The 45,576-nt window shown below is 44.2% G+C and carries 44 protein-coding genes, 1 other RNA gene and 2 pseudogenes; 8 read left to right on the forward strand and 39 right to left on the reverse strand.

Translation table 11 applies throughout. The features are described 5' to 3' along the window. Positions 1-164 precede the first annotated feature (164 nt). From HMPREF9389_RS09570 to HMPREF9389_RS09505, 15 genes and pseudogenes are all read right to left on the reverse strand, one after another. Positions 165-923, reverse strand: a complete 759-nt coding sequence (locus HMPREF9389_RS09570; protein ID WP_002928130.1) for an ABC transporter ATP-binding protein — start codon at positions 921-923, stop codon at positions 165-167. Continuing rightward, positions 920-1,786 (reverse strand): ABC transporter permease, encoded by an 867-nt coding sequence (locus tag HMPREF9389_RS09565; RefSeq protein ID WP_002928137.1) that lies wholly within the window; start codon positions 1,784-1,786, stop codon positions 920-922. The genes HMPREF9389_RS09570 and HMPREF9389_RS09565 overlap by 4 nt, the downstream gene beginning before the upstream one ends. Before the next feature lie 97 nt (positions 1,787-1,883). After that, complete coding sequence (locus tag HMPREF9389_RS09560; protein WP_002928140.1) at positions 1,884-2,381, reverse strand: beta-class carbonic anhydrase; 498 nt, start codon at positions 2,379-2,381, stop codon at positions 1,884-1,886. Positions 2,382-2,529: 148 nt separating this feature from the next. Further along, positions 2,530-3,225: a TIGR00266 family protein gene (locus HMPREF9389_RS09555; RefSeq protein ID WP_002907884.1), complete on the reverse strand. Its 696-nt coding sequence runs from the start codon at positions 3,223-3,225 to the stop codon at positions 2,530-2,532. 114 nt (positions 3,226-3,339) lie between these two features. Then, entirely contained in the window at positions 3,340-4,056 is a 717-nt protein-coding gene (locus HMPREF9389_RS09550; protein WP_002928146.1) for a TIGR00266 family protein, read from the reverse strand. Positions 4,057-4,173: 117 nt separating this feature from the next. Next, on the reverse strand, positions 4,174-5,541 hold the full coding sequence (gene radA / locus HMPREF9389_RS09545) for a DNA repair protein RadA (protein WP_080557169.1): 1,368 nt from the start codon (positions 5,539-5,541) through the stop codon (positions 4,174-4,176). 5 nt (positions 5,542-5,546) lie between these two features. After that, on the reverse strand, positions 5,547-6,179 hold the full coding sequence (locus HMPREF9389_RS09540) for a methyltransferase domain-containing protein (RefSeq protein WP_002928154.1): 633 nt from the start codon (positions 6,177-6,179) through the stop codon (positions 5,547-5,549). 52 nt (positions 6,180-6,231) lie between these two features. After that, positions 6,232-6,747, reverse strand: a complete 516-nt coding sequence (locus tag HMPREF9389_RS09535) for a histidine phosphatase family protein (RefSeq protein ID WP_002928156.1) — start codon at positions 6,745-6,747, stop codon at positions 6,232-6,234. A gap of 18 nt (positions 6,748-6,765) precedes the next feature. Next, on the reverse strand, positions 6,766-7,221 hold the full coding sequence (locus tag HMPREF9389_RS09530; RefSeq protein ID WP_002928165.1) for an isochorismatase family cysteine hydrolase: 456 nt from the start codon (positions 7,219-7,221) through the stop codon (positions 6,766-6,768). Between the two features lie 9 nt (positions 7,222-7,230). Then, entirely contained in the window at positions 7,231-7,674 is a 444-nt protein-coding gene (locus tag HMPREF9389_RS09525) for a dUTP diphosphatase (protein WP_002928167.1), read from the reverse strand. 218 nt (positions 7,675-7,892) lie between these two features. After that, a complete protein-coding gene (locus HMPREF9389_RS09515; RefSeq protein ID WP_002907876.1) occupies positions 7,893-8,582 on the reverse strand; it encodes a gamma-glutamyl-gamma-aminobutyrate hydrolase family protein in 690 nt (229 codons plus the stop codon). A gap of 182 nt (positions 8,583-8,764) precedes the next feature. Then, positions 8,765-9,553: an ABC transporter ATP-binding protein gene (locus HMPREF9389_RS12355; RefSeq protein WP_371621329.1), complete on the reverse strand. Its 789-nt coding sequence runs from the start codon at positions 9,551-9,553 to the stop codon at positions 8,765-8,767. A gap of 135 nt (positions 9,554-9,688) precedes the next feature. Further along, positions 9,689-10,420 (reverse strand): annotated as a pseudogene (locus HMPREF9389_RS12360) (ABC transporter ATP-binding protein); the annotation flags it as partial. Continuing rightward, positions 10,396-10,534, reverse strand: a pseudogene (locus HMPREF9389_RS12365) (ABC transporter ATP-binding protein); the annotation flags it as partial. The pseudogenes HMPREF9389_RS12360 and HMPREF9389_RS12365, both read right to left, overlap by 25 nt. Position 10,535: 1 nt before the next feature. Then, positions 10,536-12,242 carry an ABC transporter ATP-binding protein gene (locus tag HMPREF9389_RS09505; protein ID WP_032906192.1) on the reverse strand — a complete coding sequence of 569 codons (1,707 nt, stop codon included), beginning with the start codon at positions 12,240-12,242 and terminating at the stop codon, positions 10,536-10,538. A 160-nt stretch (positions 12,243-12,402) separates the two neighbouring features. Between HMPREF9389_RS09505 and HMPREF9389_RS09500 the strand changes: the two genes are divergently transcribed. Both HMPREF9389_RS09500 and galU read left to right on the forward strand, forming a co-directional pair. After that, positions 12,403-13,425, forward strand: a complete 1,023-nt coding sequence (locus tag HMPREF9389_RS09500; protein ID WP_002928177.1) for an NAD(P)H-dependent glycerol-3-phosphate dehydrogenase — start codon at positions 12,403-12,405, stop codon at positions 13,423-13,425. 16 nt (positions 13,426-13,441) lie between these two features. After that, positions 13,442-14,347: a UTP--glucose-1-phosphate uridylyltransferase GalU gene (galU, locus tag HMPREF9389_RS09495; RefSeq protein ID WP_002928179.1), complete on the forward strand. Its 906-nt coding sequence runs from the start codon at positions 13,442-13,444 to the stop codon at positions 14,345-14,347. Between the two features lie 95 nt (positions 14,348-14,442). On the opposite strand, the gene HMPREF9389_RS09490 is transcribed toward galU, so the two are convergent. The 17 genes from HMPREF9389_RS09490 to HMPREF9389_RS09415 all read right to left on the reverse strand — a co-directional run bounded on the left by HMPREF9389_RS09490 (position 14,443) and on the right by HMPREF9389_RS09415 (position 31,508). After that, positions 14,443-15,126 carry a rhomboid family intramembrane serine protease gene (locus HMPREF9389_RS09490; RefSeq protein WP_002928181.1) on the reverse strand — a complete coding sequence of 228 codons (684 nt, stop codon included), beginning with the start codon at positions 15,124-15,126 and terminating at the stop codon, positions 14,443-14,445. Then, positions 15,107-15,646 (reverse strand): 5-formyltetrahydrofolate cyclo-ligase, encoded by a 540-nt coding sequence (locus HMPREF9389_RS09485; protein ID WP_002928183.1) that lies wholly within the window; start codon positions 15,644-15,646, stop codon positions 15,107-15,109. Before HMPREF9389_RS09485 ends, HMPREF9389_RS09490 begins: the two co-directional genes overlap by 20 nt. Before the next feature lie 20 nt (positions 15,647-15,666). Beyond that, on the reverse strand, positions 15,667-16,800 hold the full coding sequence (locus HMPREF9389_RS09480) for an N-acetyldiaminopimelate deacetylase (RefSeq protein WP_032906196.1): 1,134 nt from the start codon (positions 16,798-16,800) through the stop codon (positions 15,667-15,669). Between the two features lie 76 nt (positions 16,801-16,876). Then, a complete protein-coding gene (dapD, locus tag HMPREF9389_RS09475; protein ID WP_002928188.1) occupies positions 16,877-17,575 on the reverse strand; it encodes a 2,3,4,5-tetrahydropyridine-2,6-dicarboxylate N-acetyltransferase in 699 nt (232 codons plus the stop codon). Between the two features lie 468 nt (positions 17,576-18,043). Then, the gene (locus HMPREF9389_RS09470; protein WP_002928191.1) at positions 18,044-18,940 is read right to left on the reverse strand and encodes a hypothetical protein; all 897 of its coding nucleotides are present in this window, start codon (positions 18,938-18,940) and stop codon (positions 18,044-18,046) included. Between the two features lie 227 nt (positions 18,941-19,167). After that, on the reverse strand, positions 19,168-20,052 hold the full coding sequence (locus HMPREF9389_RS09465; protein ID WP_002928193.1) for a hypothetical protein: 885 nt from the start codon (positions 20,050-20,052) through the stop codon (positions 19,168-19,170). Positions 20,053-20,126: 74 nt separating this feature from the next. Beyond that, positions 20,127-21,110 (reverse strand): hypothetical protein, encoded by a 984-nt coding sequence (locus HMPREF9389_RS09460; protein ID WP_002928196.1) that lies wholly within the window; start codon positions 21,108-21,110, stop codon positions 20,127-20,129. Positions 21,111-21,484: 374 nt separating this feature from the next. Then, on the reverse strand, positions 21,485-22,024 hold the full coding sequence (locus tag HMPREF9389_RS09455; protein WP_002928198.1) for a PepSY domain-containing protein: 540 nt from the start codon (positions 22,022-22,024) through the stop codon (positions 21,485-21,487). 206 nt (positions 22,025-22,230) lie between these two features. Further along, complete coding sequence (locus HMPREF9389_RS09450; RefSeq protein WP_002928200.1) at positions 22,231-23,571, reverse strand: HAMP domain-containing sensor histidine kinase; 1,341 nt, start codon at positions 23,569-23,571, stop codon at positions 22,231-22,233. Further along, positions 23,549-24,226 (reverse strand): response regulator transcription factor, encoded by a 678-nt coding sequence (locus tag HMPREF9389_RS09445; RefSeq protein ID WP_002928202.1) that lies wholly within the window; start codon positions 24,224-24,226, stop codon positions 23,549-23,551. The genes HMPREF9389_RS09450 and HMPREF9389_RS09445 overlap by 23 nt, the downstream gene beginning before the upstream one ends. A 291-nt stretch (positions 24,227-24,517) precedes the next feature. Beyond that, positions 24,518-25,531, reverse strand: a complete 1,014-nt coding sequence (locus HMPREF9389_RS09440) for a hypothetical protein (RefSeq protein WP_002928205.1) — start codon at positions 25,529-25,531, stop codon at positions 24,518-24,520. 30 nt (positions 25,532-25,561) lie between these two features. Next, the gene (locus HMPREF9389_RS09435) at positions 25,562-26,467 is read right to left on the reverse strand and encodes a hypothetical protein (protein ID WP_002928208.1); all 906 of its coding nucleotides are present in this window, start codon (positions 26,465-26,467) and stop codon (positions 25,562-25,564) included. Between the two features lie 107 nt (positions 26,468-26,574). Next, complete coding sequence (locus HMPREF9389_RS09430; protein WP_002928210.1) at positions 26,575-27,432, reverse strand: hypothetical protein; 858 nt, start codon at positions 27,430-27,432, stop codon at positions 26,575-26,577. Positions 27,433-27,566: 134 nt separating this feature from the next. After that, the gene (locus HMPREF9389_RS09425) at positions 27,567-28,916 is read right to left on the reverse strand and encodes a glucose-6-phosphate isomerase (RefSeq protein ID WP_032906201.1); all 1,350 of its coding nucleotides are present in this window, start codon (positions 28,914-28,916) and stop codon (positions 27,567-27,569) included. Positions 28,917-29,390: 474 nt separating this feature from the next. Further along, positions 29,391-29,488: signal recognition particle sRNA small type (gene ffs / locus HMPREF9389_RS11535), an RNA gene on the reverse strand. A gap of 12 nt (positions 29,489-29,500) precedes the next feature. After that, a complete protein-coding gene (gene tadA / locus HMPREF9389_RS09420; protein WP_002928214.1) occupies positions 29,501-29,971 on the reverse strand; it encodes a tRNA adenosine(34) deaminase TadA in 471 nt (156 codons plus the stop codon). A 244-nt stretch (positions 29,972-30,215) separates the two neighbouring features. Continuing rightward, a complete protein-coding gene (locus tag HMPREF9389_RS09415; RefSeq protein ID WP_002928215.1) occupies positions 30,216-31,508 on the reverse strand; it encodes an adenylosuccinate synthase in 1,293 nt (430 codons plus the stop codon). Positions 31,509-31,805: 297 nt separating this feature from the next. On the opposite strand from HMPREF9389_RS09415, the gene gshAB reads away from it, so the two are divergent. The 3 genes from gshAB to HMPREF9389_RS09400 all read left to right on the forward strand — a co-directional run bounded on the left by gshAB (position 31,806) and on the right by HMPREF9389_RS09400 (position 36,402). Next, the gene (gshAB, locus tag HMPREF9389_RS09410; protein ID WP_002928217.1) at positions 31,806-34,058 is read left to right on the forward strand and encodes a bifunctional glutamate--cysteine ligase GshA/glutathione synthetase GshB; all 2,253 of its coding nucleotides are present in this window, start codon (positions 31,806-31,808) and stop codon (positions 34,056-34,058) included. A gap of 217 nt (positions 34,059-34,275) precedes the next feature. Beyond that, the gene (locus tag HMPREF9389_RS09405; RefSeq protein ID WP_002928219.1) at positions 34,276-35,121 is read left to right on the forward strand and encodes a hypothetical protein; all 846 of its coding nucleotides are present in this window, start codon (positions 34,276-34,278) and stop codon (positions 35,119-35,121) included. A gap of 24 nt (positions 35,122-35,145) precedes the next feature. After that, positions 35,146-36,402 (forward strand): toxic anion resistance protein, encoded by a 1,257-nt coding sequence (locus HMPREF9389_RS09400; protein ID WP_002907849.1) that lies wholly within the window; start codon positions 35,146-35,148, stop codon positions 36,400-36,402. A gap of 76 nt (positions 36,403-36,478) precedes the next feature. Here HMPREF9389_RS09400 and HMPREF9389_RS09395 read toward each other — a convergent pair whose 3' ends face one another. Beyond that, positions 36,479-37,297 carry an ADP-ribosylglycohydrolase family protein gene (locus HMPREF9389_RS09395; RefSeq protein ID WP_002928224.1) on the reverse strand — a complete coding sequence of 273 codons (819 nt, stop codon included), beginning with the start codon at positions 37,295-37,297 and terminating at the stop codon, positions 36,479-36,481. A 117-nt stretch (positions 37,298-37,414) separates the two neighbouring features. On the opposite strand from HMPREF9389_RS09395, the gene hslO reads away from it, so the two are divergent. Both hslO and dusB read left to right on the forward strand, forming a co-directional pair. Next, entirely contained in the window at positions 37,415-38,287 is an 873-nt protein-coding gene (gene hslO, locus HMPREF9389_RS09390; RefSeq protein WP_032906204.1) for an Hsp33 family molecular chaperone HslO, read from the forward strand. After that, a complete protein-coding gene (gene dusB, locus HMPREF9389_RS09385) occupies positions 38,274-39,251 on the forward strand; it encodes a tRNA dihydrouridine synthase DusB (protein ID WP_002928230.1) in 978 nt (325 codons plus the stop codon). The genes hslO and dusB overlap by 14 nt, the downstream gene beginning before the upstream one ends. A 40-nt stretch (positions 39,252-39,291) precedes the next feature. Here dusB and HMPREF9389_RS09380 read toward each other — a convergent pair whose 3' ends face one another. The 6 genes from HMPREF9389_RS09380 to HMPREF9389_RS09355 all read right to left on the reverse strand — a co-directional run bounded on the left by HMPREF9389_RS09380 (position 39,292) and on the right by HMPREF9389_RS09355 (position 44,897). Then, positions 39,292-40,041: a DUF6287 domain-containing protein gene (locus HMPREF9389_RS09380; protein WP_002928231.1), complete on the reverse strand. Its 750-nt coding sequence runs from the start codon at positions 40,039-40,041 to the stop codon at positions 39,292-39,294. Between the two features lie 224 nt (positions 40,042-40,265). Further along, positions 40,266-40,667, reverse strand: coding sequence for a DUF4430 domain-containing protein (locus HMPREF9389_RS09375; protein ID WP_002911498.1), 402 nt, complete (start codon positions 40,665-40,667; stop codon positions 40,266-40,268). Next, entirely contained in the window at positions 40,651-41,136 is a 486-nt protein-coding gene (locus HMPREF9389_RS09370; RefSeq protein WP_002928232.1) for a hypothetical protein, read from the reverse strand. The genes HMPREF9389_RS09375 and HMPREF9389_RS09370 overlap by 17 nt, the downstream gene beginning before the upstream one ends. Positions 41,137-41,178: 42 nt before the next feature. Next, the gene (locus HMPREF9389_RS09365; RefSeq protein ID WP_002928233.1) at positions 41,179-41,922 is read right to left on the reverse strand and encodes a DUF4272 domain-containing protein; all 744 of its coding nucleotides are present in this window, start codon (positions 41,920-41,922) and stop codon (positions 41,179-41,181) included. An 80-nt stretch (positions 41,923-42,002) separates the two neighbouring features. After that, positions 42,003-44,432 carry an ATP-dependent Clp protease ATP-binding subunit gene (locus HMPREF9389_RS09360; RefSeq protein ID WP_002928234.1) on the reverse strand — a complete coding sequence of 810 codons (2,430 nt, stop codon included), beginning with the start codon at positions 44,430-44,432 and terminating at the stop codon, positions 42,003-42,005. Beyond that, a complete protein-coding gene (locus HMPREF9389_RS09355; RefSeq protein WP_002928235.1) occupies positions 44,433-44,897 on the reverse strand; it encodes a CtsR family transcriptional regulator in 465 nt (154 codons plus the stop codon). A gap of 146 nt (positions 44,898-45,043) precedes the next feature. On the opposite strand from HMPREF9389_RS09355, the gene HMPREF9389_RS0111220 reads away from it, so the two are divergent. After that, positions 45,044-45,532, forward strand: a complete 489-nt coding sequence (locus HMPREF9389_RS0111220; RefSeq protein WP_002928237.1) for a hypothetical protein — start codon at positions 45,044-45,046, stop codon at positions 45,530-45,532. The last annotated feature ends 44 nt before the right edge of the window (positions 45,533-45,576 follow it).

Below are 45,576 nucleotides of genomic sequence, written 5' to 3' on the forward strand. Positions count from 1 at the left end.
TCTAGCGGTTTTTATTCATCTATGAGGGCAATTTGAAGCAAAAGGACATAGTCCTATTTAATAGAGAACTAGATTCTTTTGATCATTAATTGTCTAACTTTGTGGGAGCAGTACATTATTTAGTAGATATTCTTTCTCTTGCTTTTACAAAACTCTGAGAAAGCCTATTCAAACAAGCCATAGTAGTCTGCGATGGTCATCTTAGCTTTCTCGTCTTTGTTTAAGTCCTGAATAATCTGCCCGTCTTTCATAACGATTAGTCGGTTGCCGTATTTGAGGGCATCCTCCATGTGATGGGTAATCATGAGGGCTGTGAGGCGGTCACGATTGACAAATTCATTGGTAAGCTCCATCAAGGCTACACTGGTCTTGGGATCCAATGCTGCAGTATGCTCATCCAGAAGCAAAAGCTCTGGACGCTTGAGCGTTGCCATGAGCAGACTCAAAGCCTGTCTTTGCCCACCAGAAAGAAATTCAATCGGTGTATCTAGATGCTTGTCCAGACCATTGCCGATTTTCTCAATCGTCGCCTGAAACTCTTCCCTGTAACTGTTGAGCCCACGGGGCACCAAGCCACGCTTTTCACCTCGGAATTTGGCGATAAGAAGATTTTCCGCTACTGTCATACGCGGAGCCGTTCCCATCTTAGGATCCTGAAAGACACGGGACAGGTACTTGGCCCGCTTTTCTGGTGAAAAATGAGTGACATTTTCCCCCAAGATATGAATGCTGCCGCTGGTTAAAGGGAGAGTGCCGGCAATGACATTGAACAGGGTTGACTTTCCTGCACCGTTTCCACCTAAAATCGTAATAAAATCATGCTCGCGAATGTCTAAAGAAACATCATTTAGGATGATTTTTTCTTCATCAAAGCCGCTCTTTACAAGCTTGGTTGCATTTCTTAATTCTACAATCGCTGTCATTTGCTTAACTTGGCTCCTTTAAAGAATTTATTTTTCAGGGTTGGAATCATGAGACAAACGGCCAGAATCACCGCGCTGTAAAGACGGAGATAGTTGGTATTAAACCCGAGAGCAATAACGCCCCAGATCAAGAACTGATAGGCAATCGCACCAACTACAATGGTGATCAGCCGCTCTGCCAAGGTCAGACTCTGGAAGAGTACCTCACCAATGATAAGACTGGCCAGACCGACAACGATTACTCCAATCCCGCGGGAAACGTCTGCATAGCCTTCCTGCTGGGCAATCAGCGCTCCAGCCAGAGCAATCAAGCCATTTGACAGAATCAGTCCCATCAACTCCATACGGCCAGTATTGATACCAAAACTGCGAGCCATATCCGGATTATCTCCGGTCGCGATATAGGCCTGCCCTAGCTTGGTATCCAAGAAAAAGAGCAGGGCCGCAATCACCAGACTGACAAAAATCAAACCAGTCAAGAGGTCATTGACTTCCCCTGAAAAGGGCAAAACATCCTGAATCTTACTGCTGCCTAAAAGCCCCAGATTGGCACGGCCCATCAGCATCAGCATGATGGAATGACAGGAGGTCATGACCAAAATCCCAGAAAGTAAGGTCGGAATTTTCCCCTTGGTATAAAGCAGGCCTGTCACTGCACCCGCAGCACAGCCCGCTAAAACGGCTGCTGCTGTTGCCAGAAAAGGATTGACTCCCTTGGTAATCAAGGTAACTGCCACCGCCCCGCCTAAGGGGAAGGAGCCTTCTGTCGTCATATCAGGAAAACCCAGAATCCGGAAGGTCATAAAAATACCTAGACCTAGGACGGCCCAAACCAATCCCTGAGAAATAATGGAAAGAATCATAACATTGTCCTAACTAATTAAAATCGTTTCTCTATTTTAACATAAAAAAGGAGCCAATTTCAATGCCGATGCGCAGACAAAGAAATTGACTTCCCAACTATTCCTCAACAACTGTCATCCGACCAGTATCTACATCGTAAACCGCTCCTGAGATTTCTACATCAGCTGGAATCAGTGGTGACTGTCGCAACAAGGCCATATCCTCGCGCACACTTTCCTCTACATCTGTAAAGGGCAAAAAGTCCTGATTGCTGACATCAACACCTAGTTCTTTATGAAGATAGGCCGTAAAATCCTCATTCTTGAAGGTCTGTGCTCCGCAGTCTGTATGGTGTAAAACTACGATTTCCCGCGTTCCTAGCTGCTGCTGCGAAATAACCAGCGAGCGAATCATGTCCTCCGTCACCCGACCGCCAGCATTGCGCAAGATATGGGCGTCTCCTAGTGCTAGTCCCAGAGCCTGGGCTACGTGGAGCCGAGAGTCCATGCAGGTCACAATGGCTACCTTGGTCTTGGGCTTGATCGGCAAATGCGCTGTCCCATGCAAATCAACATAAGCTTGATTAGCCTTCATAAAATTTTCAAAATATGACATTCTTTCCCCTTACTGGTACTTTGATATTCAAATAATTTTATATTATCTTACCATCTTTTCTTCTATTTGTCAGCTGTCGGCTTTGTTATAAAAAAATAGGACAGATAAATCCAGCATCTAGCCTGATCTTCTGTCCTAGTTTTATTTCTTATGAGCTTCTTGGAATAAACTTGCTAAGTGAGCCTGCAAAGGTTTGAAGATTGAGACTTTGAACATAGACTTCACCAGTACCTTGGAAGGTGTTGACCACTCCTTCACCTGTTCCAATAGACTGCCAGAAGCCATTTTCCAGATGGATGTTATAGTTCAAAGATTGGCTCCAAGCTACTACATGGGCATTGTCGATTGTCACTTCTTGGTTATGAAGCTCAATTTTCTTAATAGAACCAAAGGCATTAGCCAAAAGAGTGCCCTGTCCTTGGGTCGTCATAACGAAGAGACCGCCTTGCCCGCCAAAGAGAGCTTTTCCAACAGACTGGCGCTCCATGGTATAGTAAGCCGTACCATCAAGAGCCAAGAAAGCACCGTCATTTAGGCGATATTGCTTTTCACCTAGCTGAAGAGGAATAACCTGACCAGGAGCATCTGGCGCCAAAGCAAGATAGCCATTATCAGACTGGGCAACAGCCTGGGTAATGAAGGTACTTTCACCAGAAACCATCGAACGTCCCACAGCCTTGACAAAACGTCCTAAGCCAGAACCGCTTGCATTGAGCTGGGTATTCAGGGTCACATTCGGCGTGTGGTAGACCATGCTGCCACGCTGGATAAAGACGGTTTCTCCTTGATTGAGCGACAACTCAACCAAAGGAAACTGCATATTACTGTCCATAGAAAATCGCATAAGAAATGCCTCCTTCTTATTATGACTTGATTATAACATTTTCCTACATTTTGAACAAAGGAAAACTGAAGGATCCAAAAAAGAAGAGACTGCCTTAGTCTCTCCTAGAAATTTTCAAGAATTGTCAATATGCAGATGTGGGCGAAGAACATTAGCAAAGGTTTCAATATTGAGACTTTGGATGTAAATTTCTCCAGTTCCATGAAAGGTATTGACTACTCCTTCGCCAGTCCCCATGGACTGCCAGAAACCATTTTCTAAATGAATATCATATTCCAGCTCTCGACTCCATGCTACTACGTGAGCATTGTCAATCGTTATCCTATCATTATGCAGCTCTACCTTTTGAATCGAGCCAAAGGAATTTACCAAGAGTGTCCCCTGACCTTGGGTACTCATCACATAAAAGCCTCCCTGACCACCAAAGAGAGCTCGACCTACCGATTGCGTCTCCAAGGTATAAGAGGCAGAGCCATCCATAGCCAGAAAGGCACCATCATTAAGGCGGTATTGCTTTTCGCCTAGTTCCAGAGCAACAATCTGACCAGGTACATTAGGTGCTAAGGCTAGACGACCGTTATTTGATTGAGCAGTTGCTTCAGTGATAAACACTCCTTCGCCAGAAGCCATAGAACGGCCCACAGCTTGGATTGCCTTGCCAAAGATTGATTGAGACTCTGCATTCACTTTGGCATTCAGGACAATGTTGGGAGTGTGGTATATCATGCTCCCGGTCTGAATACGAACAGACTCTGATGCATCTAAGGCAATCTCCGCCAAGGGAAATTGAGCATTATTGGTAATAGAAACATTCATACGATGATCTACCATGGTTGATTATCCTCCTAAAAAGTCCGGAAAAACAACTTATAGGAGCTTTCCAGACAAATCCTAATTTTTTCTAGCAATATTATAGCACGTGCAATAACTTTTCGCAATACTGTTAAATCAGGAAAATACTTTCTTTAAGACTTCCCCAATCGTCGTCACACCGATGACTTGGATATTGTCTGGAACTTTGAGACCATTCAGAGAGTTTTTAGGAGCGTAGACTTTGGTGAAGCCCAGCTTTGCTGCTTCGTTGATGCGCTGTTCGATGCGATTAACCCGACGGATTTCACCAGTCAGGCCAATTTCGCCGATAAAGCATTCTTGAGGATTTGTAGGCAGATCCTTGTAGCTGGAAGCAATAGCTACTGCTACTGCCAAATCAATCGCTGGCTCATCTAGCTTGACGCCGCCAGCAGACTTGAGGTAGGCATCTTGATTTTGCAGGAGGAGTCCTGCCCTCTTTTCCAGAACTGCCATGATGAGGCTGGCTCGGTTAAAGTCTAGACCAGTCGTGGTTCGCTTGGCATTGCCGAACATGGTCGGTGTCACTAAAGCCTGCACCTCTGCTAAAATCGGCCGCGTCCCTTCCATGGTTACAACGATGGAAGAGCCTGTCGCGCCATCCAGTCGCTCTTCTAGAAAGACTTCACTGGGGTTGATAACCTCAACTAGCCCGCCAGATTGCATTTCAAAAATGCCAATCTCATTGGTGGAGCCAAATCGGTTTTTAACTGCTCTCAAGATACGGAAAGTGTGCTGACGTTCGCCCTCAAAATAAAGCACAGTATCCACCATGTGCTCCAGAGTCCGAGGACCAGCTAAGGTTCCTTCCTTGGTCATGTGACCAACGATAAAGGTCGCGATATTGTTGGTCTTGGCTAGCTGCATAAGCTCAGCTGTCACCTCTCGGACCTGAGAAACAGACCCTTGAACACTAGAAATTTCCGGCGACATTACCGTCTGAATGGAGTCGATAATCAGAAAATCTGGCTTAATTTTCTCAATCTCTGTGCGGATATTTTGCATATTGGTCTCGGCATAGAGATAAAATTCACTGTCAATATCACCGAGGCGTTCCGCCCGCAGCTTAATCTGCTCAGCTGATTCCTCCCCGCTGACATAAAGGACTGTGCCCTGATGAGAAAGCTGGGTGGATACCTGCAGAAGCAGGGTGGATTTCCCGATACCGGGATCTCCACCAATCAGAACCAGACTGCCAGGCACCACGCCACCACCCAGCACACGGTTGAACTCATCCATTTCCGTCTTGGTCCGATTGACATCAATCGAAGTGACCTCAGCCAGCTTCATGGGCCGGGTCTTTTCGCCTGTCAAGGAAACACGGGCATGCTTGACTTCTGCAGCCTCTACTTCCTCAACAAAAGAAGACCACGCTCCACAATTAGGACAGCGGCCCAGATACTTGGGCGAATGATATTCACAATTTTGACAGACAAAGGTCGTTTTTTTCTTAGCGATGGTGATTCTCCTTATTTTCTAATAATCCAAACAAAAGTAGATAAGACCTGAAACACTTGCTCTATGTTAGTAAAGCCAGCCTCTTCTAGTAGGTTTGCAACTTCTTGAGGCGAGAGGGTATTCATCAAACTAGCTTGATTCTCATAAGTACGCTGAATTTGTTGCTGATTGGCTCCTAGCTCTGAAGCAAGTGTTTTCCAATAGCCCAGTTGCTGGTTGGAAAAAAAGCTAAGAATCAGAAGGCCACCGTCACTTAAAGAGTCATAAATTTTTCGAAGAAAAAAGCTGGGATTTTCAACAAACTGCAACACTAGCAAGCAAGAACAAATCTGATAATCAGAGGGCAGTATTGCTTCTTCAAATCGACTATTAAGATACTCCGCTTGAGGCAGATAAACCTGTCTTTTAAGCTCTTGCAGCATCGCCTCACTTGGCTCCACAACCGTCAACCCTGCCTTAGGAAATAAGGATGCCAAACCATTCAACTCATCCGTCTGGCTTGCCAAAGCTAATACCTTGTCGACTTTTAAACTGGGTGCTAACCTAAGCAATACTCCTCGGAAAATCACATCTAGCATCACATCATAGCCTGGAATTTTCTGACGAATTTCTGTTGCATAGTCCTTGTTCTTAAATTCTTTCATATTTTCTTCTATCTCAAAATCCTTTTATTAAGATTCTTTTTACAACGAAACATCAAATCTTCAGTTCACATTCAATAAACTGGCAAAAATCAATCTGCTGATCAGCTACAAACTGGCGGATGAGCATGCGATGGGCTACAAGAGCTACCGTCTCGTAGTCTCTGTATTTGCTTAAGGCACTGAAAAAGCGGGCTTTCATATGCTCAGCCGTTTCATACTGGACAGGACTTCTTGCAGGGAGACAACCATTATTTTCAAAAAATAACTTCCAAGCCTGCTCAAACTTTTCTGTCCCACTCTCATATACCTGCCATTCATGCAGCAAAGGCTCCACAAAAAGCGGCAGTTGGCGGTCTCGAATCAGATAGGAGGCTGTCTCCAAAGCCCGCGTCACAGAAGAGGAAATCAGAATTTCCGCCTGTTCCAGCAAAGGATTGGCAGCGGCCTCTGTCGCCATCCGACGACCAGTAGCCGACAAGGGAGCCAAATCTAGTCCAAAGCCAGTGTAACCAACCTCTTCCAAAAGTGAATAATCTGGCTCTCCATGACGGATAAAAATAATTTTCATATTAAGATCCCCATAAAACTATCCAATCTTGATTCCGCAATCTTGCCACTGCTTCAGTGTTTTAGAGAATTTCTTCTGGTTGGCAACTCCGACAGCAGACAAATCGACAGAAACCTGATAATTCTCCTTGACAGCTGCCAAAACGGAAGCCTTGACACAGCCATTGCCATCTACCCCTATAAACTCTATGCTTTTAGCACCGTTTCCCTCTAAAAAATCTTTTAAATCTGGATTAGTAAAGCAAGAAGCCCGACGCTTCTCAAAAATACGAGAAGATACAACCATCAAGCCGGTCGCAAATTTCTTCTTTCTATCTTTTCTCTCCCAGAAAAAACGATTGAGAATATAGATAACTCGGTCGCTGGGATAGGTAGCAATTTTGTCATTTACAGCTGCAGTCAATTCTTCATGATATGCTTTTCCTACAGCAACATAATCTGACTGCATGTCTACAACTAATAAATAGTCTGCCATTTTATTCCTCTATTTCCCAGTTGAGCCAAATCCGCCGGTCCGCACACCTTCTGCCTCATCTCCATCCGCAATCAGAAATGGTGCAAAGACAGCCTGCACCACACGCTCCCCAACTTCGAGAATCACTTCCTGATCAGTGATGTTTTTCATCTGAGCAAAGATATGGCCTTCATTTCCTGGATTACCATAGTAGTCGCCATCAATGACCCCAACGGAGTTAATCAAGACCAGACCTTTTTTCCGAGGATTGGACGAGCGGTCGTAAAGATAAAGCACCTCGCCAGGCTGCATATAGGCCTTGACACCAGTCGGAACCAGCTTAATCTCCCCTGGCGCAATGAGAGTGCGCTCTGCCACTTTCAAGTCATAACCAGCTGCGTGAGCCGTCTCTCTCTTGGGCAGCAAATCTTTATTTGTAAAGCTAGACACCAGCTCGAATCCGCGAATTTTCATGTATTTCTCTTTTCTATTTTTGCTGTCCCTATTATACTAAATTCGTAAAAAACAAGCAAAAAAACCGCCAATTGGGCGGTTCTTATAGGGAGATTATTATGAAAAAGAAAAGTTTTAGGATTTCTAAACAAAGTTAGGAGGTCTTTGTTTATGGTCTTAGTATAGAACACTTATCTTAAATTTTCCTAAAAGTAACTTAAAAAAATGAAATTATTTTTTTACAGCTCTTGCAAGAGGTACTGAAACAGCTCCAAATTGCCTTTTTCTTCGTTTATTAAAAACTCCGGATGCCATTGAAGACCGATGATACGATGATTGTCAACCGATTCAATCGCTTCGATGGTATTGTCTCTTGGATCAAAAGCTGTCGCGCGGAAATTAGGTGCCAAGTCCTTGATGCTTTGGCGATGAACCGAATTAATCTGGCTAGCCTGACCAAACAAACGCTCCACAACGCTGTCTTTCTCCGTGCGAATGGAGTGCGAAGTACCAAATGGCAAGCCCTGCCAGTGATTATCAATGTGCTGATTGAGAGTGCCGCCAAAAGCAACATTTACCAACTGCAAACCGCGGCAAATAGCCATAACTGGTTTGTTTTGGCGCAGGGCTTCTTTCAAGAGCGCCAACTCAAACTCATCGCGAACAATATTGTAGTCGTCACTATCGATGGTCTTTTCTTCCCCATAAAACTGCGGGTGAACATTTTGCCCGCCTGACAAAATCAGCTTGTCAATGGTTTCTACGTAATCCTGGACTAAACTTTTATCCCCAACAGGAATCACCATCGGCAGGCCACCAACCATTCGTACGCCGTCCACAAACTTGCGTGAAACAGAGGTGTGAATATTCTTTCCAGCTTCATCTACTGGACAAAGATTGGCTGAAATTCCAACAATTGTTCTGCACATACCGTGATTCCCCCCTTATTTTGATATAGTATATCTTACCACGCCTTTTCTCAGTCGTCCAATAGATTTTTTTTAAGCTGCTTATAAAAATTTTTTATCAAAGACTCTGCATGTCTCTCAAATAAAAAACTCTCGAATGTACTATAAGTACAAACGAGAGTTTGGAAAAATTTCTCAACTTTCTACTCAAATACAAACTGGTTATGATAGAGTTCTGAGTAGAACCCACCCAGTTTAAGGAGTTGGTGATGATTGCCCTGTTCGATAACCTCTCCGTCTTTGAGGACGATAATCTGGTCGGCATTGAGAATCGTCTTGAGGCGGTGAGCAATGACAAAGCTAGTTCGGCCAGCCACAACGGCTTCCATGGCCTGCTGAATCTTGCTTTCTGTTACTGTATCGACATTGGAAGTCGCTTCGTCCAAAATCAAGACTTGCGGATCCGTCAGCAGGGTTCTGGCAATAGAAATCAGCTGTTTCTGCCCAGTTGAGAAAATATTCTGGTCATCATCTACCAGAGTATCATATTTGTCCGGCAGACTTTCGATATAGTCATGGATATGGGTCGCACGCGCAGCCGTTTCGACCATCTCCTGACTAGCATCCGGCACACCGAAGCGGATATTGTCCCGAATCGTACCGCTAAAGAGCACCGAATCCTGCAAGACAATGCCCACATGACTCCGTAAGCTATCCAGCTCATAGTCCCGAATATCGCGACCGTCAAACTCAATGCTGCCACTATCCACATCATAAAAGCGATTGAGCAAGTTCATAATAGTCGTCTTGCCTGATCCAGTCGGTCCAACAACAGCTGTCATCTTGCCCTTGGGGGCTAAGATAGATACGTCTTTGAGGATAGGCTTGCCTTCCACATAAGAGAAGTCCACATGCTTGATCTCCACGGAGTCTGTAAGCTCTGTGAAAGCAGGTGCATTCTCTGGCCGGACTTCCTCCGGCGCATCAAACATCTCCTGAATCCGGTCAGCTCCTGTAAAGGCCAACTGCAGACTGCCCCAGCTGGCTGCAATCTGGATGATAGGCTGATAATACTGCTGGGAAAACTGAGTAAAAGTAGTAATCAGGCCAACTGCAACGGCCGTTTCAACATTGGGATCGCTCAGTAAGACAGCCGAACCAACAAAAATAACAATAGCTGTATTAATCAAATTCATCCCGTTCATGATTGGGAAGAGAAGGCCAGAAAAGGTTCGGCCTTTAAAGGTCGCTGAGCGTACTCGATCATTCTGCTCAATAAAACCTTTGATGACCTCCTCCTGCATCCCCTGAACGATAACGGCTTTTTGACCGGAAATGGTCTCGTCCATATAAGCATTGAGGCGGCCGACTTCTTTTTGCTGAAGATTGGTGTATTTCCGAGCCAGCCTAACAATAATCACTAGGAGAAGAAAAGCAACCGGTGTGCTGGCTACCGTTATCCAGGCCAATCTAACATTTTGAACAAACATGATAATCACTAGACCCAGATAGAGCAAGGCATTGCTCATAACCTGGATCATACTCTCGTTTAGAGCCTGCAGGATATTGTCCAAATCACTTGTAAAGCGCGATAAAATGTCTCCATCCTGATGGCGGTCAAAGAAAGCAACTGTCATCTTGGAGAGCTTGCCAAACAGGCCCTTGCGCATTTCATTGGTCGAATGGGCAATAACTCGGGTCATCAAAATCATGTAAATCAAGCTGGAAACAGACAGGCAGACAAAGGACACCAATACACTGCACATAACGTTGCCAAAAGTCGACAGAATCTGATCAGTCTCACCCTTCTCCGCAAAAGCTCGGCCCAACTCAACCAAATGCTGAACAGCCTGACCGACATAAACCGGAAAAAGGACCTGAAAAACAGTCGCTGTTACCATCATCAAGAGCACAATGACAAAGGATAATTTGTAACGCTTAAAATATTGCCAGAAAAATGCAATCGTCCGCATCCTAGTCCTCCTTTCCTTTCTGAGTTTCGTAAATTTCGCGGTAAACATCGTTAGTGGCGACCAATTCCTCATGCGTCCCTTGGCCAATCAGCCGTCCCTGATCCAAGACCAGAATCTTATCTGCATGAACAACGGAGCTAATCTTTTGAGCAATGATAATCGTCGTCGTTCCTTGTAGCTCTTTGTTCAAGGCTTCTTGAACCAGCTTTTCTGACTTAGCATCCAAGGCTGAGGTCGAATCATCTAAAATCAAAATATTGGGATTGTTGACAACACCTCTGGCAATGGACATCCGCTGCTTCTGACCTCCAGAGAAGTTACTGCCACGTTCCTCCACTGCACTATCAAAACTCTCTTCCATACGGTTGATAAATTCACTGGCTTGGGCAATACGAGCCGCTCGCTCCATCTCAGGCAGTGAAGCATTGAGCTTGCCCTGACGGAGATTGTCCGCAATGGTCCCACTAAATAGAATCGCCCGCTGCAGAACGATAGAAACATTTTTTCGAAGAGTTCCCTGGCTAAGCTCTCGCAGATCCCGGCCGCCAATCTTGACAGAACCTTCCTGCGGGTCAAAAAGACGGGGAATCAGCTGGGCCAAGGTAGATTTACCAGCACCTGTCGCACCGACAACACCAATCATTTGCCCCGGCTCAACCTCAAAGCTGATGTCCTTTAGCATTGGCTCGTCATCGTTGGGATAGGAAAAAGTCACATGCTCAAAGCGTAGGCTGCCTTCTAGTTCTTCATCTGGTGAGTCTGGAAAAACCATGGCCGACTCCGTCGCCAATACTTCCTTGATCCGACGGATAGAAATGATTCCCCTCGTCACGCCATTTCCCAAAAAACCAACCATAATGATAGTGAAAATAATCTGGCTAAGATAACCAATAAAAGAAGCGATAGAGCTAACCAGCCCTGGCTCCGCCTGAATCATGCCAGATAGAGTCCAGATAGCCAGGTAAACAGAGCTGTAACCGACCAACATCATCATTGGCTCAATGATTGAAAAAGCATAGCCAATATAGAGATTCTCTGACAGCAGCTCATCAGACACCTGACTGAACTTATGAAACTGGTCTTCCTCCCGCACGAAGGACTTGACCACTCGCACACCACGAAGATTTTCCTTGGCAATGGCATTGATTTTATCCAAAAGAGTTTGGAATTTCTTAAAACGAGGGCCCATCATCCCCATCATGACAGCGGTTAGACCAGCTATGAGCACGATTAGCAAGAAAATAATCCACCAGAGAGAGGGCATGGTCACAATGGCCAGGATGACTGAACCGATAAAAAGGATGGGCAAGCGAAGAAGAATTTGAAAGAGCATCATAGTCACATTTTGAATCTGATTGATGTCATTCGTCATCCGCACGACTAGATTTCCAGCGTTGAATTCCTCGATATTGGCATAAGAAAAGGTCTGAATCTTGCGGAAAGTCTCCTCACGGAGATCTGATGAAACAGCCTGGGCAATGTAAGCCGCCAAGGTCACATTAACTCCTCCTGCTACTAGCCCAACAAAACCGATACCAATCAGCCAACCGCCCATACTGTAGATGGTCTGGCTATTTTGCTCCTGCAGAGCATCTAAGATGTGCTTTAAAAACCAGGGCAGTAAAAGAGAGCTGGCAATCATCAGCGAGGTCATCAAAAGCGAACTCAGGGCATACCATTTATAGCGTAATAGACTTTTAAAAAACATGCTTCCTCCTACTTTTTTCATATTTGACTTAGTTTCCTTACTATATCACAGATAAAAACAATGTCAAGCAAGAAATTTCTTATATTATATGGTAAAATGAGATATAGAACTCTAAAACTGATTTAAATTCAGACCCGGAATTTCATCATAAGGAGAAGATATGGATAAACAACGAGTTGCTGTGATTGGTCCTGGTTCTTGGGGAACAGCCCTATCACAAGTGCTAAATGACAACGGACACCAGGTTCGTATTTGGGGAAATATCGCTGAGCAAATCAACGAAATCAACAACGAGCACTCCAATAAACGCTATTTCAAAGACATTGTACTGGACGAAAAGATCAAGGCCTATCATGACCTAGAAGAAGCTTTAAAAGATGCGGATGCTGTGCTTTTTGTCGTGCCGACCAAGGTAACCCGTCTGGTAGCCAAACAAGTAGCCCAGGCTCTAGACCACAAGGTGAAAATTATGCACGCCTCCAAGGGACTGGAACCCAATACCCACGAACGGATTTCAACTATCCTAGAAGAAGAAATCCCTGCAGAGCTTCGCAGCGAGATTGTCGTCGTCTCAGGTCCCAGCCATGCTGAGGAAACCATTGTACGCGATATTACCCTGATTACTGCTGCTTCCAAGGACCTGGAAACGGCTAAGTATGTGCAGGAGCTCTTCAGCAATCACTACTTCCGCCTCTACACTAATACCGACGTCATCGGAGTGGAGACTGCAGGCGCTCTGAAAAACATCATCGCTGTTGGAGCCGGTGCTCTCCACGGATTAGGCTATGGTGACAATGCCAAGGCAGCTATTATCACACGCGGTCTGGCCGAAATCACGCGGCTAGGTGTTAAGTTAGGAGCCAATCCTCTGACTTATAGCGGCCTATCTGGTGTTGGCGACCTGATTGTCACAGGGACCTCTGTCCACTCTCGCAACTGGCGGGCTGGCAATGCTCTAGGGCGCGGTGAGATATTAGCTGATATCGAAGCCAATATGGGCATGGTTATCGAAGGAATTTCCACCACTAAGGCCGCCTATGAACTAGCCCAAGAGCTGGATGTTTATATGCCGATTACCCAAGCTATCTACAAGGTTATTTATCAAAATTGTAATATCAAAGATGCCATTTATGAAATCATGAACAATGAATTCAAGGCTGAGAACGAATGGACTTCGTTCTAATAGAAAGGAACTGATTATGTCAAAAGTTAAGAAAGCCGTCATCCCTGCAGCTGGTCTAGGAACCCGCTTCCTGCCAGCTACCAAAGCTCTAGCCAAGGAAATGTTACCGATCGTTGACAAGCCAACTATCCAGTTTATCGTTGAGGAAGCTCTCAAATCTGGAATTGAAGATATTCTAGTTGTCACTGGTAAGTCAAAACGCTCAATCGAAGACCACTTTGACTCCAACTTCGAATTGGAATACAATCTCAAAGAAAAAGGCAAGAACGACTTGCTCAAATTGGTCGATGAAACCACTGGTATCGGTCTGCACTTCATCCGTCAGAGCCATCCACGCGGTCTGGGAGATGCTGTCCTTCAGGCTAAGGCTTTCGTAGGAAACGAACCTTTCGTTGTCATGCTTGGTGATGACCTCATGGATATCACCAATGATAAGGCTGTCCCGCTGACCAAGCAATTGATTGATGACTACGAAGCAACTCATGCTTCTACTATCGCTGTCATGCAGGTCCCTCATGATGATGTGTCCTCTTACGGGGTCATTGCCCCTCAGGGTGAAGGCGTCAAAGGTCTCTACAGCGTGGAAACCTTCGTCGAAAAGCCAAAACCGGAAGATGCACCGAGTGATTTGGCTATCATCGGCCGCTACCTGCTGACACCGGAAATTTTTGAAATCTTGGAAAATCAAGCTCCTGGTGCTGGAAATGAGATTCAGCTGACAGATGCGATTGATACTCTTAACAAGACGCAGCGCGTGTTCGCTCGCGAATTCAAGGGTGATCGCTATGATGTCGGCGACAAATTTGGCTTTATGAAGACTTCTATCGACTACGCCCTCAAGCATCCGCAGGTCAAAGACTCCTTGAAGCAGTATATCATTGACTTGGGCCATACATTAGAGAAAAAACAAGAGAAAAAATAACGGCTTCAAATAGCTGGAGAAAAATGAAATTTTAACTTAAAAAGAGGTTTCTCAACCTCTTTTTTATATTTTATCAGTTATTTTCTAAAGATTCATTAAATCAAAGAATGGTGAAAACCTAGAAAAATCAGAAGTGCAGCCAAGGCTAGATAACCAAACAGGACTAGCCAGCGCTGAGCAGGTTTAAAGGCATTGCTTGAGCCTTTGACAGGAAGAATGACCGCACAGAGTATGCCACCAATCAAACCGCCCAAATGCCCCGCCAGGCTGATACCAGGCATGAAACTAAAGATGATATTGACCACAATCAAGGTCATATAAGACTGCCCCAGCTGCTGAATGTAGCTGTCGCGAACGACATAGTGCAGGGTTACAATAGAGGCAAAAAGTCCAAACAAGGCTGTAGAGGCTCCTGCTGACAGAGTATCCGGACTGAAAAAGAAGACAAAGATATTTCCCATCAGGCCAGACATCATATAGAGCAGAAAGAAATTTCGCGAGCCAAAAATATCTTCTGCCTGCCGTCCAATAAAATAAAGAGTAACAGTATTTACCACAAAGTGCTCCAAGCCAATATGCACAAAGATAGCAGAAATGAGACGCCATATCTGAGTAGGATACATGATAATAGTCGGAGAAAACACTGCTCCAAATTCAAAGACAGTTTGTTCTTCAGCATAAGAAAAACCACGTAAAATAAGCATCCCCACAAAGACAAGTGTTGTTAGAATTAACAAAACACTGGTCACAGGATATTTTTTATCGTAGATGTAGTTCATAAATCAGTACTTCCTTTACTGCTATATCGTGATAATTAGGCTCAAAATCAGACTTTTGAAAACTATAGATGCTGCTGATGGATGCTCCTGCAAAATCAACCAGATAACGGTCATAATAGCCACCACCGTAACCAATCCGAAAGCCTTGTGAATTAAAGACCACACCTGGCACATGAATCAGATCAATCTCCGTCTTCTCCACAGCCTCTTCGCTCGTCGGCTCCATAAGGCCAAAAGAGCTCTTTTGCAGGCGGCTTTCATCATAATCTACAAATATCATCCGACCCTGACCATAGGTTTTGGGCACTAAAACCCGCTTGCCGTCCAACTGAGCCTGCTTAATAAAGGATGCAGTTGAGACTTCATGCGGCATTGAAAGATAGGTAGCGATAACCTGAGCTTCTTGATAAGCTGCTGAACTGAGCAAGTGCTGGATCAGCCAGCTATCTGCCTGCTCTTTTTCTTTTCCTGAAAGTTTCTTCATCTGGTTCAGTACAGTTTGTCTCAGCTCTTTTTTCATTCAGCTCGTCCACCCTTTCCTTATCTTTCGTTGATTTTATAATCTAGGAATTTCCCAATCTTTTCAATAGCAAAGGGCAGTGCTGCCTCATCCGGTGTCATCTTGGGATGATGGAGGGCATAGGGACTGTCCACTCCCAGCCAGAACATGACACCCTTGACCTTGCTGAGCAGATAACCAAAGTCCTCGCCTGTCATAGCCGGCGCAATATCAATCAGCTGCACTCCTTCTTCCTTCTGGAAAAAGTCCATCAATTCGTCTGCCAGTCCAGGATGATTTTCCACAGGCAGATAGCCGCCTTGTTTAAGCTCCAAGTCCAATTCCAGATTGAAACTTTGGGCTATGCCCTCTGCTATTTCCCGTAAGCGCTTCTGAGTCAAGAGGTTCATCTCCTGAGTCAGAGTCCGAATGGTGCCATGCAGAAAGGACGTTTCTGCGATGACATTGTTGGTCGTACCAGCATGGAGCGAACCAAAGGTTACAATCGCTCCCTCGATAGGATCGACATTGCGACTGACAATGGTCTGCACCTGAGTGATAAAGTAGCTAGCCGCCACCAAAGCATCATTGGCTTCATGAGGAAAGGCCGCATGACCGCCCTTTCCCTTAAAAGTCAGCTTGACTTCACAGGTACCAGCAAAGAGGGTTCCTCTGTTAGTGGCAATATCGCCGACCTTGAGGTCCGGCCGCACATGGAGACCGTAAAATTCATCCGGTAGCCAGTCACCAAAAGCACCGTCTTCATACATGAGCATACCGCCAGCTTCATTTTCCTCTGCAGGCTGAAAGAGAAAGAGCAGATTGTGGGTAGGTTGAGCGCTCACAGCTTGTTCCAGCAGACCTAGGGCAACCGTCATGTGCATATCGTGTCCGCAGGCATGCATCCGTCCTTCATGAGTGCTGGCAAAGTCTAGACCTGTCTCCTCGACAATCGGAAGACCATCAATATCTGTTCGCCAGCCAATCGTCTTATCCGGTGAACTTCCCTTGATGAAGACCAAAATACCCGTCCGCCAAGTTCGGATTTCCACAAAGTCTAGACCTGCTGTCAGTCCATCAATGACCTGCATCAGGTAGGCATGGGTCTTGTATTCTTCCAGACCGATTTCTGGTATCTGGTGCAAATCACGGCGAATTTTCAGATAATCAAGCATTTTTCTTTCCTTTAAAATCTTGTCAGACCTGTCAAAGTTTTGGGCCACACCCAATCAATTCAAATTTATGCTATTTTTAAAGAGTGCGCAGAGCATCTTCCAGAGCTGTCTTCTGCTGGGTCTTCTCGTCAATGGTCTTGATAACTCGTGCCGGAACGCCAGCAACCACTACATTTTCCGGAACATCCTGGGTCACAATCGCACCAGCTGCAACAACGGAACCACTGCCAATTTGTACTCCTTCAATAACAACCGCATTGGCACCAATCAGCACATTGTCTCCAACCCGAACTGGCTCAGCACTAGCCGGCTCAATGACTCCTGCCAGAACCGAACCAGCACCGATATGACTGTTTTTGCCGACAATAGCTCGACCGCCCAGAATAGCACCCATATCAATCATGGTTCCAGCACCAATTTCCGCACCGATATTGATAACCGCCCCCATCATGATGACAGCATTATCACCAATTTCGACTTGGTCACGGATAATAGCCCCTGGCTCAATACGGGCATTGATGTCGCGCTTGTCCAAAAGCGGCACCGCTGAGTTGCGGGCATCCTGCTCTACTACATAGGTCTTATTTTCCTCTAAGTTCACGAGAAGTGGCTTGATTTCTTCCCAGTCACCAAAAAGAACATTGCCTAACCTCACAACAGACCAAGGGATTGATCCGTGCAATTCTCCATTAAAGGTCACCTTGACCGGAGTTTTTTTCTTGGCATCAGCGATAAATTTGATAATTTCTTGAGCGTTCATTTTAGTAGCAGACATAGCTTTACCTCTTTGTTCTTTCCATTTCTTTGTTTAGAGAAAGATACACTCTCTCCTAGCCATCTAATATTTATCTATTATAACACAATTCAGAAGTTTAGTTTGCACTTTCTTAGGACGATATTATTATTCCCTATTCAGAGGATTGAATATTTTTCAAATGGAGTCTCCTATTCTTACCCTCAGCAAATTCCAGATGATAGTGTATTCTGTCCAATATATCATAATCCATGGATGCAGAGTAGTATCCCTTGATTCCTACTTTGTAATATGTATTTGGAAGCTCCAAATGTTTTAGGGCACCCTAGATACCCGATTGTGATAAGGCCCATTGTGATTGGTTCCATTTGTTCCTTAGACTTTTACTTCCCCAAAGTCTTTCTTATACTCTCATCAGGATTTTTCTAGTTCTATTTGCACCAACCTCTTGATTTCTAAAGAAGATTCTGGCGTTTCTGGTCTATCTTCTCAGACCGTGCTGGTCAACAAACTTTTTAGACGGTAAAGCCCATTCACTTCGTCAAAATACAAAGAAACAGTCATATTGTCTGTCGTTGAGTAACTTAGACTAATTGAATCAACTTCTCCCTTAACTGATTTAGAAGCATAAATAGTTTTAGGCATCCCCAGTTCCGCTATGGCCTGTTTCACTTCCACTCCTTCTTGCTTATCTTGAGGAATAAGAGTTCTGTAATCATCGACCGATTTCGTAACTGGCCCCCAAGCATTGCGGAATAGTCTAACGTATACTAATGAGAGCTCTGTTCGACCTCCAACATCCCTAAACCTTAAGGTAATATCTCCTTTCTCTCCTATTAAATTATATGTCAGTTCAACTAATTGGCTGCCTTTCACGCTATTATCTATACTACCGGAACTAGCTTTTCCATACTTCTCGACAATATCCTGTGGAAATACATTAGGTTCTTTCATCGTTTTTACCATCTGTAGTATATCTTCTATTTGAAAGTCTATTTGTCGATTCTCTTCAACTAGTCCAGAATAATCTTCAGCCAGCTTCTCTAAATTATCTTCAGATTCATTCTGAAAAGTACTAGCAGACTGCGCTGATGACTGATTTCGTACTTGCTTTGACCTTGGCCACGTATATAATACAAGGATTGCCAAACAAGTAATTAGCACTAGACCCGTAGAAACTACTAACAAAGATGCGTATCGAGATTGACCTAAATTTGATACAAATTTAGGATTTCGATTCTCAGCCAACTTTTTTTGCTGTTTTTCTTTAGCTGTAGCCTCAAAGACTTCCCCCTGAGGACTGCTATCAGAGAACACACTAGTTACTTTCTTATTTAATCCTGGCTTCTTTGACCACTCCCGTTGAACTTTTCGTCCTCTTCCCATGCTCTTCTCCTTAAATAAACCAAATTCCTATTTTTTCTAGCAATTATTTTTTCAAAACAAAGAATACCGTCTGTCCACTTTTTCTTAATCTGACAAATACTATCTATTCAATAAAATGAACCTTGGTCGCACAATAGCAGATATCTTCAGTTTTCCCCAATAATGAATACTCATAAGAAGCTCAGACTACTGTCTACTTATACCTTTTGCTCTCAAGATATCTAACATCAGGTGATATGTTTTTCGTAAAGAAGATAGTTACCGGCCTGAGAAACGGTGAACCAAAGACTTACATATTTCCCATTCTCTAACTTATACAAAACATTCAGCTTTTGACCACTCTCGCCACCGGAATCAATTTCTATGTATTTTGACAGACCAAACTTCTCTAAAATTTCCTGATAGCTAGTTCCATCTTCGTTTTGAAACTCTTTACCAAGGACAAGATGTTCAAAATCTTCCTCTTTTAGATCCGTTCGGCTTTGAACATACTGCGAACTAGCAAGATTATAAGAATAAATACCTGACAATTGATATTCATTATTTATTTTTTCAAAGTAGAAAGACAAACGCTGCCGCGGTTCTTCTCGAGAATAGAAAAGACTCATGCGCCCATCAGTCTGATTCAGGAAAGGAGCTAGATTACCTGACTGCGCTTTACCAAATTTCTTAACAATATCCTTGGGTGTTAGTCCAGACCCGCTTCGCTCATCAACATCACTTTTTTTCTGTAGTTGAAGCTGACTAATATCCTCATAAGTCCAATCAAAATGGTCGTTCCCCTTATCCACATATTCATCCAATACTCTCTGAGGGGATAAGAAATATTCAAGCTGTTTTACCAAATAAGGAACTGACAAAAGCAAGAGGATGGACAAGAAACCTACTGATAACCACAGCACTTGTTTATTAACAAGCTTACGTCCAAGAATTCCTTTCCCGTCTCTCTCAACCGGAGTAGAACTCTTGTTTTCCACCCTATTCTTCGCGCGATCTGCTTCAGTAATAGCTAGTTCCTGTTCCTCTTGAACTTTTCCTGCTCTCTTCTGACCCTGTTGAAATTTAGTTTGGCGCTTTTGGCGCAGACTCTCCCAGTCTTTTCTTGGCATCATTCTCTCCTTTATGACCCAACTATCATATCATCCTCAATCAAATAATCCTAAACCGTAGAACAAGAATCTTCTTATCAATAAACATACTTCCGAGTCAGTCGATAATCCCCTGTCTTTGATAAGGCAAAGTCTAAGTAAAGATAGTTTTTATTCGTTAGCTGATATTTGAGATAGACAATCGTTCTGTCTTTATAGTCTACGGACTTGTTGATAACTTGCGGCAAACCAAAACGCGACACCACATCTTGAATGTGGGCACCTTGACCAAACTCGTCTGCTTTCAAGTCCTGGAAATCTGCTTCATTCAGCGCTTCTGAGCCACTTGAGTAAAGCGTGCTGCTCAGTTGATTACCTCGAATTGTGCTCAGTCGGTACTTGCCGTCAATTTTTTTGAACAAAAGACTGGCTGTTTGTTGTCCACTCGATTCACTATAAAAAAGATAAAGTGTATCATCGCTACCGTTGTTGCTCTCTCCTCCTGAAGTTGCCTTCCCAAACCGTTCAATAATTTCCTCAGCAGTCGGGGCGTCTTGTCCATTTACTTGCTGCTCAGATGAATAGACTTGAAGAGCGAGAACATCATCAAATGTCCAAGTGAAGTTAGCTGCTTTCTTATCAACATAAGCTGTCGCTTCTTGAGAAGTCTCATCCTCGGGAACCTCCCATGAGCGAGACGATGTTTCCGAAAAAGAGTAACTCTCACTTGCCTCACTAGAAGACCAACTAGAATGATGTGGGCTACTTTTTTGAGTTTCTTTATTTGATAAAGAAGGTCCAATAACAGAAGCAACCCCCAATATCAATGAAAGAATGGACAAGCTTTTTAAGATCCACTTAGAATTTCGTCGCCACATCGCAACAAGCTCCCACTGTTTCCAATCAGTTTTTGTTTCAAGCTTCTGCTTCTTTGTCGATAACTGTCTTGATTTGTCCTTTACCTTATCAACAGCAGGGCTTATTTGAGGTTGTCGCTGCTCTTTTTTAGCTGACACCGATTTACCTCCTGTAAATTTAGCCTTGTGCTGTTGTCTCAATGACTCTAAATCTCTTTTTTTCATCTATTCTCCTACTGTATTTTTATTTAAACTCTAATCTTTTAATACCTTGACCAAAGCTAGCTTCTATGTCGAGGACTAAGTGCTTGTTTCTCCTGCTCCATCCTCTAATCCAGTACTTTTCTCTAATATATAGCCTTGGGAATCCGACACTTCAAAAGAAAGGTTAACTATGTGAGTACCAGATAAGGCGAACAGCACCTATAACTTCTCAGTTCATCCTTCCTCTAAACACTATGAAAAGGCAGTTCTTCGCTAAGACAGTCTTGTTCCAGTATATCATATTTTGAACAGGTTTAGCTCTAAATCTACAAGGAAAAAGGCACGAACTTTCGTCCGTGCCCAACAAAGCAATTCCAAACTATATACCAACGATATTATTTAATTCTTTCGTTCAAAATGTTCCCACTGTTGGCATCAATGGTCATTTTGATCTTTTGCGTACCGTTCAGAGCTTCCAGCTTATAGACTACCTGACCGCCCCAAATATCCAGCTCTTCGTCATAAACACGAGCTTGAGGATATTTTTGCTGCAAGATCTTCTCAGCATCTTCAAAAGTCAATTGCACATTAGTCTGAGTCAGTTGCATGTCCTCATTGTCATCAATTGGCTCTTCCTTGGCTTTGAGAATGCTTCCTGTTCGAGCATCAATCTTGTACTCTTTTTCTGTAAAGCCGTCCAATACTGTTACATCATAGTATACAGCACCAGCTTTATTTCCGTCTAAATCAATAGAAACGACTTTCCCTGAACCAGCTGTCTGTAAGGCAATCGCCTTAGCGTCTGAAAGAGTTACGGTTGCTGCCTGAATCCGAGTAGCTTGCTTATACGAATCCGCTGAAACAACAGTTGCTGCTCCACCTGCTAAAATTCCTACTGCCAAACCGGCTAATAAGATTCCTTTTAGTTTTTTCATGGCTCGTCCTTCCTTTCTAAAACTTGACCCTAGAAATCAAAATCAGGCGAGGAAAACACCGTTCCAGTTAATGCATCCTAGACCATTCTTTCCATTTCAAAGGGGAGAGCTATCAAATGTTATTCATTTGATACTTATATTGTACAAGGACTAAATGAATCTAAAATGAATTTTGAGGAAATTTAAAAAATAATGCGAAAAGTCTTTTATTTCTTCTCCAGCTGGAAAGTCAGGATAAAGCGACTTCCCTGGCCAAGCTCTGACACAAGCTCTATCTGAACCTGATGCAAATCAGCGATTTTCCGAACCAAGGCTAGTCCCAAGCCGCTTCCCTCTCGACTGTTTTTATTTCTGGCTTGGTCAACTTGATAAAACCGATTCCAGATTTTATCGGTCTCAGACGGAGCAATACCAGCACCATTATCCGCCACCGTCAGCTGACAAACGCCATCTAGCTTACGTAAGGAAAGCTCAATGCGGTCCTTCGTAAATTTCAAGGCATTGCTAATCAGATTATCCAAAAGCCGATGAAGCAGAAGCTCATCAGCAACAATCCAGCAATCCTCATCTATGGAAGCTTCTAAAACAAGGCCACGCTCCTGACTTAGCTTCTGGAAGTCTGTCATCTTATCCGACAGTAAGTCAGACAGAGACAGGGATTTTTTGACGAGAGCCGGCTGATTCTCAAGCCTGGACAGATCCAAGATATGGCTAATCATCTCTTTCATGCGCTTGGTCTGACGGTTTATGATTTCAAAAGATTCCTTGGATTCATCCAGATTTTCTGCATAACGAAGACCATACTCACTCTCCGATAGAACAACCGCCACCGGTGTCCGCAGCTCATGAGAGACATCATGGTTAAACTGCTTTTCCCGCTGGAAGGAAGTCTCCAGCGAATCCAGCATGAGATTAAAAGCCTTTCCCAGACGATGCAGTTCATCATCCTTATCTTTCAGAGCCAGCCGCTTGGAAAAGTCTCCGCTCTCGCGAATTTCTAATGCCGTCTGAGATAGCTGATCTACCGGCCTCAGGGCTTTTTTGAGAATCCAGCAACCACCAGCAATAATCAAGATTAATAGAAATGGGGAAATGAAGACCAGGGACGTCAAATAATCAATCCATTCATGATTGCTATGACTGCTCAGAGTTACCGCCCGTAGCCACTGACCGCCATTTTTCATCTCAATGTCAAAATAAAGATAGGTCTTTTGATCAACTGTCGCCGTCGTTACAACAGATTGGTTAAAAGGAAGAGTCTCATCAAAGCCAGATGGCAGACTTTTTCTGACAAGATTTCCCGAACTATCATAGATTGAATAAAAAATTCCATCATCCATAGCCTCGTACTCACTGGGCTGCTGGCTGATTTCCGTGGCTGACTCAATCAGCTCCCGCTTGGCTGCTGCATCTGCCAGATTGCTGGATAACAGAAAGGCCAGACCCAGCAGCACTAGAATAAAGACAAAGAGAAAACTGCTGTACCAAAGAGTAATGCGTAGAACAATGCTGCCTTTTTTCTCCTTATTCCGAGCTCCAGATAACATATCCTACTCCCCTCTTGGTGTGAATAATGGACTGCTTCTTGTCCTGATCGATCTTACGGCGAATATTTTTAATCAGAACATCAATGATATTGGATTCTCCTTCATAGTCAAAATCCCAGACATGGTCCCGAATCTGCTCCCGCGACAAAATATGATCTTGATTGCGAGCTAGGTATTCCAGCACTTCATATTCCTTAGCTGTCAGCTCCAAGACCTGGTCATCTTTCAGGACAGCCTTTTTAGTCAGATCCAGAACTATTTCACCTAGATCAATCTTCTGACTAACCAGCTCACGCTGCTGTCGCCGCAAAAGAGCCCGCAGCCGCGCCAAGAGTTCTTCAAACTCAAAAGGCTTGACCAGATAATCATCTGCCCCCAAGTCCAAGCCCCTAATCTTATCTTCCAAGCTGTCACGGGCAGTCAGGACCAAGACAATGACTTGCTTTCCAGCCTGACGGATCTTCTCCAGAAAGGCAAAGCCGTCCATACGAGGCATCATAATATCTAAAATGATTAAGTCATAGTCCAACATTTCCAAAAATTCCAGAGCTTCCTCTCCATCAAAAGCACTGTCCACACTAAAATGCTCTTTCTTGAGAAGCTTGGTCAAACTGCGATTCAGATCCGCTTCATCTTCCACCAACAATAGCTTCATCAGGACTCCTTTCCAATCTTGTCCTTTCGTTTTTCAGAGCCATCACAAGAATAGCAATCGCAACTAAAAAACCGAGCTAATTGAGTTTCTAGCAATTATATGAAAGTCTATCACAATACTGCTACATCTCCTCTGGTTGTAACATATAATCAGGGAAAGGAAAACTGCTGCTATTCAATTGTCGACAAGCAAGGATAGATTAACTGACTACGAATTTCTTGGAGTTGTAAAAAGAGCGCAGATCTACAAGCCTCAACCAGCTTGTGAGATAAGCACTCCTATTCATTTATTCTATTTAGAAAGATTACTCAATAGGTACTGTCCGTTTTCCTGACGGATAAAAGTCAAAGTTATTTCCTTATTTGAAGATGTTTCATAGTTTACAAGCATCCTCGGCTCTGATTCACCATCCCCATAAACTGAAATATGTTGATATTCTGGGTATTCCTTGATTACTTCTTTAAAGGAAGAACCGCCCTCGCCTGTTTCCGCATCACCCATCTTTAAGTTCTCTGTAATCTGGCCAGATACCTTTTTATCATAGTCGTCACTACCGGGCATAATACTCATACCCTGAAGATGGTAGCTGCCATCCTCGTGTTTCATAAAGGTCAGAGTGGTATAACTAGAGTCAGGTAACCAAGACAATGAGAGCCCTTCTTCCTGAAACGTCACACTGCTGGCCAAGCCAAAATCTTTGACTACTTGTTCAGGGGTCAATCCTTCATCATCCGCACTAACAATGCTCAGCTTTTCAAGGTCTTTCACTTCCCACTCATATACATCCTCTTTTGACGGAGCCACAAAAGAAGCAACATCGCTTTGATGTCCCTTTCGAGACAGACTTGGCACACTTCCTCCACCCATAAAATCATTTAGGAAATAGCCGCCAAGACCTCCTAGCAATAGTCCCGCTGCCAGACCTATTCCTAAAAATCCTATCAGCTTGCCCGTACTATTTTTCTTTGGCTCTGGACTTGGCTGGCCAGCGAAGTTTGCAGCTTGCTGTGGTCCAGTAAAGTTCTGACCAGCTGGATTAAATCCCTGAGGGGCCGCTTCTTGAAAAGAAGGATTTGCCCAATTACCCTGCTGGGGCATCTGCTGCTGAGAGGCATCGAAAAATGGTTGTTGAACTCCGAAACCTTGGTTTTGATTTGCCATCTCAGGATTTCCTCCTTCAGCAGGAAGAGGCTGCCCCTCAGTTGAGCTTGCTGCAAATTGTCCTGAGACTGATGGTTGGGTTTGCTGCGGATATGGAGCCAATCCTTCTAAAGATTGTTCCTGCGGTTTATTTTGTTCTGACATCGTTTCTCCTTTTATTATTTGAGTTCTGTTTTATTTATTGGCAGTAGTGGACAAAAGATAGTTTCCTTCCTCCTGCTGAACGAAGAACAACCTATAAGTACCATCATTAGGAGCGTCATAAGCCACCTCCATAATGGTTTGACTAGTATCCTCACTGAAATCTTCATCTACACGAATAGAGATACTCCTCGGACTGCCATATTCCTTAAAAACTTCCTTATAGGAAATGCCATCCTTACCAGTCTTTGCATCGCCTTTTTTCAATTTTTCAAAGTAATCAGCCGCCATCGCTTCGTCCTCAGCATTATGCTTGCTTCCTTCAAAGCGAATATTGTAGATATGAAGGGTATTCAGATAGAAACCATCTTTTTTCTTCTCGAAATGCAGAGAAGCGGTTTGATCTGTATAATAAATTGGCCACTCTTCCTCATCGTCAGAAGTTTGAAACGTTCCCCACTCCAAATCAAGACTCTTGCTAGAGATCTCCTCTTTTAAGGCCTTGCCATGCTTATCAAGAATATCTTCCACAGAAGTACCATTCGTATCTGTCTGAATAGTATTGAACCGTAACTCTGACAAACTATCAATATCCCACTTGAACTCAGTAGTATCTGGGTCAATGTACTGATCTGATTGATCTCTCTTTGATGCTCCGGCATCAGCCAAAGGATGCAGCACAGGATATTCCCCTTTGATGACATCCGCCACTCCTATACCATAGCCCCAGATTCCACCTCCGATTAGTCCAAGACCAATAGAGAGCAGGGCTGCACCTATTAGGATTCCTTTCCAAGATTTCTTCTTAGCCAAAGGCAGAGTCGGTCCCTGCGGACTTGAAACATGGCCTTGCTGAGGTTGAAAATGATGCGGGAATCCCTCTTGCGACTGAGCATTCTTTGAAGGCTCAAAAGAATGCTGTGTTTGCTGTTCTGTCAATCTTCTTTCCTCTTTCTTGTTTTTTCCAATAGTCTTATCAGTTCTCTTTTAATAACGAAATGCTTTGAAAGCAGTCAGTCACAAAAGATAAACTAAATAACTAAAACTTACATTTCCTCTGACTTTATATATAAGAAATTTCCATCTGGCTGGCCTACAAACAATAGGTATTCATAACCATCTTCTGTTTTATAAGTCACCTCAGCAATCAGACGGTTAGAGATAATTTTATTATCTACGTCACGTTCGGTTGTGATGACAATTTCTGACGGAACAGGATGCTTCTTCAGAACCTCTGATAAAGCTGTTCCTCCTTCACCGGTTTCCTTGTCTCCTTTTTTCAAACGTTCAAGGTCTTTGGGAGATAATACGCTCCAATCTGTCGTTTCCTTCCCTTTTCTATATTCTTTAAAAGAATCTCCAACTACCACTTGCCTCAGATAGTAGTTCTGGTCAACTTCATCAAATTGAAAAGAAATATTTTGCTCCTTGTCCCTGACAGAGGGGCCCCATCGGAGTAACAGACGATTGCGATCATATTCTGCTGAACTAGCCAAGCCATAGGCTTCAACGATTTGATCAGCCGTCAGGCCTAATCCGTCATCATTTGTATAGCTCAATCGTCCCAAGTCTTTCAAGGTCCAATTAAACTGAACAGACTGTTCATTTGTAGTAAAGCTATCGCCATTTTCTTTAGCTTCTTCCTGAGCTTTGCTCAAACGTTTAATTCTTTGCATATCCTTATTTGTCTGCGCTTGCTTGCCCATAAAATAAGCTGAACCGCTGCCAATCAAAAGACCAATTATGAGAGCAAAAGCTGAAAGTCCTATAATTTTTCCGATATTTCCCTTCTGTTCAGGCACTCCTTGTGGTTGCATCTGCTGGAAATTCCCTTGCATTGGCTGGCTAGTTTGATTGACTTGCCAAGCCCCTTGCGCTTGACCTTGACCGTCTTTTTCTGGCATGCTTTTCTCCTTATAAATTTTGTTGATTTGTCATATTGCGAAAACATTGAAAAACAATGACAAATTTTACAATATTATAACATAAATTATTCTTCCAATCAAAAAACCTCCCCTAAGGGAGGCTGCGTTTCGTATTACAAACGTGCATTCAATTCTTTACTCAATTCTTCAAATCCTGGTTTTCCAAGGAGGGCAAACATGTTGCGTTTGTAGGCTTCAACACCTGGTTGGTCAAATGGGTTGATGGCATTCAAGTAACCTGAGAGGGCAATGGCCAATTCGAAGAAGTAGATAGTGTAGCCAAGAGTGAAAGCATCTTGCTCTGGAAGAGTCACATACATATTTGGTACGTCACCATCTGTGTGGGCAAGAAGAACACCGTCAGTCGCTTTTTTGTTTACAAAGTCAACATCCTTTCCTTGAAGGTAACCAAGTCCGTCAAGATCTTCTTCCAAGCTAGGGATAATCACGTTCTTGCGTGGTTTGTCAACACGGACAACTGTTTCAAACATGATACGAGTTCCTTCTTGGATAAATTGACCAAGTGAGTGCAAGTCAGTTGAGAAGTTAGCTGAAGTTGGGTAGATCCCTTTTTGGTCTTTCCCTTCTGATTCACCAGCCAATTGTTTCCACCATTCTGAGAAGTACTGAAGTGATGGTTCGTAGTTTACCAAGATTTCAGTTGCATAGCCTTTACGGTAAAGGATGTTACGAACGGCTGCGTATTGGTAAGCTTCATTTTCTGAAAGTTTGTCTGAAGTGTAGTCTTTACGAGCTGCATTTGCACCTTCCATAAGGGCTTTGATGTCAGCACCTGATGCAGCGATTGGAAGCAAACCAACTGCTGTCAAGACTGAGAAACGTCCACCGATGTCATCTGGAACCACAAATGTTTCCCAACCGTTGGCATCTGCTTCAACCTTAACAGCACCTTTTTGGCGGTCAGTTGTTGCATAGATACGTTTGTTGGCTTCTTCTTGACCGTATTTCTTAACCAAGAGTTCTTTGAAGACACGGAAAGCGATAGCTGGTTCAGTTGTTGTACCTGATTTAGAAATCACGTTTACTGAGAAATCTTTGTCTGCTACATACTCTACCAGGTCAGCAAGATAAGTAGATGAAATTGAGTTTCCAGCGTAAAGGATTTGTGGCGCTTTGCGCTCTTCTTTTGTTTGCAAGTTTGCAAAGTGGTGGTTCAAAAAGTCGATAGCTGCTTTGGCACCAAGGTAAGAGCCACCGATACCGATAACAACCAAAACATCGCTGTCTGATTTGATTTGCTCAGCAGCCTTCAAGATGCGGTCGAATTCTTCACGGTCGTAGTTTTCAGGAAGGTCCAACCAACCCAAAAAGTCGCTACCAGCACCAGTTCCTTTACGGATCAATTCATCTGCTGCTGTTACTTGTGCTTGCATGTATTCCACTTCATGTGGGGCAACAAATTTATCTAAAACTTTTGAATAATCAAAATTAATATGTGACATGATATTCCTCCATTTTTTATTCCACTCTATCATATCGCTTTCATACTTATTTAGCAAGTAATTTATTGTTTTAAAGCGTTTCCAATTTATTTTTTTATAAATAGGCTAAAGCTAGCAACCATCTGAAAGCAATCGTTTGCGTAAGTCAACAAATTTTAGGCCTATTGAGCAGAATATTTTTGATTGACAAGAAAAGCAATACGCTCCTTAAGATTGGATGCCATCTGAATTCATTTCAGGTCCGTTCGAACTAGATTCACTGCTCCAATATTCATCTGCGCCTTTCAGGCTTGATTCATTCAACATTGGAACCTAGTTCTCGCTTTGCTCAAACTGCGTCAATGTCTCTAAACTCATCTTCCTCCTTCGGAGTTGATTCGTTAAGAATCTTTATAAGGTTTACAGATTTTTCCCTTATGGGAAAACTGCATCCATTGCTCTAAAATTCATCTGCGCCTTGCAGGCTTGATTCATTAAGAGCAATAGAAAAGAGCACACAGTTTACATCGCTTAGGGCTGCTGGATTCCTCCCCTGACCCGCTTCACGCAAAACTGTTGCTCCATGAATAGTATATCACATTTTTTTACTTTTGGCGACGATTTCTAAAAAAATCTTGCATGATTTGAGCACACTCTTCTTGGAGAACACCTGTTTCCACCTCTACTCGGTGGTTAAGTCGCTCATCTGTCAAAATATCATAAAGGCTTCCAGCTGCTCCAAACTTTTGATTTGCTGCGCCATAGACAACGTGAGGAATGCGTGCTAGACCGATTGCTCCGCTGCACATGACACATGGCTCAATGGTCACAAAAAGCGTTGTATCCAGCAAGCGCCAGCTATTTTCATGCCGATTCGCCTCTTCAATAGCCATTATTTCCGCATGCATAACAGCCCGCTGCAGCTCCTCACGTGCATTGTGGCCGCGGCCGATAATCTTACCTTCTTTAACCAAGACACAGCCGATGGGAATTTCATCATGAGCCAGAGCAATCTCGGCTTCCTTCAAAGCTTCTCGCATAAAATCTTCTTTTTCTTCAATCGTATAATTCATCATTGTCTTTCTAATTCTATAGTCGTCTATCTCATTATACCACAAGCCAGCCGCACTTCTCAGAAAAAGTAAAAGCCACCACTGGGGTGACTTTCAGGAGATTATTATGAAAAAAGTTTAGGATTTTTAAACAAAGTTAGGAGGTCTTTGTTTATGTCATTAGTATAAAATATATATCTTAAATGAATCTTAAGATAAAGTTTTCTTACAAAAAAGCACAAGAAGCAATTTCCTTGTGCTGACTTTTTTATAAATTAGACCAGACGCTTTCCAAGATATTGGTCTGCTCGCGGCCAGGACCAACTGAGAAGGTTGAAATGCGAACACCAACCAACTCACTCACTCGGCGAACATAGTTGCGGGCATTTTCTGGCAATTCTTCCAGACTGCGGACACCGGTGATGTCCTCTGACCAGCCTGGCAGCTCTTCGTAAATCGGCTTGCAGCGCTTGAGCTGTTCCAGACTAGCTGGGTAATGGTCAATTCGCTGCCCATCCAAGTCATAGGCTACACAGATTTTCACTGTATCCAGACCGCTCAAAACATCGATGGAGTTAAGCGAAAGATTGGTAATCCCTGATACACGGCGGCTATGGCGCATGACAACAGAGTCAAACCAGCCTACCCGACGCGGACGACCGGTGGTGGTGCCATATTCGTGGCCGATATCACGAATGCGGTCACCAACTTCATCGAAAAGCTCTGTCGGGAATGGTCCATCTCCGACCCGACTGGTGTAGGCCTTGCAGACACCGACTACCTTGTCAATTTTGCTCGGACCAACACCGGAACCGATGGTGACTCCCCCTGCAACTGGATTAGAAGAAGTTACAAATGGATAAGTCCCTTGGTCAATATCCAGCATAACCCCTTGAGCCCCTTCAAAGAGCACTCGCTTGCCTTGATCCAGCGCATCGTTTAGGATAACAGAAGTGTCAGTCACATACTGCTTGATTTGCTGTCCATATTCATAGTATTCTTCAAAAATATCATCAAAGTTGATTGCTGTACTATCGTACAATTTCTCAAAGAGGCGGTTTTTCTCAGCTAGATTTCGCTCCAAGCGCTCTCTGAAAATATCTTTATCCAAAAGGTCAGCGATGCGGATACCGACACGAGCAGCCTTGTCCATATAGGCAGGGCCGATTCCCTTGATTGTCGTCCCGATTTTATTGTCACCTTTTGCTTCTTCCTGCAGACGATCCAGCTCGATATGGTAAGGCAGGATGACATGCGCTCGATCAGAGATACGAAGGTTATCCGTCGTCACACCCTCTTCATGCAGGTAGTTCAATTCTTTGACCAGAGATTTGGGATTGACCACCATTCCATTTCCAATGACAGAGATTTTTTCTGGGAAGAAAATCCCTGACGGAATCAGGTGCAGCTTGTACTTCTTGCCGTCAATCACGATAGTGTGGCCGGCATTGTCACCGCCCTGATAGCGAGCAATCACTTCGGCATTGGCTGAAAGGAAGTCTGTAATCTTCCCTTTTCCTTCATCTCCCCACTGGGTTCCTACAACAACTACTGATGTCATAATTTTGTCTGAGCTGAAGCAGCTCTTCCTTTCTTGAAAAGCAGGCAGGAATCTCACCTGCGATTATGTTTTATACCTCATTATATGAAAAATTTAACAATTTTTCAAGATGGGATCCATTCTTGATTTGCTTTTTCCCTTTTGAAAACGAATTAAATTTTCACAAAATCTGTATTTTCTGAAATTTAGCAGTTTATTAAAAACAAAAGTTCGGAATTTTTGTAAAATCGTAGCGGAAATTTGTTTTCTTTTTCCGTTTGTAATAGACTAAAATTACTAGCATAGGACGGTGAAACGATGACGATTAATCAATTACTGCAGAAACTGGATACAGCAAGCCCCATTCTCCAAGCGACCTTTGGTCTGGAGAGAGAAAATCTGCGAGTGACAGCTGACGGGCACTTAGCTCAAACTGCTCATCCGAGTCAGCTTGGTTCCCGCAATTTCCACCCGACCATCCAAACAGACTTCAGCGAGCAACAACTGGAACTAATTACACCTATTGCTCACTCGACTAAGGAAGCGCGACGCTTACTGGGAGCTATCAGCGATGTGGCTGGCCGCTCGATTGAGCAGAGTGAACGCCTCTGGCCCCTGTCTATGCCACCGCAGCTGACTGAAGAAGAGATTATCATCGCCCGTTTGGAAAACGAATACGAACGCCACTACCGAGAGGGTTTAGCGAAAAAATATAGCAAAAAACTACAGGCCATCTCCGGCATCCACTACAACATGGAGCTAGGAAAAGATCTGGTCACTGCTCTCTTTCAAGCTAGCTCCTACCATTCACTCAAGGACTTTAAAAATGACCTCTATCTCAAGCTAGCTCAAAATTTTCTGCGTTTCCGCTGGATTTTAACCTATCTCTACGGGGCAGCCCCTTTGGCAGAAGCTGGCTTCTACAGTCAGGAAATTTCCCAGCCTATCCGCTCTTTTCGTAACAGCGACTATGGCTATGTCAATGACGAGAACATTAAAGTTTCTTACGCTTCTTTGGAGCAATATGTAACCGATATTGAAAACTACGTTCAGTCAGGCGAGCTCAGCGCTGAAAAAGAATTTTACTCAGCCGTTCGCTTCCGTGGACAGAAACATAATCGCGCCTATCTGGAGCAGGGTATCACCTATCTGGAATTTCGCTGCTTTGACCTCAATCCTTTTGACCATTTAGGCATTAGCCAAGAGACCTTAGATACTGTCCATTTCTTTTTACTGAGCCTGCTCTGGCTAGATGATGTAGAAAATGTTGATGTAGTATTAAAAGCTGCCCATGACTTGAACCAAAAAATTGCTTGCAGCCACCCGCTGACTGCCCTGCCAGATGAGGCAGACAGCTCAGCAATTCTCCAAGCCATGGAAGAGCTCATCCAGCATTTTGAACTGCCAACTTACTACCAAAACTTGCTTGAGCAGCTTAAGGAAGCACTACTAAATCCTCAGCTAACCCTATCTGGTCAGCTCCTGCCTCATATTCATCAGGATTCCTTAATAGCCTTTGGACTAGACAAAGCGGAGGAGTATCACCGCTACGCTTGGACTGCTCCTTATGCCCTCAAAGGCTATGAAAATATGGAATTATCCACTCAGATGCTGCTCTTTGATGCTATTCAGAAGGGACTGAATGTCTACATCTTAGATGAAAACGATCAATTTCTCAAGCTTTGGCATGGTCACCATGTAGAATATGTCAAGAACGGCAACATGACCTCCAAGGATAACTATGTCATCCCTCTGGCTATGGCCAATAAAACAGTCACCAAAAAGATTTTGGCAGCAGCTGACTTTCCCGTTCCAGCTGGAGCAGAATTTTCTTCCCTAGAGGATGGACTGGCCTACTATCCTTTGGTTAAGGACCAACAAATTGTCGTCAAACCCAAGTCAACCAACTTCGGACTGGGCATCTCTATCTTCCAAGAACCAGCTAGCCTGGAAGCTTATAGCAAGGCTTTGGAGATTGCTTTTTCAGAAGACGCTGCTGTCTTAGTGGAGGAATTTATCGCTGGAACGGAGTACCGCTTCTTTATCTTAGACGGTCAGTGCCAAGCAGTCCTCTTGCGAGTGGCGGCCAATGTCGTCGGAGACGGTCAGCATACCGTGAGAGAATTGGTGGCCATCAAAAATGACAATCCTCTGCGGGGCCGAGATCATCGTTCACCGCTTGAAATCATTGAACTGGGGGACATTGAACTGCTCATGCTGGACCAGCAAGGCTATGGACCAGATGATATCCTGCCTACTGGAGTCAAGGTTGACTTGCGGCGCAATTCCAACATTTCTACTGGCGGAGACTCTATCGATGTCACAGACAGCATGCACCCATCTTATAAGGAACTCGCTGCGGACATGGCAAAGGCTATGGGAGCCTGGGCCTGTGGCGTTGACCTTATCATCCCTGACAGCTCTGCTATTTCCACAGAGGAAAATCCTAACTGCACCTGCATCGAGCTCAACTTCAACCCCTCTATGTATATGCACACCTATTGTGCTGAGGGGCCAGGACAAAACATCACTCCTAAAATACTGGCCAAACTTTTCCCAGAAATGGACTGATAACATAAGAATCGTAGGGCATCCCCTGCGATTTTTGTTTGAATACTTGAGAGAAACAAAGAAACTTTCGTTCTATAAACAACACTTACTTTATTGAGAGGAATAAAATGCCTTTCTGAATTAAGCAAATATATAAAATCATTTCAATCTTTATCCTTCAAAAACCAGCTTTTATGTTAAAATAGAGATATCACATTGAGAAGAAAGAGAAACGTCCATGTCGAGGAGAAATGATGATTCCAATCAGCAACCAGAATGGTTTAGCTGGATTTGGATACTTGTATTTGTATTTGGTTCTGGAGCTGTAGCCAGCTATCTAATTCCCATAGCTATTCTGGGGGCTATTGGTTACGGAATCTATCGCCACCAAAGCCAGAAAAAAGTTCGGATTGAAGCAAAGCAAGCCAGCATTGGCCGGATTGAAGATTTGAAATCAGAAATTGGTCATGCTGACCGCCGCATTAAAGAATTGGAAGGCTACCAAGAAGATGGGGACCAAGAAAGCTATCAGAATTTAGCTCTAGAAATTCTTCCCCAGCTAACCTATATCAAAAATGCTGCTAACGACCTACGCGGAGAAATTCCTACTTCAGTCTACCAGCGAATCCAGACCAAAATTCGTACTGTCACCGATGAAATTGATGAACAGCTGAAAAAGATTGAACGAGAGAAAAAACGAAAAGAAGCCCAACCTGAGAAAACTAGTCTAGAAGAGCTAGCCCCAGAATTGGTCGCTACGGTTCGCAATATTCAGATTGACCATGAGGCCATTCTTCAAAAAATCTCTCAATCCGAAAGCAATAATAAGGAAGAGCTGACTGCCATTCATCAGTCCCAGATGGAACACTACGAAGATATTTTAGAAGGCTACCTCAAAATCAAAGCTTCTCCCAAAGATTTTTACAATGCAGAGGAGCGGCTAGCCAAGGCAAAAGCAGCTATTGAGCAGTTTGATTTGGACCTAGACGAAGCGCTGCGTCAGTTAAATGAAGCTGATTTGAGGGACTTTGACATTAGCCTGCGCATCTTAGATAAAGAAAAGCAAACAGACACCGGCCTTTAATCTATATAAACCAAAGGAGAAACTATGAGCCAAGAATTTAATTTTGATATTGATAAAATTGCCAATAATGCTATCAGCAAAAGCGACAAAACAACAGAAATCATCGAAGCCAATACGACTCAAGAAAATGGCCAGCTAACTTTTCTAGAAAAGCTGACTCCTGAGCAACAGAGTGCGATTACTGCTAAAGCCCCTCAGCTTGTGGATAATTTTGTATCGGACCAAAATGCCTTGCTGGACTTTGGCCAATCTGCTGTAGAAGAGGTCAACGGTACTGTCAATCGTATCTTAGCCGAGCAGAAAAAATTACAGATTCCCCAGGTAGATGAGCTCTTAAAAAACACCAACAAAGAACTCAATGGCTTTGTCGCAAAATACAAGGATGCTCAAGTAGCAGAACTGGACAAAAAGCCTAATTTCCTGGAAAAACTCTTCAAACAGAGCAAAAACACTCTTCAAGAATTCTATTTCGACTCACAAAATATTGAGCAGAAAATGGATGGAATGGCTGCAACAGTCGTCAAACAAGAAGATGTTCTGGCTCGCAATATTGTTTCTGCTGAAATGCTGATTGAGGACAATACCAAATCGATTGAAAACCTAGTTGGAGTTATTTCCTTTATCGAAGCTGCTCAGCAAGAATCTGGCAATCGAGCGCTCAAACTGCAGGCTGAAGTTGCTCAGTTAGATATGACAACCGTTGACTACCAAGTCAAATCGCAAGAATTAGCTCGAATGACAGAGGTGGTCAATACCCTAGAGCAGCAACACACTGAATATGTCAGCCGTCTCTATGTGGCTTGGGCGACAACGCCTCAAATGCGTAATCTAGTCAAGGTTTCCTCTGATATGCGCCAAAAACTTGGAATGCTCCGCCGCAATACTATTCCAACTATGAAGCTATCTATCGCCCAGTTAGGCATTCTCCAGCAATCCATGAAGTCTGGTCAGGTAGCTGACGCCATCTCTAATGCGAATAACGCTGCCCTGCAAATGCTCGCCGAAACGAGCAAGGAAGTCATTCCTCAGCTGGAGCGGATTTCCCAAAGCCCTACTATCGCTGTTGAGTCTGTCACTAAGCTGGCAGAAAGCCTTGTCGCACAAAACCAAGGCATTATCGAAGCTATTGATAAAGGACGGGAAAAACGCGCTCTGCTAGAAGCCACTGTTATCCAATCTGCAGAGACCATCAACAACTCTGTCAAACTGCGTGATCAAAAGATTATCCAAGCCCTGTTGGACCAAGGCAAGGAAGCCCAGAAAGAATTAACTACAGAATAAGTAAAAGAGCCTAGATGGCTCTTTTACTGTTTTACTTTTTAAATGATCAATACAGTCCTGTCTTCCGATTATCCCTTTAAAACAAGCAACTTTCCAACAGTTCTTTATTGCGCAACTGGGCTAACCAGTTGTCAGGAATCCCTTCCAAACCATAGATGATACCAGCCAATCCGCCAGCAACTGCTGCTACTGTATCAGTGTCATCGCCCAAATTAACAGCTTTCAGGACAGTTTCCGGATAAGAAGTGCTAGTTAGCAGACACCACAGTGCTGCTTCCAAGGTATCCACCACATAGCCAGTAGAACGAATGTCAGTCTCTGTCAGCTCTGCTAAAGTTTGCAAACGAGCGTAGGTTTTGCTAGTCTCTAAGTCTGATAGTATTTCCGGTAGTTGCTGGCCTTTTAAGAGCCTACGAGCAAAATCCACATAAAGAAGGCAGGCCTCTACGGAAGTCGCATGGGCATGTGTAATACTGGAAACAGCTTCAATATCAGACGGATCAGCTGCCGTAAAGGCTAGGGGCGGAATCCGCATTAAAGAACCATTTCCATTGGAATATTCATCAGATAGACCGTGTCCTCTTGTCAAAGCTTCGCGAGTCGCATTTCCTACATCAAAAGTCAGACCATCTGGTGTGTATGCTCCCTCGAATAGCCATTTTTTAAACCGCTGCTGCATATCGGCAGGGTCAATCTTACCTTTTTCCCTGATAGAATCACAGGTCGCCAAAACAAGGCTAGTATCATCTGACCAAGTTCCAGCCGGCTGCTGATGGCTGCCATAGCCTGTCATACCAACCGCTTCAAAACTGCCCCGAATTAAAAATTCATACGGAACACCTAGAGCATCTGCCACCGCCAAACCATAGACTGCCGCTTTCAAAGATTGGTTCATGCTAGCCTCCTCTGCTTTTTGTTTTATTATACTATTTTTGGTCTTAAAATTCTCCCTAACCCCAAAAACAAGCGCAGTCGCGCGCTTGTTTTTCTATTTTGTGTTAAAATAAAAGGTATGGACAAAATTATCAAAACTATCTCAGAAAATGGTTCTTTCCGAGCTTATGTGCTGGATAGCACAGAGGCGGTTCGGACCGCTCAAGAAAAACATCAAACTCAAGCAAGCTCTACCGTTGCACTTGGCCGCACACTGATTGCCAGTCAAATTTTAGCTGCAAATGAAAAAGGCCAGACCAAGATTACCGTCAAGGTCCTTGGGACCAGCTCACTAGGCGCGATTATCACAGTGGCAGATACCGAGGGCAATGTCAAAGGCTATGTGCAAAATCCCGGTGTAGATATCAAAAAGACTGCCACCGGTGAGGTTCTAGTTGGTCCTTTTGTCGGCCAAGGAGAATTCCTCGTCATCACAGACTATGGTACTGGCAATCCTTACAACTCCATGACTCCTCTCATCTCTGGAGAAATCGGCGAAGACCTAGCCTTCTACCTGACCGAAAGCCAGCAAACACCTTCCGCAGTTGGTCTCAATGTCCTCTTGGATGAGAATGATAAAGTCAAGGTTGCCGGTGGTTTCTTGGTCCAAGTTCTGCCTGGTGCCAAGGAAACCGAAATTGCCCGCTTTGAGAAGCGAATCCAAGAAATGCCTGCTATTTCCAAGCTGTTAGAATCCGATGACCACATCGAAGCTCTGCTGGCTGCCATCTATGGTGATGAGCCTTACAAACGCCTATCTGAAGAGGAAATCCGCTTCCAGTGCGACTGTAGCAAAGAGCGCTTCATGAATGCCTTGGCTACTCTGCCAAAGGCTGACTTAGAAGAGATGCGTGACCAAGACCAAGGAGCTGAAATCGTCTGCCAATTCTGCCAGACAGCCTATCACTTTGACCAAAACGACCTGGAGGAACTGATTCGTGACAAATCTTAATACCCCTTTTATGATTGGGAATGTTGAAATTCCCAACCGCACAGTTCTGGCGCCTATGGCCGGCGTAACCAACTCTGCTTTCCGAACCATTGCCAAAGAGTTAGGAGCAGGCTTGGTCGTCATGGAAATGGTCTCTGACAAGGGCATCCAGTATAACAACGAAAAAACCCTCCACATGCTCCATATTGATGAGGGAGAAAATCCCGTTTCTATCCAGCTTTTCGGTAGCGACGAGGACAGTTTGGCGCGCGCAGCGGAATTTATCCAAGAAAACACCAAAACGGATATTGTCGATATCAATATGGGCTGCCCGGTCAATAAAATTGTCAAAAACGAAGCTGGGGCTAAATGGCTCAAGGACCCTGAGAAAATCTATAAAATCATCAACAAGGTCCAATCCGTTCTGGATATTCCCCTGACAGTCAAGATGCGGACTGGCTGGTCTGACAGCTCACTGGCTGTAGAAAACGCTCTGGCTGCTGAAGCAGCTGGCGTCTCTGCCCTGGCTATGCACGGCCGCACCCGTGAGCAAATGTATACTGGTCATGCTGACCTTGAGACCCTGCACGATGTAGCCCAAGCTCTGACTAAGATTCCTTTCATCGCTAACGGTGATATCCGTAGCGTCCAAGACGCAAAACATCGGATTGAAGAAGTCGGAGCAGATGCCGTCATGGTAGGACGGGCTGCTATGGGAAATCCCTACCTCTTTAATCAAATCAACCACTACTTTGAAACCGGCGAAATTCTTCCAGACCTCAGCTTCGAGGACAAGATGAAAATCGCTCACGATCACCTTTCTCGCTTGGTAAATCTCAAAGGAGAATATGTAGCCATCCGCGAATTCCGGGGCCTAGCTCCGCATTATCTACGCGGTACTGCCGGAGCAGCCAAGCTCCGCGGTGCTATTTCGCAAGCTGAAAGTCTGGCTGAAATCGAAGAACTCCTGCAAATTCCAAAATAAAAACGAAAGGAAGCCCATTGGACTTCCTTTTTCCTTATGTTTAAGGTTGAGTTACCACAACGCTTGTTACTGAGCCATCTGCTCCTGTTGTAATCTGCAGATTGGCATTGCCTTGCCCGCTTAACTGCGCATTGTATTTCCCATCATCCAGCGTATAGGAGTAGGAAGCGATAGAATAATTATCAGTCTTTCCATCTACAGACTGGACTGTGAATTGACCATTACCTGATACAGTCACAGTATTTCCATTGGCATCCTTCCAAGTACCAGCAGCCGCTGAGAAATCCCCATCCACCATAGTCAAGACACCTTTATAGCGAGCATTGCTAGCTGCCTGCTTATTTTGAAGCTGGCGATTGCTTTCCGGTGCTTGGGCTGGTTGAGCCGGTTGAGACTGAGTATTTTGTCGACCTGAAGCTTGCTGCGGTTGCGTTTGTTGGGCTTGAGGAGCTTCGACAGTAGACTGTTGCTGATTAGCAGGAATTTCGGCTTGTCCAGGCTGGCCAACTGCTCCTTCTGAAGAAGCGCTATTGCTAGCCTTAGGAGAAGTGCTGGCCTTGCTGGATGACGCAGCTTTTGAGCTAGAGGAAGTCTGAACAGTCTTGCTAGAACTAGCTCTTGTTGTACTTTCTTCTTTCTTACCACATGCCCCTAAAAGAAAACTAGAAGCCAGAACTGCAGCTGCCATCATTTTTGTATAAGTACGTGTTTTCATCTTTCGTCTCCTTGTAATATTTAGAAATCTTTTTGTAACATTATTGTAACACCGGAAATTTACTATGTCAATCATTTATACAAGATTTTTCAAAAAAATTTTTTACTTAAGTAAAGTTCCGTTTCTCAATCTCCTTCTTCTGTCATGAGAAACACGCTCCTACTTATCTATTCGTAATTAAAAATGAAAAAACAGTTTTTTATAAAATTTTATAAAAATATTTTCAGGCACTTTAAAACTGTATCAAGGGCACAAAAAAGAACCTAATGCCCAAGCATCAGATTCTTTTTATAAAAGATTTATTGCTGATAGACTTCTTGGTAGAATTCCAGCTTGTCTCCATCCTTGACAGTGATTTGATTGGCTGCCTTAGGAGCCATTTCTCCGTTGACCTTAAACATCCAGTAGAGGCCCTTTGCTTCATCCTGAGCATGACCGTCAATAGAAGTGATAAAACCATCTTTTTCTTCGACCTTATAGGCCTTTTTCAAAGCATCCATCGCTGTCTTTCCTTCTTCGACAGCCACCGTTTTCTCGCTCTTTTCCTGACCTTCTGGCGCAATACTGATGCTGATTTTCAGTTCCTTTTTGACAGAAGAATCAGCTGAGCTAGAGCTCTTGTCAGTATTTGTCTGGCTGCTGCCGCAACCAACAAGGAGAAGGGCAAAAGCAAGTGTGAGCAAACTAAAGATTTTTTTCATGATAGAGCCTCCTTAAAATAGGGTACAAGAGTGGGTAAAAAAACAAGGTCGACAGTCCGTGCGCTATATTGAAAGTCAAAGCATTGATAATCGCATAAGACCACCAGTGATAGTTGTAAAGCAAGGCTGTCAGTGTATCGATGGCAATGCCATAGCCAAAGGATAGGAGAGCTGCTGCTATTCCCTGTCCCACTAGATTTAACCGAGAATAGAGCAGCCGCCAAAGGCAAAGAATCAGTCCAAAGGACAGCAACTGAAAGAGGACGATCGGACTCATTCCCAAAAGAAAGGCTGATGTAAACATTGTCACAGCCATCACTAGGAGTGAGGTCTGCAAATCCTCAAAGATAACTATCAGGAAAAAGATAGCTGAGATAGGCTGCACATTGGGCAAAAAGGAAAATGCATAGCGAAAGGCCACACATAGAGCCGATAGGATGGCAATTTTAGCCATTTTGCGAGCGGACAAAGGTACCTCCTTTTCTAATTGAGTGAATCAAGAGAAGTTGGACTAGGTATGCAGCTCAACAGCATCCCAGTCTTGAGCCGTATTCAGCCCCAACAGCCAGTCAAGGCCAGACCGCCTCTCCAGAACAACACTTTCATCAAGGCCTGCCGGTTCTGGCTGGTCATGAATCCGAGCATCAACACAGGCCCAGTGATAACGATAAATCAAATCATCTTCATCCAGTAACTCTTCTAAGCTGCGCGGTTGGCATTTGCCCAGAAATTCCTGAAAGTTAACCGCACTAGCGACTGCATCAATAGCAGCATCACAATCACAAATCTTATCTGGAAACGGCAAAGTATCTACTAGACCTAAGTACCAAATCAGGGACCAATAGGCCTCGTATTTCCAAACCATATTGATGATAGCTGCCGGGTCGGCACGATCTTCCAAGACCTCCTTTTCTTTGGGCGTCAGCTCTTCCTGCACCCCGTATTGCTGCAGTTTATCCTGCAGCCACTGGCGGCTCTCCTCATTATAATTATTATTTTCGATATCCAAGGCCGCCTGAATAATCAAGAGGCTGGTAATAGCCCGACGCGCAATTTCTTCTAGCGAGCGCGGCCGTACCTGCTCAGCACTTTCGATGACCGGCAAATGCTCAAGGTAAGGAATCCCCTCCTTTTTCAAGCGCTGGATACTAGCCGCTTTGCGCTCTTCTGGTTTTTTCACTCTGGCTCGCTTACCTGCAAATAAATCTTTAAAAAACGACATATCAGCCTCCAATCCTTCAATTCCCAGTTTCATTGAATGATGAAATAACTGTTGAGTATCTATCTAATCAAGGGCTAATCGCAGGCGAAAATTTTCATTGCAGACTTGGCTTTCTAAGCCACTTCGAACTTGAGTTGGCCAGTCTTAACCCCGACCTTAAGTGTTTGACCAGCCGCCAAATCACCTGTCAGGAGCAGCTCAGACAGCTTGTCCTCCACCTGGGTCTGAAGAGTGCGACGCAATGGCCGTGCACCCATTTCCACATCGTAGCCTTCCTGAGCCAGCAGCTTAAGAGCACTAGCCTGAAACTTCAGCTCAATTCCCTTCTCAGCAAGACTGGCAATGAGCGGTTTGACCATAACCTTGACCACTTCCTGCATATCTTCTGCAGATAAGCTGTGGAAGACTACCTTCTCATCTATACGGTTGATAAACTCTGGTCTATATGCTTTCTTGAGTTCTTCCAGCATCCGTTTTTCCATATTGGCGTGGTCCAAACGAATGTCACGCGCACCAAAGCCCACCGTCTTATCATCCCGCAAACTGGTTGCTCCCAGATTGCTGGTCATGATAATAATTGTGTTGGAGAAGTCCACCTTGCGGCCCTTACTGTCAGTCAGCTGACCATCATCCAAGACCTGCAGGAGAACATTGAAAATATCCGGATGCGCCTTTTCCACCTCGTCAAAGAGCAGGACAGAATAAGGTCTGTTGCGCACCTTCTCCGTCAGCTCTCCTCCCTCTTCATAGCCTACATAACCTGGAGGGGCTCCGTTGAGGCGGCTAGCCGCGAATTTCTCCATGTACTCACTCATATCAAAGCGGATGAGGGCAGATTCGTCATCAAAGAGACTTTCGGCCAAAGCCTTAGCTAGCTCTGTCTTTCCGACTCCTGTCGGACCTAGGAACATAAAGGAGCCAATTGGCCGCTTGCTGCTGCGGATGCCCGACTGATTCCGTCGGATCGCTCGGCTGATAGCTGAAATCGCCTCATCCTGCCCAATCACGCGTTTATGCAGTTCTGTTTCCAAATTGAGATATTTCTTAGCATCTGTCTGAGTCAGCTTCTGCACAGGAATACCAGACAAACCACTAAGTGTTGCCAAAACATCGTCTTCTTCCACTTTCAGTTTATAGAGCTTAGGCTGCTGCTCTTGCTCAAGCAACTTTGAGACTTTTTTGAAATCCGCTGCCATCAAGGCTTGATCCACTGGCGTCAAATCTGACTGCTCATAATTCTGCGGTCCTCTATTCTGCACTGTCGCACTGGCCTCGTCCAAAAGATCAATGGCAGAGTCTGGCAGGTGCTTGCTAGTCAGATAGCGATGGGCGTATTTGACCGCTGTCTCGATAGCCTGATCACTGATCTGCACCTTGTGATGGTCCTCATAGCTCTTTCTCAAACCTTGTAAAATAGCAATGCTGTCAGCCACATTCGGCTCTTCTATACTGACTTTGGCAAAACGCCGAGAAAGAGCAGCATCTTTTTCAATATGTTTCTGGTACTCTTCCTGCGTTGTAGCACCAACTGTCCGCAATGTTCCGCGAGCCAGAGCCGGTTTCAGGATATTGGCCGCATCCAAGGTCGAGTCAATACCGCTGCCAGAGCCCATGATAGTATGTAGCTCATCGATGAAGAGAATGACATGACCATCTTCTTCAATGTCATTGATGATGTTGTTCATCCGCTCCTCAAAGTCTCCGCGAAAGCGAGTGCCAGCGACTACATTCATCAAGTCCAGCTCCAAAACCCGCATCTTGGCAAGTTCAGCCGGAACCTGACCAGCCGCTACACGCTGAGCCAGTCCCAAGGCTAGAGCAGTCTTACCAACCCCAGCATCTCCAACCAGCACTGGATTGTTTTTAGTCTTGCGACTGAGAATCTGAACTATCCGTGAAATTTCCTGATCGCGGCCAATGACTGGCTCCAATCGGCCATCTCTAGCCAGCTCCGTCAGATCACGAGTGTAATCTTCCAGCCCCCCGCTGGTAGAAGCCGGCATCCCCATCATATTAGCCATGGTCTGCTTAGCAGCCATTACGCCCTTATTCAGACTGCGGATAGCCTTGATATCTTCCTTGCCCCAGCCAGCTCGCTGCTCCAAGACCTTACGCAAATCACTGATTTTCGGCCCCTGCTCCTTATCCTCGTAGCTAAAGCCGGTAAATTCCAGAATACGAGAGGCCAAGGTCCCCCGGTCAAATAGCATGGCCAGCAGCACATGTTCGGTACCTACATGCTTAGCGCGAACAGCTTCTGCAATCTGTCCTGCCTCCTCAAACAGCTCCTCTAAGCGATAAGAAAAAGGCAGCAGCTCGAAGTGACCGTCTTTCTGATAAGCCTGACCAGTAATCTGAAAAGCTGCTTCTTCAAATCCATCAACTTCCACAGGAAATTCATTGAGAACTGAACCAGCAACACTGTAGGGATTATTAGCCAAAGCAATCAGCAGATGCCATGATTCCAGATAATCTGTCGTAAAATGGCCGGCCAAGAGCTGGGCTGCTTCCAAGCTTTCTATTAAGGCTTTTGAGTATTTCATTTATGATTCCATTCCTTTTCTGTCTAGTTGTTGTAAAATCTTTTTTAATATCCGGGCACGAATCACCGCAGCTTCATCACCCAAAATCGAGTCCGATGCTGTTGACAAGATTAGATTGCCCTCACGTTCAGTCATAATCTTCTCGTCAAAAAGAAGCTGAATAACATCTGTAAAAACCTGCTGGCTGACACGCTCTCCCACACTGTCGTACAGGCCGCAAAGCATCTGATGCTGGTCGGAAAATTCAATCTTTCCAATTCGAATATAGCCGCCGCCACCACGCTTACTCTCGACGATATAGCCCCGACTTTCCGTGAAACGCGTCTTAATAACATAGTTAATCTGACTGGGAACCACCTGAAAAACATCAGCCAGTTCACTGCGTTTCAGTTCAACCATCCCAGCCTGAGCCAGAATAGACTTGATATATGCTTCAATACTGTCCGATGTGTTTTTTGCACCCATGACTTCCCTTTCCAGTTGAGAATTTCAGAATAAATCTCTTCTTTCCTTGCTTCTCTAACATTGACTATCTTTGACTAATATTATACCGGAAAAGTCTCTATTTTGAAAGAAAAAGGGATGACTGAAAGGTCTGATAATTCAAACTAGTGAAAAAGCTTTGCTACACTTATGTAACCGCTTGCTTTTTGCTTTTAAAGCGTTATAATATAGGTGGAAATCCACAAGGAAAAGACAGGCAGAAACTCCTGCCTGCCAACTATCATCTAAACAAGGAGGATAATCCAATGAAAATGGATTGGCTCAACTATTCTCGTCATGTACTCAAATGGCTCTTTGCAGCTCTGAGTATTTTCACCATTTTTTCTGCTGACTATGTTGATATTCCTATCGGAGCTCTCATCGCCTGTCTTTATGCTCCCCTGCTCTTCGAACAGGAGCTGGTCAGTAACCGAGTCAAATGGTATAGCTTTCTGATCATGATGGTGGTTACTCTGCCCCTTTTGTTTATTACCAAAGTCTACCAGTTTAGCCTGACTTACCCCCAAACGACAGTGCTTCTCTTCCTCTTGGCAGTATTGATTTTTACCAACGGCTTGATTGCTCATAAGGAAGAAAGAGAAAAAGCAGCTAAGTGATGCTGATCACCATTCTAAACAGGATGTTTAAAAAACCTATAAAA

This window comes from Streptococcus sanguinis SK355 (assembly GCF_000212855.1).
Classification (GTDB): domain Bacteria; phylum Bacillota; class Bacilli; order Lactobacillales; family Streptococcaceae; genus Streptococcus; species Streptococcus sanguinis_A.

Excerpts from the sequence above, each read along its gene's own strand:
- HMPREF9389_RS09505 (WP_032906192.1), bottom strand. The coding sequence starts at position 12,242 with ATGTTTTTTAAAAGTCTATTACGCTATAAATGGTATGCCCTGAGTTCG.
- HMPREF9389_RS12355 (WP_371621329.1), bottom strand. The coding sequence starts at position 9,553 with ATGTTTGATGCGCCGGAGGAAGTCCGGCCAGAGAATGCACCTGCTTTC.
- HMPREF9389_RS09405 (WP_002928219.1), top strand. The coding sequence starts at position 34,276 with ATGTCGAGGAGAAATGATGATTCCAATCAGCAACCAGAATGGTTTAGC.
- galU (WP_002928179.1), top strand. The coding sequence starts at position 13,442 with ATGTCAAAAGTTAAGAAAGCCGTCATCCCTGCAGCTGGTCTAGGAACC.
- HMPREF9389_RS09430 (WP_002928210.1), bottom strand. The coding sequence starts at position 27,432 with ATGCCAGAAAAAGACGGTCAAGGTCAAGCGCAAGGGGCTTGGCAAGTC.
- HMPREF9389_RS09395 (WP_002928224.1), bottom strand. The coding sequence starts at position 37,297 with ATGAACCAATCTTTGAAAGCGGCAGTCTATGGTTTGGCGGTGGCAGAT.
- HMPREF9389_RS09445 (WP_002928202.1), bottom strand. The coding sequence starts at position 24,226 with ATGAAGCTATTGTTGGTGGAAGATGAAGCGGATCTGAATCGCAGTTTG.
- HMPREF9389_RS09570 (WP_002928130.1), bottom strand. The coding sequence starts at position 923 with ATGACAGCGATTGTAGAATTAAGAAATGCAACCAAGCTTGTAAAGAGC.
- HMPREF9389_RS09500 (WP_002928177.1), top strand. The coding sequence starts at position 12,403 with ATGGATAAACAACGAGTTGCTGTGATTGGTCCTGGTTCTTGGGGAACA.
- HMPREF9389_RS09355 (WP_002928235.1), bottom strand. The coding sequence starts at position 44,897 with ATGGGTGCAAAAAACACATCGGACAGTATTGAAGCATATATCAAGTCT.
- HMPREF9389_RS09380 (WP_002928231.1), bottom strand. The coding sequence starts at position 40,041 with ATGATTGACATAGTAAATTTCCGGTGTTACAATAATGTTACAAAAAGA.
- HMPREF9389_RS09425 (WP_032906201.1), bottom strand. The coding sequence starts at position 28,916 with ATGTCACATATTAATTTTGATTATTCAAAAGTTTTAGATAAATTTGTT.
- HMPREF9389_RS09525 (WP_002928167.1), bottom strand. The coding sequence starts at position 7,674 with ATGAAAATTCGCGGATTCGAGCTGGTGTCTAGCTTTACAAATAAAGAT.
- HMPREF9389_RS09440 (WP_002928205.1), bottom strand. The coding sequence starts at position 25,531 with ATGTCAGAACAAAATAAACCGCAGGAACAATCTTTAGAAGGATTGGCT.
- HMPREF9389_RS09485 (WP_002928183.1), bottom strand. The coding sequence starts at position 15,646 with ATGAAAAAAGAGCTGAGACAAACTGTACTGAACCAGATGAAGAAACTT.
- HMPREF9389_RS09415 (WP_002928215.1), bottom strand. The coding sequence starts at position 31,508 with ATGACATCAGTAGTTGTTGTAGGAACCCAGTGGGGAGATGAAGGAAAA.
- HMPREF9389_RS09465 (WP_002928193.1), bottom strand. The coding sequence starts at position 20,052 with ATGATGCCAAGAAAAGACTGGGAGAGTCTGCGCCAAAAGCGCCAAACT.
- HMPREF9389_RS09450 (WP_002928200.1), bottom strand. The coding sequence starts at position 23,571 with ATGTTATCTGGAGCTCGGAATAAGGAGAAAAAAGGCAGCATTGTTCTA.
- hslO (WP_032906204.1), top strand. The coding sequence starts at position 37,415 with ATGGACAAAATTATCAAAACTATCTCAGAAAATGGTTCTTTCCGAGCT.
- HMPREF9389_RS09540 (WP_002928154.1), bottom strand. The coding sequence starts at position 6,179 with ATGAAAGAATTTAAGAACAAGGACTATGCAACAGAAATTCGTCAGAAA.
- HMPREF9389_RS09365 (WP_002928233.1), bottom strand. The coding sequence starts at position 41,922 with ATGAAACTGGGAATTGAAGGATTGGAGGCTGATATGTCGTTTTTTAAA.
- HMPREF9389_RS09555 (WP_002907884.1), bottom strand. The coding sequence starts at position 3,225 with ATGCGATTTTCTATGGACAGTAATATGCAGTTTCCTTTGGTTGAGTTG.
- HMPREF9389_RS09360 (WP_002928234.1), bottom strand. The coding sequence starts at position 44,432 with ATGAAATACTCAAAAGCCTTAATAGAAAGCTTGGAAGCAGCCCAGCTC.
- tadA (WP_002928214.1), bottom strand. The coding sequence starts at position 29,971 with ATGATGAATTATACGATTGAAGAAAAAGAAGATTTTATGCGAGAAGCT.
- HMPREF9389_RS09455 (WP_002928198.1), bottom strand. The coding sequence starts at position 22,024 with ATGAAAAAACTAAAAGGAATCTTATTAGCCGGTTTGGCAGTAGGAATT.
- gshAB (WP_002928217.1), top strand. The coding sequence starts at position 31,806 with ATGACGATTAATCAATTACTGCAGAAACTGGATACAGCAAGCCCCATT.
- HMPREF9389_RS09470 (WP_002928191.1), bottom strand. The coding sequence starts at position 18,940 with ATGGGAAGAGGACGAAAAGTTCAACGGGAGTGGTCAAAGAAGCCAGGA.
- HMPREF9389_RS09535 (WP_002928156.1), bottom strand. The coding sequence starts at position 6,747 with ATGAAAATTATTTTTATCCGTCATGGAGAGCCAGATTATTCACTTTTG.
- HMPREF9389_RS09515 (WP_002907876.1), bottom strand. The coding sequence starts at position 8,582 with ATGTGCAGAACAATTGTTGGAATTTCAGCCAATCTTTGTCCAGTAGAT.
- HMPREF9389_RS09375 (WP_002911498.1), bottom strand. The coding sequence starts at position 40,667 with ATGAAAAAAATCTTTAGTTTGCTCACACTTGCTTTTGCCCTTCTCCTT.
- HMPREF9389_RS09490 (WP_002928181.1), bottom strand. The coding sequence starts at position 15,126 with ATGAACTACATCTACGATAAAAAATATCCTGTGACCAGTGTTTTGTTA.
- HMPREF9389_RS09565 (WP_002928137.1), bottom strand. The coding sequence starts at position 1,786 with ATGATTCTTTCCATTATTTCTCAGGGATTGGTTTGGGCCGTCCTAGGT.
- HMPREF9389_RS09550 (WP_002928146.1), bottom strand. The coding sequence starts at position 4,056 with ATGGTAGATCATCGTATGAATGTTTCTATTACCAATAATGCTCAATTT.
- HMPREF9389_RS09560 (WP_002928140.1), bottom strand. The coding sequence starts at position 2,381 with ATGTCATATTTTGAAAATTTTATGAAGGCTAATCAAGCTTATGTTGAT.
- HMPREF9389_RS09400 (WP_002907849.1), top strand. The coding sequence starts at position 35,146 with ATGAGCCAAGAATTTAATTTTGATATTGATAAAATTGCCAATAATGCT.
- HMPREF9389_RS09460 (WP_002928196.1), bottom strand. The coding sequence starts at position 21,110 with ATGAAAAAAAGAGATTTAGAGTCATTGAGACAACAGCACAAGGCTAAA.
- HMPREF9389_RS09480 (WP_032906196.1), bottom strand. The coding sequence starts at position 16,800 with ATGCTTGATTATCTGAAAATTCGCCGTGATTTGCACCAGATACCAGAA.
- HMPREF9389_RS09530 (WP_002928165.1), bottom strand. The coding sequence starts at position 7,221 with ATGGCAGACTATTTATTAGTTGTAGACATGCAGTCAGATTATGTTGCT.
- dapD (WP_002928188.1), bottom strand. The coding sequence starts at position 17,575 with ATGTCTGCTACTAAAATGAACGCTCAAGAAATTATCAAATTTATCGCT.